Here is a 56677-nt window from a genome sequence, read left to right on the forward strand (position 1 = left end):
CTAATCCCCACCGAAGTGGTTCATCGTTCGACTTGCATGTGTTAAGCACGCCGCCAGCGTTCGTCCTGAGCCAGGATCAAACTCTCCGTGAATGTTTTCCCGTAATCGGGATGAACACCACGAGAGCGGAACAGTCAGGCGGAATAAGCCCGACCGTTCACAGCGTCCTCGCTGTGTTTTTTCAAAGGAACCTCGTCCCAGCGATGGCCGGAGACGGGGTATCAACATATCTGGCGTTGACTTTTGGCACGCTGTTGAGTTCTCAAGGAACGGTCGCTTCCTTTGTACTCACCCTCTCGGGCTTTCCTCCGGGCGCTTCCCTTCGGTCTTGCGTTTCCGACTCTATCAGATCTTTCTGATCCGATTTCCTCGGTGCTTTCCAGGTTTCCGCTTCCGCGTTTCCCTTTCCGGCGGTTCCGACTCTATCAGATCCTTTCGGGCCTGATCCCCAGTCAGCGGGGGTTGTCTTTGCGGCTGTTGGGCCGTTCCGACGTGTCCAACCTTAGCGCGGTCTCTCGCCGTTTCCCAAATCGAGCCGGTGTCGAGTCGATCAGGCCGTCGAGTCCCAATTCGAATTGAATTCGGGCACGCCGAAAACAACTCCGCTGGGAGCGATCTTGCTAGTGGTTGGGTGCCGCTTGAGCGGCGAAAGTGCCGTCGCAGAACCGTTACGGCTCCGCGGCAACCCGAAGAACTTTACGGATCGGGCAGGGGGGTGTCAAGCGGCCCCTGTCAAGATCTTTTGTGTGGGCGTCAGTCCAGATCCGAGAGACGGCCACCGGCGTCCGGCTGGGCGTCTTCCACTCTGCGCAACAGGCGGGTCAGGACGCCGCCGAGCGCGTTGCGCTCCACGGGGGACAGATCCTGGAGCAGGTCCTCCTCGAAGACCGTTGCCAGGCGCATCGCCTCCAGCCACTTCTCACGCCCCTCGGATGTCAGCTCCACGATGACTCGCACGCGGTTGGACTCGTCTCGCTCACGGGTAACCAGCCCCTCGCCGACCATGCGGTCGATGCGGTGGGTCATGGCGGCCGGGGTGAGACCGAGGCGCTTGGCGAGGTCACTGGGGCCCAGACGGTAGGGAGCGCCGGAGAGGACGAGGGCCTTGAGGACCTCCCACTCCGCGTTGCTGATGCCGAGGGCCGAGGTCTGACGGCCGTAGGCGACGTTCATGCGGCGGTTGAGGCGGGACAGGGCCGAGACGATCTGCTCCACCTGGGGGTCGAGGTCCTGGAACTCGCGCTGGTACGCGGCGATCTGTTCTTCGAGGGTCGGCTCGCTGGGGCCGGGGGTGTCGCCCATGGCGGCAGTATGGCACGAACGTTCTTTGCCTTGAAGTCCTTGGGTATGTACTCTTTAGCTTCGAACTTTAGTTTCGAAGTCTTCACTCCTAACTTGTGGAAGAGGTGAACGTGACCAGGGCGATGGGCGCAGCGATGCGCCGGATTCACGTGGGTAACGCACTCAGCGCGTTCGGGCTCGGCTTCACGGTCCCGTACCTGTACGTCTACGTGGCGCAGGTGCGAGGTCTTGGAGCCATGACGGCGGGGTTCGTGCTCGCCGTCTTCGCTGTGGCCGCGCTGGTCGTGCTGCCGTTCGCCGGGCGGGCCATCGTCCGGCGTGGCCCCCTGCCGGTGCTGCTCGCCGCCCTGATCACCGCCGCCATAGGTGCCCTGAGTCTGGGGATCGCGAGCAGTGCGGCGGCCGTGCTGGTGTCGGCTGCCCTGCTGGGAGCGGGGCAGGCCGTGATGCAGCCGGCGCTGGCGACGATGATCGTGGACTGCTCGACGGCGGAGACGCGGTCACGGGCGTTCGCCATGCAGTTCTTCCTGCAGAACCTCGGGCTCGGCGTCGGTGGCCTCATCGGTGGTCATCTGGTCGACACGACCAGTGCCGCCTCCTTCACCCTCCTCTTCGCGATCGAGGCGGCGATGTTCCTGCTGCTGGTCGTGGTGATGGCGACCGTGCGGACGCCGCACGCTCCGCGGATCGACGATGCGCCTGTGGCGTCGGGGCGGGGCAGCTGGAAGCAGCTGCTGGGCAATCGGGCCATGGTGCAGCTGTGTGTGCTGGGCTTCGTATTGTTCTTCGCCTGCTACGGGCAGTTCGAGTCGGGGCTGAGTGCGTACGGGGTCGAGGCCGCCGGGATATCGACGTCGGCACTGGGGACCGCGCTGGCGGCGAACACGCTGGTGATCGTCATCGCGCAGTTCGCGGTGCTGCGGTTCGTGGAGCGGCGGAGGCGGTCGCGGGTGATCGCGGCCGTGGGGCTGATCTGGGCCGTGGCGTGGGCCGTCGCCGGGTACGCGGGGCTCGGCCACGGGAGCCAGGAGATGGCGACGGCCGCGTTCGTCTCGACGTACGCGTTGTTCGGGCTGGGTGAGGCGATGCTGTCGCCGACCGTGGCCCCGCTGGTCGCGGATCTCGCGCCGGAGGGGATGGCCGGGCAGTACAACTCGGCGTTCGCCCTGGTCAAGCAGCTCGCGCTGGCCGTCGGGCCGGCGGTGGGCGGGCCGCTGGGGGCCTCGCTGCACGCGCCGTACATCGTGGCGTTCCTGGTGTTCTCCCTCGGGATCACCGTCCTGGCCGTGCGGTTGGGTCGCCAGCTGACCGAGGCGCAGGATCGGCCGTGGCTCGTGAAGAGCAGGGTCGTGGCGCGGGGTGGGGCGCCCGTTTCCGCGGACGTCTGATCCCGCCCGGCTACGACGGCCCGGTGCGCGGCAGGGCGAATTCGCACCAGACCGCCTTGCCGCCGCCCGGGGTGCGTCTGCAGCCCCAGTTCGACGCGATCGTGGCGACGATGGCGATGCCGCGGCCCGATTCGTCGCCCGGTTCCGCGCGGCGGCGTCTGGGGAGGTGGTCGTCGCCGTCGGTGACCTCGATGATCAGGCGGCGGTCGGTGCGGCGCAGGCGCAGGCGCATCGGCGGGGTGCCGTGCTGGAGGGAGTTGGCGACCAGTTCGCTGGTGGCCAGGACGCCCAGGTCGTGCAGGTCGGCGGGGAAGCGCCAGCTGGTCAGGACGCCGGAGGCGAAGGCACGCGCGCGGGGGGCCGCTTCCACGCCGCCCAGGAGTTCCAGGGCGGCGTTGCGGAAGAGCTCGCCCTCCGCACCTGTGCGGGCGGGGTGCTGGAGGACCAGGACGGCCACGTCGTCGTCGTGGTCGGGTGTCACGCCGGCCGAGCGGACCAGTCGGTCGCAGACGACCTGGGGTGTTCCGGTGGCGCCGGCCAGGGCGCGTTCCAGGGCTGCGATGCCCTCGTCCAGGTCCGCGTCCCGGCGCTCCACCAGGCCGTCCGTGTAGAGGACGGCCGTGGAGCCGGGGCTGAGGGGGATCGAGCCGGAGGAGTGCATCCAGCCGCCGGTGCCGAGCGGGGGGCCGGTGGGTTCCTCGGCGCGCAGGACCGTGCCGGTCTCGTCGCGGACCAGGATGGGGAGGTGGCCGGCGGAGGCGTAGACCAGCTTGCCCTCGTTCGGGTCGTGGACCGCGTACGCGCAGGTGGCGATCTGGTTGGCGTCGATCTCGGCTGCCAGGCCGTCGAGGAGTTGCAGGACCTCGTGCGGGGGCAGGTCGAGGCGGGCGTAGGCGCGGACCGCGGTGCGGAGCTGGCCCATGACCGCGGCCGCCCGGACGCCGCGGCCCATGACGTCGCCGATGACCAGGGCCGTGCGGCCGCCGCCCAGGGTGATCACGTCGTACCAGTCACCGCCGACCGCGGCCTCCGTGCCGCCGGGGTGGTAGGTGGCGGCGATGCGCAGGTCGTCCGGTTCTTCGAGTTCCTGGGGGAGCAGGGATCTCTGCAGGGTCACCGCTGTTTCGCGCTGGCGGCGTTCGCTGGCGCGCAGGCGTTCGGCGGCTTCGGCGTGGTCGGTGACGTCGGTGGCGAAGACCAGGACACCGCGGCCTTCGCTGCCGCCCTCGCCGTCGCCCTGGGCGACCGGGGTGCAGGTGAAGGTGTAGGAGCGGCCGTCGGGGGCCTTGCGGGACTTCACCGTGCGGGACTTGCCGCTGCGCTGGACCTGGTCCAGGAGAGGGAACAGGCCGAGGGCGTCCAGCTCCGGGAGGACCTCGCTGGCGCGTTCGCCCAGGGGGCGTACGCCGAAGGCGGTCGTGTAGGCGTCGTTGACGTAGGCGATGCGGTGGTCGGGGCCGTGGACCAGGGCGACGAGGGAGGGGACGCGGTCGAGGACCTCGCGCACCCGCAGCTCGTCGACGGCGGGTACGGACGGTGTCTCGTCGGTCAGCTGTTCGGCGCGGGCGGCGGGTACGGAGCCGTCCCCCCGCCGGTCCGGGGAGGCCGTCTGCTCGGTCCGCGCTGCGGCGCGGCGCTGCGTTCCGGGGAGCCGGGCGCTCCAGCGCGTGAAGTTCACGAATCCTTGCCTCGTGTAGTCGTCGGCGGCCGGCACCGGAACCGGCCGGGGCCCCGGGGGGCCCGCACCGGGGCGAGCGGTGGCACGCCCGCGGTGGTGGACCAGTCTGGCAGTGTGCGGACCGGACCGGCATCCGTCAGACGCCGGGCCGGCCGGTGGAGTTCCTGGGTCCGGTCAGGACGACCCCTTCGGGTTGTGCGGGGGGTCTTGAGAAGGCTTTCCACCGGCCGCGAGTTCGAACTCCGCCCGGGGGTGTTCGAGTGAACCCAGGGAGACGATCTCCCGTTTGAACAGGCCGGCCAGGGACCATTCGGCGAGCACGCGCGCCTTGCGGTTGAAGGTGGGCACGCGGCTGAGGTGGTAGGCGCGGTGCATGAACCAGGCGGGGTAGCCCTTGAGCTTGCGTCCGTAGACGTGGGCGACGCCCTTGTGCAGTCCCAGGGAGGCGACCGAGCCGACGTACTTGTGGGTGTAGGTGGTGAGGGGTTCGCCGCGCAGGGCGTGCACGATGTTGTCGCCGAGGACCCGGGCCTGGCGGACGGCGTGCTGGGCGTTGGGGGCGCACTCGCCGCCCGGTTTCTCCGCGGTGACGTCGGGGACGGCCGCGGCGTCTCCCGCCGCCCACGCGTGCGTGGTGCCCTCGATCGTCAGCTCCGGGGTGCATATGAGCCGTCCGCGGTCGTTGCGGGGCAGGTCGGTGGCGGCGAGGACCGGGTGGGGTTTGACGCCGGCCGTCCAGACGACCGTCCGGGTGGGGAAGCGGGCGCCGTCGCTGAGGGCCGCCACCCGGTCCGCGCAGGAGTCCAGGCGGGTCCGCAGGCGTACGTCGATGTTGCGGCGGCGCAGTTCGGTGACGGTGTAGCGGCCCATCTCCTCGCCGACCTCGGGCAGGACGCGGTCCGAGGCCTCGACGAGGATCCACTTCATGTCCTCGGGCCGGATGTTGTGGTAGTAGCGCGCGGCGTAGCGGGCCATGTCCTCCAGTTCGCCGAGTGCCTCCACACCGGCGAAGCCGCCGCCGACGAAGACGAAGGTGAGGGCCGCGTCGCGGATCGCGGGGTCGCGGGTGGAGGAGGCGATGTCCATCTGTTCGATGACGTGGTTGCGCAGGCCGATGGCCTCCTCGACGGTCTTGAAGCCGATGCCGTGGTCGGCGAGGCCGGGGACCGGCAGGGTGCGCGAGACGGAGCCGGGGGCGAGGACGAGCTGGTCGTAGGTCAGCCGCTCTCCGCCCGTGCCCTCCTCCTGCGTGGCGAGGGTGCTGATGGTGGCGGTGCGTTGCGCGTGGTCGACGGCGGTCGCCTCACCGATGACGACGTGGCACCGGTCGAGGACGCGGCGCAGCGGTACGACGACGTGACGGGGGGAGATGGCGCCGGCGGCGGCCTCGGGGAGGAAGGGCTGGTATGTCATGTACGGGTCGGGGGTGACGACCGTGATCTCGGCCTCGCCCCGGTCCAGTTCCCGTTTCAGTCTGCGCTGGAGGCGCAGGGCCGTGTACATCCCGACGTAGCCACCACCGACAACGAGAATGCGCGCACGTTCCTTCACCATCCCATGACGCACCCGTCGCTTGCGTTTGTCCACAGCCTCGACCAATTGTGTGACCTGAGCGAGAGAGCGCGCGGAGTTGGCCGGATTATCGAGCTGTGCTGAATAAGTGCAGGTCAGCTGGGGTGGCGCAGGGGGCGCGCAGGGGCACATTCAGGACGTATACGGCCCGTACTCCGATCGGTGGGCGCTCCGTGCGGAACGTGCCCCTTCTGAATTGACTCCCTCTCAACTATGTTCGTGTGTCGACGGGGTGTAGGGGGATGCGCTCACCGGGTCCGCGACGGGCGGGCCCGCGGACCCGGGCCTGTTCCCTCCGCCCCGGCATCGAATGGCGGGGAGTGTCTCCGGGGGGAGACGTCATTACCGGGGGAATACGTATGCATGTTCAGGATTCTCATTGGTCGTCCGCATCCGCTCTGGCGGGTGGCGCGACATTGAGCGCGGCGGTGGGCAGCGGACGCGGGGACGGCCCGCGCACGACACCGCTGCGCGTGGACGCACAGCGCAATCTGGAGCACGTGCTGCGTGCGGCGCGCGAGGTCTTCGGCGAGCTGGGGTACGGCGCGCCGATGGAGGACGTGGCGCGGCGCGCGCGGGTCGGTGTGGGCACGGTGTACCGGCGGTTCCCGAGCAAGGACGTCCTGGTGCGGCGGATAGCCGAGGAGGAGACCTCCCGGCTGACCGACCAGGCGCGGGCGGCGCTCGGGCAGGAGGACGAGCCGTGGTCGGCTCTGTCGCGCTTCCTGCGTACGTCGGTGGCCTCCGGCGCCGGGCGGCTGCTGCCGCCGCAGGTGCTGCGGGTCTCGGTCGAGGAGGACCGTGCCGGTCAGGCGCGGGTGCCGCAGCAGCGGACGCAGCCGGGCACGACGGAGCTGCGGCTGGTTCCGGAGGAGCCGGTGGCGGTCGCCGCGGTGCCGGCGGTCTCCGCGGAGGACGACGCCGGGGCGTCGGCGCTGCTCGAGGTCGTGGGTCAGCTCGTGGAGCGGGCGCGTGCGGCGGGTGAGCTGCGGCCGGACGTGTCGGTGTCGGACGTACTGCTGGTGATCGCGACGGCCGCGCCTTCGCTGCCGGACGCGGCACAGCAGGCGGCCGCCTCGGCCCGGCTGCTGGACATCCTGCTGGAGGGACTGCGCTCGCGGCCGTGAGTGGAGGGACCCGGCGTAAAGGGGGAGCCTTCCCCGAAAGGGTGATGACTAGTACTGGCGTGCGGTAAATCCCCACGGATGAGTGATCGTCCGAACTCGGGGGTCCCGACGAAGAGCCCCTGTGGCACTCTGACCCGGTGGTCTGGACGGGTTGGGCGGCTGGCGGGGGCTTTCCGCGATGAACGTTGACGGGCGGGACGAACAAGTGCCGAGCCAGGGCGGGCGCGCGAGCGTCCCGCCGGGCGGGCACCCCGCCGACGGCTCGGTCCCGGCCCAGCGCGACCGGCACGAGGACACTGTCCTGCCGCCACCCCGCGACCTGCCGCCGGCCGACACCGAGCTCATCGACCGGATGCGTTCGGGCGACGACACGGCGTACGAGGAGCTGTACCGGCGCCATGCGCAGGCCGTGCGCCGGTACGCCCGGACCTGCTGCCGTGACGCGTACACCGCGGACGACCTGACCGCCGAGGTCTTCGCCCGCATGCTCCAGGCGGTGCGCGGCGGCTCCGGCCCTCAGCACGCCGTCCGCGCGTACCTGCTCACATCCGTACGGCGCGTCGCCGCCTCTTGGACGAGGTCGGCGCGGCGGGAACAACTCGTCGACGACTTCGCGGTCTTCGCCGCCCAGTCCGCGCACGGGCCCGACGTGTCCGACGGCGACACGCTCGAACTGGGCGCGGACGTGCGGGCGATGCACCAGGCCGAGCGGTCCATGGCCATGCAGGCCTTCCGGTCGCTGCCCGAGCGGTGGCAGGCCGTGCTGTGGCACACCGAGGTCGAGGACGAGTCGCCCAGCGAGGTCGCCACGCTCTTCGGCCTGGACGCCAACGGCACCCGGGTGCTCGCCAGCCGGGCCCGTGAGGGCCTCAAGCAGGCCTACCTCCAGGCTCACGTCAGCGCCACGCTCACCGGCGACGAGGAGTGCGCGCGCTACGCCGACCAGCTGGGCACCCACGCCCGCGGCCGGCTGCGCACCCGTGCCGAGCGAGGGCTGCGCAAGCACCTGGACGAGTGCGCGAAGTGCCGGCTGGCCGCGAGCCAGATCGCGGACGTGGCCGGTGGCATCCCCGCCGTCGTGCCGGTCGCCGTCCTCGGCTGGTTCGGTGCCGCCGGGTACGCCAAGGTGGCCGGACTCATCGCCGGAGGAGCGGGAGCGGCCGGTGCCGCGGGTGCGGCCGCGACGGCGGGCGCGGGCTCGTCCGGCGCGGCGGCGGGCGCGGGCGCCGGTTCGTCCGGTGGGGCGGGAAGCGGCGGCGGTGCGGCGGCTTCCGAGGCGGTCGGCGGGCCGGTGAAGGCCGGTATCGCGGCCGGTGTGGTCGCCGTGGGTGTCGTGGCCGCGGTGGTGATGGCCCTGGCCGGCAACGAGAAGCCGCAGGAGGAAGCGAAGACGGCTCCCCCTTCCCCGGCTTCCCCGACGGCGCCGGTGGTGCGGCCCGGCGAGCCCACGCCCGCACCTTCGTCCTCCCCCTCGAACCCCTCGAACCCCTCGAAGCGGGAGCCCGGGCCGCAGCCCCCGGGCATCGTGCCCGCGCGCGCCGAGACGCCCGCGCCGACGCCGGCCACCCCGGGAACCGGCCCGCGTCCCACACGGTCCTCGGCGGCGACACCGGCACCGAAGCCCACCCCGCCGCCCGCGTCCCCGAGGCCGGCACCGCCCCCGGCAGCCACGCCCCCACCGCCCCCGACCGAGGCGCCGCCCGCTCCCGCCGTCTACCAGTGGAGCGAACTGTCGTACGACATCAGCGGCGACGGCACCGAGCCCGAGATGCGGATCGGGGCGAGCAGCTGGGTCTGGAAGCGGTACGGCATGTCGGTCGGCGACCAGCGGTACACGCAGGGCGTCACCGTGCACGGCCGCTCTTCCGTCACCATCGACCTCAACCGGTCCTGCTCCTCGTACGACGCGCTCGTCGGGGTGGACGACCTGACGCTGAGGCTCGGCAAGGTGTACTTCTCCGTCTACGCCGACGGGGTCCGGCTGTGGCGGTCCGGGCTGGTCGAGGGCGGTGACCCGGCCGTTCCCGTCCATGTGAATCTCGTCGGCCGCAGCGCCGTGCGGCTGGTGGTGGAGCCGCACGGCGCCCTCGACAACGTGGTTCTCGCGGACTGGGCGGAGTCGAAGTTCACCTGCGCCTAGCGTGGCTCAGTGGCGTACGTACGCCGCGCCTCGTCCAGCTCGCGCAGGACGTCGTCAGCGGTGAGACCCACGCCCAGGGCGCGCTCGGACTCGCACCGGACGCCGCCCAGGGCTGCGCGCGCGGTGGCCGCGGTCCGTTCCGCGTGGGCGTGTTCCGGCATGGGGCGGGGGCGGCCGGCCCTCCAGTGGTCGCCGGCGCCGAGCAGCCGTGCCGCACGCGGGAAGTCGCCGAGGTCGGCCAGCACTCCTGCCGCGCTGTCCACGACCGTCGCCCGGATCAGGTCGGAGCATCGCCGGTCCACGGCGTCGCGCAGGGCTGCGGCCAGTTTGGCCAGGGCGGGCTCCGGAGCGGTCTCGCTCGCCGTGATCAGGGCGTCGATCAGGTCCAGCATCACCATGAACTGGGGCGGCGGTGTGCCACGCGCGGCCTCCACGCGCGCCGCGTCGCACTGCTCCCGCGCCCGCGCGATGTGTCCTTCCTCGAGCGCGATCTGGGCGCGCAGCAGCAGGACGACTGATCTCGGGTTCCCGGCCGACGAAAGAGGTCAGACGGGGACGGATGTTGCCGGTGCGCTCGGGCCGTGCGGAGGGCGTCGACGAGGGCTTACGGTCCTGCGCGGCCCGCACTCCGAGCAGTTCGGCGTGCAGGGCGCGCAACTGCGGGCCCGGGTCGGTGCCCAGGCCCTCGGCGAGGGCTCGGCGGGCCGACTCGTGGGCGGCGAGGGCGTCGGCTTGCCTGCCGGTGTCGCGCAGGGCGCGGATGAGGAGCGCGTGCAGGGGCTCGTCGTACGGGTGTACGGCGGTCAGTTCCCGCAGTTCCGGTACGACGTCCGGCGCGCGGCCGAGCCGTAGGCGGGCCTCGGCCCGGGCCCGGGCCGCCTCCAGGTGCGTGGCCTCCGGGCGGGTGGCCGCGGAGCGGTCGGTCAGGTCGGCGAGGGCGGGGCCGCGCCAGAGGGCGAGGGCGTCGTCGAGATGCCGTTCCGCGAGGGCGGGGGCGTCGGCGGCGAGGGCGTCGGTGCCCTGCCGGACGAGCCGTTCGAAGACGAAGAGGTCGATGTCGTCGCGTGTGGCCGTGAGTCGGTAGCCGCCGGATTCCGAGGTCGTCACGGCTTCCTTGCCGAGGGCGCGGCGGAGGTGGCCGATGAGGGCCTGGAGGGCGGCGGGGGCGTCGCGCCCACCCGTGCCGCCCTTGGCGCACGCGTGCCCGCAGCTCAGCGCGACCTGGCCCCCGCTCCCAACGCCCCCCGCTGCGGCGCGATCCCCGCCGGTACCGCTCGCTGGCGTGCCGGTGTGCCCGTCCAGCAGGTGCCGCGGCGGGCGAGGAGGCGGCGGAGCCAGAGTTCCAGGGAGACGAGGTCCGCGAGGCCGTCCAGGGGGAGGGGTTCGCCGGCCGCCGCGGAGCGCAGGGCCTTGCGGACCACTCGGGCCTCGACCAGGCCCGCTTCCGCCAGGAGGGGCGTGTCGAACAGCGTGACCAGGGAGTCCGCCGCCACTCTCAGGCCCGTTCGGGCCGCGGCCGCCTCGGTCGCCTGGGTCGGGACGCCCCACCCGGGCGGCAGCTCCCGTACGCCGGCCCCCTCCAGCACCGTACGGAGGATCGACGCCCGTGCCCCGGGGCGTACGCGCAACGCCTCGGGCAGCGCGCGGGCCGCGCGCACGACCTGGTTGTCGAGGAAGGGCGCGTGCAGCCGCTGGAAGCGGATCTCCGCGGCCTGCTCCAGCACCCGCAGGTCCGCCGCGTGCCGTGCCAGCGCCGCACGCGCGCGGAAGTCGCCCGGACGCTGCCCCGGCCCCACCAGCTCCGACCGGTGCGTGGACGCCTGAAGGCGAACCGATACTTCAGCGAGTGCCTCACCGGTCAGCCAGCGCGCGGCCGGCCCGGGTCTGCCCCAGGTCAGCGCGGCGAGCGAGGCCTCCACCGCGCCACCGGGCGCGTCGAGGCCGTCGTCCGACCGGTGGTCGAGCAGACGCTCGGCCAGGGACTCCACGCCCGACCGGTACGGCGTACGGGACAGCCGTCGCGCCGCCGCGTACACGCGCGCGGGGACCAGCACCGACCCGTCCGCCTTGGCCAGCGCGGCGACCGGCCGCACGAGATGACGCCGCCGGCGGTCCATCAGCAGGTCGGCCAGCCGGGCCGGATGGGCGTCCAGGACCTGACGGGCCCCGTAGCCCGTGAAGTGGTCCGCGCTGCCGGACGCCAGCCGTGCCCGGTGCCGGGCCGCCGACACCAGACACGACCCGGGTTCGTCGGTCAGCGGGCCGTCCAGGTCGGCGTACGGAAGGGTCTCCTCGCCGCCCGCCACGACCACGTGGTGCAGCCGTGGGTTCGCCGCCAGCGCGCCCGCCCGCTCCAGCTCGGCCTCCTGCCCTGCGACGGCGAGGTCGTTGAACGTGACCGCCAGCAGCCGTTCCCCCGCGCCCGTGCCGTGTCCCAGCACCGTGCCCGGCATCCCGGGCAGGCCCGAGGCCAGCAGCGCCAGCGTCCCCGAGGCCGGTCCGCCGGACAGGTCCGCCCCGATCCCCGGGACGGGCATCCCGCGCGCGGCACGCCGCTCGGCGGGTCCCATGCCGGGGACGGGGCCGGGGTCTATGTCCGCCCCGGGGACGTGCCGCGGCGCGGACAGCCGGGTCCGTACGGCCTCCACGAGCGCGTCGCGCACGGCGTCGACCGCGCTGTCGGGGTCGGCCGGAGGCGCCGCGACCGCCAGCGAGGCGACGGGCTCGTACCCGGCGATCTCCCGTGCACCGGCGCGCAGGATCAGTGCATGCCCCGGCGGAATGCGCTTCACGCCGTCGTACGGCGTGGAGTCGTGCAGCGCGGCGGGCACGTCAGGGGCGGCCAGCAGCGCGGCGAGGTGCCCGAAGTCGAGGTTGGCCTCGATGAGGTCGGCCAGCGGCAGCGCGGCCGTCGCGTACGCCGTACCGCCGGCCCAGGGCGTGTGGAACACGGGCCGCGCGCCCGCGAGATCGCCGCAGACGGTGAGCCTCCTGCCGACCTGCACGATCGCGGTGTAGCTCCCGGGCCAGGCGGTCAGATGCCGAAGTGCCCCGCCGCGCGCGGCGAACAGCGCGACGCGCAGCTGCTCGTCGGTGGCACCGCAGATGCCGAGGACGGCGATGCGGGTCCGGTCGTCGGCCTTCACGACCCGCACCTCGTCGGGGCGCCAGTCGCCGACCGCCCAGAGCGGATCGGGGTCGCCCCACAGGAGTTGGGAACCCACCGGGTGCACGGTCTCGCCGTCCTGCCCCGTGGCCCCCGCCGAACCGGCAGCGAGTGCTCCCGCGGCGGTGCTGCTCCATCCCACCAACCACCGCATCGCCGCCTCCACAGGCTGTGGACAACCAGTGCACCGTACGAACCGGTTCACCATGCTGCCATGAAGGAAGCACTCCGGAGGGTCCCGACGCCGCTTGCGCTCCGTTGAATGCGCCCCGGCGGCGACGCCCACACCGCCCAGAACGCCCCTGCCGCAGAAAAGACGGCCCGGACGCAAGGCACGTCAGCGACACGTCTCCTACACGACTGCGGCGCGAATGCGCCCCCGATACGCGCCCCGACTACGCCTGATGCGCCCTCAAGTGCCGTGGTCGGAACCCTGATACCCCACGACCGGCGGGGTCGATTTTCAGCCGAATCGCCGTTACACGGACAGCGTCGAACACGCTCCGTACAGGCTCGGCGCACCATCGCCCGATCGCGCAGTCCGGGAGACGGAGCACGCCTCCCGGACCGTTCCGCCGCCCGCGGGGATGTAGGCGGCGGTGTCCCCCAGCCCACTGGATCCAGTACAGCGGGCCGACCCACGCAATGACCATGGAAGCGCTCCCGCGATGGCTGGAGAAGAGCGCACGGGCGGGCGCACGGCCACACAGTGGGAGCACGCCGCAACAGCCCGTATCTGAACCGCACTTCAGTACGGACCACAATCCCGCCAACCGGAACAATGCCCCTTAACGCTTGGGATGCGGCGAACTACGCTGGGTTTACGAATGCCGCGTGGTTATGCCAGTGCCGGCAGCCGTCTGTGTCGAGGGGTGGCTCATGTCCAGGGAGCAACGCGGGCCGAACGAAAAACTCGGCGCCGTTCTCGCCCTCGCGGGAATCAGCAACGCAGGCCTCGCGCGGCGTGTCAACGACCTCGGCGCCCAGCGCGGTCTGACGCTTCGCTACGACAAGACGTCGGTGGCGCGCTGGGTGTCGAAGGGCATGGTGCCGCAGGGCGCGGCGCCGCACCTCATCGCCGCCGCCATCGGCCAGAAGCTCGGCCGCCCGGTGCCGCTCCACGAGATCGGCCTGGCGGACGCGGATCCCGCGCCCGAAGTCGGCCTCGCCTTCCCACGGGACGTCGGCCAGGCGGTGCGGTCCGCGACGGAGCTGTACCGCCTCGACCTCGCGGGCCGCCGGGCCGGATCCGGCGGCATCTGGCAGTCGCTGGCCGGATCGTTCGCGGTGAGCGCGTACGCGACGCCCGCCTCACGATGGCTGATAACCCCGGCCGACAGTTCGGTCGCGCGTGACGTGGGCCCCGGCGAGGACTCCGGCGCACCGCTCAAAGTCGGCCACAGCGATGTGCAGAAGCTGCGGGAGGCCGCCGAGGACGCGCGGCGCTGGGACTCCAAGTACGGCGGCGGCGACTGGCGTTCGTCGATGGTCCCCGAGTGCTTAAGGGTGGAGGCGGCCCCCCTGCTGCTCGGCTCCTACTCCGACGAGGTCGGCCGGGCCCTCTTCGGCGCCTCCGCCGAACTGACCCGGCTCGCGGGCTGGATGGCCTTCGACACGGGCCAGCAGGAAGCGGCCCAGCGCTACTACATCCAGGCCCTGCGCCTGGCCCGGGCGGCGGCGGACGTCCCCCTCGGGGGCTACGTCCTGGCCTCCATGTCCCTCCAGGCCACCTACCGCGGCTTCGGTGACGAGGGCGTGGACCTCGCCCAGGCCGCCCTGGAACGCAACCGCGGCCTGGCGACGGCCCGCACCATGAGCTTCTTCCGCCTCGTCGAGGCACGCGCGCATGCCCGCGCGAGTGACGCCCCGGCGGCCGGCGGCGCCCTGAAGGCGGCCGAGAGCTGGCTGGAGCGCGCCCGCCCCGGCGACAACGACCCGAGCTGGCTCGGCTTCTACTCCTACGACCGTTTCGCCGCCGACGCGGCCGAGTGCTACCGCGACCTCAAGGCTCCCCGCCAGGTCCGCCGGTTCACCGAGCAGGCGCTCTCCAAGCCGACGGAGGAGTTCGTCCGCTCGCACGGTCTGCGCCTCGTCGTCTCGGCGGTGGCCGAACTGGAGTCGGGGAATCTGGACGCGGCCTGCGAGCAGGGGGTACGGGCGGTGGAGGTCGCCGGGCGCATCTCGTCCGCCCGGACCACGGAGTACGTGAAGGATCTCCTGCACCGGCTGGAGCCGTACGGGGACGAGCCACGGGTGGTGGAGCTCCGTGAGCGGGCCCGGCCGTTGCTGGTGGCTCCCGCGTGAGCGTCTGCCGGGTTGCTGTGATCTTGGAGCCGCGGATCTCGTCGTGGCCGTTCGCGCAGTTCCCCGCGCCCCTGAAGGTGTGCTGCCATCGCCGCGTTTGAAGGCGATGTCAGTGGCGCAGTGCACTATCGAGGTGGGAGGTGGTGCTCGTGCGGCTCGCATACGACTGTGACGTACTGGTGATCGGCGGCGGGATCGTCGGTCTGTCGACGGCGTACGCGATCACACGCGCCGCACCGGGCACACGTGTCACGGTGCTGGAGAAGGAACCGGGCCCCGCCCGGCATCAGACCGGCCGCAACAGCGGCGTCATCCACAGCGGCATCTATTACCGCCCCGGCTCGCTCAAGGCGCGCTACGCGGTGCGGGGCGCCGCCGAGATGGTCAAGTTCTGCGCCGAGTACGGCATCGCGCATTCCGTCACCGGCAAGCTGATCGTCGCGACCGACCGCTCCGAGCTGCCCCGCCTGCACGCGCTCGTGCAGCGCGGCCGGGAGAACGGGATCCCGGTGCGGGAGCTGTGCGCGTCCCAGATCATGGAGTACGAGCCGGAGGTGCGGGGCCTCGCCGCCATACACGTCGGTACGACCGGCATCTGCGACTTCGTCGCGGTCGCCCGCCAGCTGGCCCACGGCTCGGGAGCGGAGATCCGCTACGGCACGCGGGTCGTGCGCATCGACCGCCGCCCCGAGCTGGGCGTCGCCGCGCTCACCTCGGCCGGGGACGTGGTGCGCGGCCGGGTCCTGGTGAACTGCGCGGGCCTGTACAGCGACGAGATCGCCCGGCTGACCGGGGACGACCCGGACGTCCAGATCGTGCCGTTCCGGGGCGAGTACTACGAACTCGCCCGGCCGGAGCTCGTACGGGGCCTGGTCTACCCCGTCCCCGACCCGGCGTTCCCGTTCCTCGGGGTGCATCTCACCCGCGGCATCGACGGCGGTGTCCATGTCGGGCCCAACGCGGTGCCGGCGCTGGCCCGCGAAGGCTACGGCTGGGGCACGGTCCGCTGGCGCGAGCTGGGGTCGACGCTGGCCTGGCCGGGATCCTGGCGGATCGCGCGCCGGCACTGGCGGTACGGGGCGGGTGAGCTGCGGCGGTCGCTGTCCAAGGCGGCGTTCACGGACGCGGTGGGCAGATTGCTGCCCGGGGTGACCGAGGAGGACCTGGTGCCGACGGCGGCGGGGGTGCGGGCCCAGGCCGTGCTGCGGGATGGCACGCTGGTGGACGACTTCCTGATCCGCGAGGGCGCTCGCACGGTGCATGTGCTGAACGCGCCTTCACCTGCGGCTACGGCGAGCCTGCCGATCGGGCGGGAGGTGGCGCGGAGGGCGTTGAGCGGGCTGTGAGCCCCCGTGGGTCCGCGATCCGGCGGAGCGGAGTGTGAGCGGGGCCCGGGTGAGGCCCGCGATCCGGCGGAGCGGGCTGTGACGCAGGTCCGGGTGGGCCCGCGACCCGGCGGAGCGGAGTGTGAGCGGGGCCCGGGTGAGGCCCGCGATCCGGCGGAGCGGGCTGTGACGCAGGTCCGGGTGGGCCCACGACCCGGCGGAGCGGAGTGTGAGCGGGGCCCGGGTGAGGCCAGCGATCCGGCGGAGCGGGGTGCCGCGGTCTCGCCCCGCCGCACCCCCTTACCCGACGGCCGTAAAATCGGCCTCACTGTGTCTGACTCCGTGAATACCCCTGAAAGCATCCAGCCGCCCACCACCCCCGACGGCGAGCACCTCGACCACGCGCCCGGTGTGTCCATCCGGCACACGCGGGCCAAGGGTGAGCCGCGCTTTCCCGACGGGCCGAAGGCCGATCCCGCCGGGTCGCACTTCGAGCGGCGGATCCGGAGTTTCCAGCCGCGGCGGAGCCGGGTGACCGCGGGGCAGGCGGACGCGCTGCAGCGGTTGTGGCCCAAGTGGGGCCTGGACATCGACGGGCAGCGGGGGCTCGACCTCGCCGACCTGTTCGGAAACGACAACCCCGTCGTCCTGGAGATCGGCTTCGGCATGGGCGAGGCGACCGCCCGGATGGCCGCCGCCGACCCCCGCACCAACATCCTCGCCGTCGACGTCCACACCCCCGGCCAGGGCAACCTGCTCAATCTCGCCGACCGCGACGGCATGTCCAACATCCGGGTCGCGAACGGCGACGCGATCATCCTGCTCCGCGAGATGCTCACCCCGGACTCCCTCGACGGCCTCCGCGTCTACTTCCCCGACCCCTGGCCCAAGAAGCGGCACCACAAGCGCAGGCTCATCCAGCCCGACTTCCTGACCCTCGCCGCGACCCGCATCAAGCCCGGCGGGACCGTGCACTGCGCCACCGACTGGGAACCGTACGCCGAGCAGATGCTCGAGGTCCTCACCGCGCACCCCGACTTCGAGAACACGCAGGCGGACGGCGGTTTCGCGCCCCGTCCCGACTTCCGTCCCCTGACCCGTTTCGAGGGCCAGGGACTGGACAAGGGTCATGTCGTGAACGACCTCCTCTTCCGTCGCGTACAGCACGTGGAGCAACCCCCCGCCGGCGCCTGACCGCTCCCCGGATCTCTCCCGCCTGCGGACAGCGCCCATCCGTCGTTAGGGTCAATGCCGTGGCCACCTGCCCCCCACATCCGTCGTACCCCAGCGGTCCGCCCGACGGCGCGCCCTTCGCCGGCGGGTCCGCCGCCGGCCCTCTGCGGCACGCCCACTGGTGGCAGCGCGCCTGGGTGCGCTACGGCGCGCTGTCCACGCTCCTCGTGATCTCCGGCCTCGTCATCCTCGCCCTGGTCCGCGAGGAGACCGGCACGGAGGGGTTCCTGGTCGGGCTCGGGTTGGCCGTCCTCCCGGTTCCCCTGCTGATAGCCGCGTTCCGCTGGCTGGACCGGGTCGAACCGGGCCCCTGGCGGAACCTGCTGTTCGCCTTCGCCTGGGGCGCCTGCGCGGCGGCGCTGATAGCGATCGTCGCCAACAGCTTCGCGACCCAGTGGATAGCGACGGCGACCGCGGACCCGACGAGAGCGGACACGCTCGGCGCGACCGTCATCGCGCCGGTGGTCGAGGAGTCGGCCAAGGCGGCGGCCGTTTTACTGGTCTTCCTCTTCCGGCGGCGTGACTTCACCGGCATCCTCGACGGAGTCGTCATAGCCGGCGTCACCGCCACCGGCTTCGCGTTCACGGAGAACATCCTCTACCTGGGCATCGCCTTCGGCACCGACCAGCTCGCCGGGCACAGCGGCATCGCCTCCGTCACGGCGGCGACCTTCTTCGTGCGGATCGTCATGTCGCCGTTCGCGCACCCGCTCTTCACCGTCCTCACGGGCATCGGCTTCGGCATCGCCGCGCTCTCGGCGGACCGCCAGCACATCCGCCGCATCGCCTTCCCCCTCTCCGGGCTGCTGCTCGCGATGGGCATGCACGCGATGTGGAACGGCTCGTCGGCGTTCGGCGAGTACGGGTTCTTCGCCGTGTACGCGGCGTTCATGGTGCCCATCTTCGGGCTGCTGACGTGGCTGGTGATCTGGACCCGGCAGCGGGAGCTCAAGACCGTACGGGCGGAGCTGCCCCCGTACGCCGTCGCCGGCTGGCTGACTCCGGCCGAGCCGTACGCGCTCGGCTCGATGCGGGCCCGGCGCATCGCCCGCCAGTACGCGCGCCGCCACGCGGGGAAGACCGCGGCGCGGGCGGTGGCGCAGTACGAGGCCTACGCGACGTCTCTCGCGTTCCTGCGGCACCGGGGCCGCCTCGGCCGCGCCGGGACCGACTTCGTCGTACGGGAACGGGAACTGCTGGAGGAACTGTGGCGGCGCCGGGAGGCGGCCCGTCCCGCGCTGGACCACGCCGCGCGGATCACGGCCCCTCCCGTACCGGTGGCGGCACCGCCCTGGCCGCTGTACGGGGCCTACGGCTACGGCCATCCGACGGGGGCATCCGGCTACGGCTACCCGACGACGTCGTACCCCGCGTACAACCCGTACCGCTCGTAGCAGAGGCGCCGGCCGACAGCCGCGGGCAACGCGGCCGGTCGTCGGCCGGTCCGGTGCGGTCGCCCTCCGGTCCGGTGCCGGTGCCGCGGCCGCGACGCCGCCGCACGGACCGGTCTCGGCGGCGCGCGGCCGACGGCGGGCGGCCCGCAGCCGTCGGCAACGAATGCCGGGCCGGCCACCGGTGCGGTGTGGTTGCCGGCCGGTCTGGCGCCGGTCGTCCGCTGGTCCGGGGCCGGCCGCCCCGGCCGTGGCCCCACCACACAGACCGGTCACGGCAGCACATGCGACGGCAGTCAACCCGCACCCGCACGCAACGAAGCCGGCCGGCCACCAGCCCCAGGCAGAGCGCCCCAGCCGAAGCCCCACCGCGCAGGCCCGGGGCCGTCGCCGGCAGCGCCTGCCGGGGTGCTGAGTCCCTGGCGGTTCAGACGGCGAGCATGCTCACCGAGCAGGCCGAAGCCCCGCCTCACCCACCGCGGCGACCGATCAGGCCGAAGCCTCCGTGAGGCGGTCGACCTCCGCCTCGCTCAGTGTGAGGTCCCCGACTCCGACCAGCGCCGGCAGCTGCTCCACCGTGCGGGCGGACGCGATCGGCGCCGCCACCGTCGGCCTGGCCGCGAGCCAGGCCAGGGCGACCGTGGCGACGGGGACGTCGTGGGTCGCGGCGATCTCGTCCAGGGCGTCGAGGACCCGGAGGCCCCGCTCGGTCTCCAGGTGCTTGGCGGCACCGCCGGCCCGCGCGCTGTCGACGGTCGTGCCGGGCCGGTACTTGCCGGTGAGGAAGCCGGACGCGAGTGCGTAGTAGGGGACGGCCGCCAGTCCGGAGCGCTCGGCGAGGTCCTGGAGCTCGCCCTCGTAGGTGTCGCGGGAGACCAGGTTGTAGTGGGGCTGGAGCGCCACATAGCGGGCGAGGCCCTCGCGGTCGGAGAACTCCAGGGAGGCCCGCAGCCGCTCCGCCGAGATGTTGGAGGCGGCTATGTGCCGCACCTTCCCGGCCTTCACCAGCTCGTCGAGCGCCCCGATGATCTCCTCCACCGGAACGTCGGGCTGGTCGAAGTGGGTGTAGTAGAGGTCGATGTAGTCGGTGCGCAGGCGGCGCAGCGAGGCGTCGGCGGCGGCCTTGATGTTGGCGGCGGTCAGGCCCTGGAACTCGGGGTGCTGGCTGACCTTCGTGGCGACGACGACATCGGCGCGGTTGCCGCGCGCCTCAAGCCACTTGCCGAGGACGGTCTCGGACTCGCCGCCCTGGTTGCCGTCGACCCACGCCGAGTAGACGTCGGCGGTGTCGACGAAGTTGCCGCCTGCGGCGGTGTACGCGTCGAGAACGGCGAAGGACTCGGCCTCGTCGGCGGTCCAGCCGAAGACGTTGCCGCCGAGGGCGAGCGGGAAGATCTCGAGGTCGGAGGATCCGAGCTTGCGAAGAGAAGTCATGCTCCTCGTCAACGACCGTGCCGGAGCGGCTCATTCCAGGGCGGACGCAAAGGTCCTGTAAACGCCCGCGCGCACAACGGAGACCGGCAGCCCTGACGTCGGGGGGTCGTCGTCAGGGCTGCCGGTGCTTCGACTGGCTTGTGCCGCTTACGGGTTCAGTCCCTTGCCCCGCAGCCACGCCATCGGGTCGATCCCGCTGCCGGCGCCACCGGAGTGCACCTCGAGGTGCAGGTGGGCGCCGGTGACGTTGCCGGTGGCACCGACACGGCCGATGACATCGCCCGTGCTGACCTTCTGGCCGACGCTGACGCCGATGGAGGACTGGTGCGCGTACCAGATCTCCGTGCCGTCATCGAGGGTGAGGACCGTCTTGTAGCCGTACGAGCCGTTCCAGCCCGCCTCGGTGATGGTGCCGCTGTGCACCGCCTTGATCGGCGTGCCCGTGGGGGCGGCGAAGTCGAGACCCGTGTGGTAGCCGGAGGACCAGTAGGCGCCGGCCTGACCGAAGGTCGAGGTGAGGGTGTACGAGGAGGTCGGCAGCGTGAACTGCTTGGCGAGGGCGGCGAGTCGCTCGGCCTCGGCCTTCTTCTTGGCCTCCTCCTCCGCCTTCCTCTTGGCCTCGGCGGCCTTGGCCTTGGCTTCTTCCTCGGCCTTGGCCACGGCTTCCGCGGCCGCCTTCTCGGCGGCGTCGGCGGCGTCCTGCGCGGCCTTGGTGTCGATCTGGTCCTGCTGGTACTCGACCTGGGCCATGATCCGGGCGCGCAGCGCCTCGCCGGCGCCGGAGGAGTTCTCCTCGGTGTCCGCCGTGGTGGTGCCGAGACCGCTGAGCGGAGTCGAGGAGCCCGCGGGGGTGTCGTCGTCCGAGATGAGGGAACCCACCGAGGGCAGGTCCGGCACGGAGATGGAAACCGGCGGCTTGCCGGTCTGGGCGCTGGCCATGCCGCCCGCGCCCACGGCGGCTATGACGCCGACGCCCAGGACGGTGGAGCTGCGGGCGAGGCCTCCGCCGCGCTGCTTGGTGACGCGATGCCGGCCACGGACGGGACGGATGGATTCCTCGGTGGGGTTCCACTCCTGGAACGGGCCCTCGTCGGTGCGCTGACCGCCGTAGCCAAAAGTCTCGGTGTCGCGCTGGTTGCGCGCGAACGGGGCCGCGGGGGCAGGCCGGTTGGACGCCACGTGGGCGTACTCCTTTCCTTCCTTCTCGCCTACCGGGTTAGCTGACGGGTTCGGAGCAGGAAGGTCTCCTACGCGCGTATACCGACCGTGCTTCCACGGCGGCTTACGCCCGATTCACCCCAAGTGGTGGTTCCCCGGTTCCCTTTCGGGATTCGGCGCGTGCGCACGGAGCCGCCTTCTGTGACGGCTGGGACGACCGCGCTGCGTTATCGAACGTTAATAGACCCGGGGAGTGTATTCCAGCGATTCCACTTGATCATTAACCTTTTTCGTGCGGACTTACCTGCCATGACCGGCTCAAATCGGGCGAGTTGACCACTCCGTAAGTGACTGCCGGGTATTGACGGCGTGTCAGTTGTTATGCGGAGCGGTGCGCTTCACTCACTGGCAGTAACGGGGGTGCGGAAACACCGGAAATACACCGAGGGCCGGAACCCTTTCGGATTCCGGCCCTCGGCCTTCAGTAGCGGGGACAGGATTTGAACCTGCGACCTCTGGGTTATGAGCCCAGCGAGCTACCGAGCTGCTCCACCCCGCGTCGTTGTGATTCCAGTGTACGCCATCCGCGGGACCACTCGTGACCACCTCACTCAGTGGCAGGATCCGCCCCCTGCAGCAGATGGCGGTTCGGGGCCTTGGCCCGCTGCTCGTGTTCCAGGAGGGCGACGACCTTCGCCCCGCCGGCCGCCAGGACGCCGCTGCCGTCGGCGCCCTGGACGAAGGTGTCCGGCTCGCGCCAGGCGGTGACCACTCGGCGGACGCCCGCGTCGAGGAGCAGCCGGGCGCAGGGTGCGGGGCGGGAGGCGCGGCGGGCGCAGGGCTCCAGGCTGCTGTAGACCGTGGCGGTGGCGAGCCGCGGGTCGGACGGGTCGAGCTTCGCCAGGGCCGCCTCCTCGGCGTGCGCGACCGGGTCGCCGCCCTCGCGGGAGTGGCCGCGGGCCAGTTCCGTGCCGTCGGCCGCGACCACCACCGCGCCCACGCTGAACGCCGTGTCCGACGGCGGGCAGAGGTCCGCCAGTTCGCAGGCGAGGGCCAGCCAGTGGTGGTCGGCCGCGGTGGCGAGGGAGCCGGTGCCCGGGGCGGTGGGTTCGTAGCGCATGAGGACCACGTCCTCGATCCGCCGTGTCTCCAGCAGCCGGAGCCGGCCGCCCTGGTAGCCGCCGGGCCCGAAGAGACGGGGGGCCTTCGGATCGCCCACGAAGAGCGGTGCGAGCACCAGCTGGAGTTCGTCGGCCAGGCCCTGGGTGAGGAGCTGGGTGTGGATCAGGCCGCCGCCCTCCACCATGAGCCGCCGTACGCCCCGTGCGTCGTGCAGGTGGGTGAGGAGCCGCCGCCAGTCGAGGTCGGTGCCGAGGGGGACCACGTCGGTGGCGAGGCCGAGGGCTCGGGCACGCTCGGCGCCCTGGTCGGTCGTGTAGAGGACCTTCTCGCCGCCGGTGTGCCAGAACCGCGCCTCGGGGTCGAGGTCGCCGGTGCCGCTGACGGTGACCTTGAGGGGGTATTCGGGTTGGCCTGCAGCCGTGCGGGCGGCGCGCCGCTGGTCCGAGTTGACCAGCAGGCGCGGGTTGTCGGCGCGGATGGTGCCGGCGCCGACCAGGATCGCGTCGACGGACGCCCGGACCTCGTCGACCCGGTCGAAGTCGGCCGGGCCGGACAGCAGCAGGCGTTCGGGCCCGGTGTCGTCCAGGTAGCCGTCGAGGGAGACGGCGGCGGACAGCAGGACGTACGGGTGAGGCATCGACGCTCCCCGGTCGGGTGGGACGGCGGACCGGCGGGATCGAGCCCGCCGGGTCTTGGTTCAAGTTTGAAACAAACCTACACTGGCGGCATGACGACTCGCTGGCTCACCCCCGAGGAGCAACGCGCCTGGCGCGCGTACATCGCATCCTCGCTGCTCCTGGAGGACGCGATCGACCGGCAGCTCCAGCAGGACGCCGGCATGCCGCACCTTTACTACTCCATCCTGTCCGTCCTGTCGGAGTCCCCCGAACAGCGTCTGCGCATGACCGATCTCGCCGAGCGGCTGAAGATCACACGCAGCCGCCTGACGTACGCGGTGACGCGGCTGGAGAAGGACGGCATGCTGCGACGCGAGGCCTGCCGGTACGACAAGCGGGGCAGTATCGCCGCACTGACCGACGCGGGGTTCGCCGTACTGGAGCGCGCGGCGCCCGGGCATGTCGAGACCGTGCGGAGTTTCGTGTTCGACCGGCTCAGCGAGGAGCAGGTGGCGCAGCTGGAGGAGATCTCCGCGGCGATCGCGCAGGGGCTCCAGGAGGACGGGGCACGTCCGACGTCGGACGACGTGCCATGGCGGCGGAGGTCCTCCACGGCCTGTTCATGAGGTCCTCCACGGCCCGTTCGTGAGGTCCTCCACGGCCCGTTCATGAGGCCCTCCGGCCCGTTCGTGAGGCGGCCGCAGTCCGCCCCGAGGCGCTTAAGTGAGGCACGTCACAAGAGACGGAACCTCGTTGCTTCAAATTTAAAGCAAGGGTAGTGTTCCGAACCGTGGATCTGCTTCAAATCTGAAGCAGACGGCTGTGCAGCCGAACAGGAACGGAACCCGGAGGCCCCGCATGCCCGACACCCCCGCCGCCCTCGCCACCCCGCGCTCCCGCGTCCGGGTACCGCTTCGCTTCCACGACGGCTACCAGGTCGACGCCGAACTCGTCACCTTCCACGGGCTGGCCGACAACCAGGAACACGTGGCCGTAGTCCTGGGCGAGCCGGGCCCGGTCCCGCTGGTGCGACTGCACTCCGAGTGCCTGACCGGGGACGTGTTCGGCTCGGCCCGCTGCGACTGCGGTCCGCAGCTGCGCGAGGCGGTCGAGCGCATAGCCGACCGCGGCGGCGTGCTCCTCTACCTCCGTCAGGAGGGCCGGGGCATCGGCCTCTACAACAAGCTCGACGCGTACGCCCTCCAGGACGAGGGCCTCGACACGTACGAGGCGAACGCGGCGCTCGGGCTGCCGGAGGACGCCCGCGACTACACGGCGGCGGCCCAGATGCTCCGGGCCCTGGGCATCGAGGAGCTGGACCTGCTCTCCAACAACCCCGACAAGGCGGACCAGTTGCGCACCCTGGGCGTCGACGTCCGCGACCGCGTCCCCACGGGCGTGTTCACCACCGCGCACAACGTCCGCTATCTGCGCGCCAAAGTCCTCCAGACCCAGCACACGCTGCCGCTGGCCGCGCTGACGGAGCTCAGCGCGGGCTGAACGGGGTCCGGCCGGGACGGCGCTGAACCGGGGCTGCTTGCCTCTCGGCTCATCGGGTACAGCCTTTGGAAGAGGGTGATCTCCGCAGTACCCGAAGCTTATGGAAAGTGACGTTTCGTGACCGATCTCGGCGGCCCCGGCGACCCCCGGGCGAGGGGACCGGGCGACGGCCCGGAGGCCGTCGCGTCACAGGTCGCCGATGCCGTGGACAGTCTGACGGCCCTGTGGTCGGTCGCCGCCCAGGAGGCGTCCCTGCGCCTGTCCCCGCACCAGCTGCGGGCGCTGCGCACCGTGGAGGCGGCAGCCGGCCTGAACGTCACGGCCCTGGCGGACGAGCTGGACATCGGCCTCCCCACGGCCAGCCGGCTCTGCGACCGGCTCGCGGCGGCCGGCCTGTTGGAACGGGCCCCGCACCCGGGCACCCGCCGCGAGGTACAGCTGTGGCTCACCCCGCACGGCCGGCACGTTCTGAAGGATGTCGCAAGCCGCCGGACCGAGGCCCTGGCCACGGCGTTGACGGCTATGGAACCGGCGGAACGGGTGGCGCTGAGCCGGGGGTTGCTGGGTTTTCTGGCGGCACGGGACGCGGTCGTGCCGCACCCTGACGGAACTGAGTGAGTCAGGCCCCTGAGCCGGGCCGACCGCCGGCAGCGGCACCGGCACCGGCACCGGCACCGGCACCCAGTACGGCCACACATGTGTCGTCCCGCACCGGCAGGGCCGCGCTCCCGGCGTCCCGCAGCACCGCCACGGCCACCACCGCCGGGTCGCAGGAGAGGAGCACGCCGTCGTCGGGCGGCGTCCAGCGGCCGGGCAGACCATCGCTGTGCAGGACGAGCAGGCTGCCCTCCTGCCACGGAACGCGCTGCACGGGCACGGTCGCCGGGGCTTGGGCGCCCACGATGCCGGGGTGGGACAGAAGCGGCTTCCAGGTGCCGTCGGTGCGCAGCCGGCCGCCGACGTTGCCGACCCCGGCGAAGCTCAACTGTCCGGAGGACAGGTCGAGTTGGGCCACGGCTACGGCCGCGCCCCGGGTGGGCCGCAGGGTCCTGCCCAGGTGCCGCAGGATCTCGGCGGGCGGCAGGTGGGCCACCCCGCGCAGTTCGGCCACGGCGGCGTCGGACGCCTCGGCGGCCTTGGGCCCGTGGCCGAGCCCGTCGGCGAGCAGGAGGGTCACGCGGTCGCCGTCGTACACCCGGCTCCACGCGTCGCCGGAGTGCTCGGCCCGGCCGAGGGGGACGTTGACGCCGCCCACGCGCGGGCCCGGCGGAGGCTGCGACCCCTTGGCGGCCCGCTCGTGCCCGATGCGGGCCACGGCCACGGTGCCCCGCCCGGGGGCGCTGTGCAGGTCGAAGTCGTTCGCTATGCGCCGGCACGTGCCGAGGCCGGCGCCCAGGGAGGACGCGGTGGTGTAGCCGTCGCGCATCGCCGCCGCGATGTCCGGGATGCCGGGGCCGTGGTCGAGCGAGACGAGCTGCACGGATGTCTCCGGGGCGCCGTCCCGGCCGCTCTCGACGAGGTTGATGACGACGCGCCCGCCGTCGGCGTGCCGCAGCAGGTTGGTCGCCAGCTCCGTCGCCACCAGCGCGGCGGTCGCGGTGCGGGGCGCGGGAAGCCCGGCGCGGGCGCTGGCCTCCTCGGCTGCCACCCGGACGTCCCGCACCCGGGTCGAGTCGTCCACCGGCACGTCCCACACCCTGCTCATCAGAGCCCCGGCCGGGACGGCGGTACGGCGGTGGCCCAGGCGGTGACGGTGACGGTGGTCCCCTCGCCAGGCCGGCTGTGCACCTCGAACTCGTGGACCAGCCGCTTGGCCCCGCTCATGCCGAGGCCGAGCCCGCCGCCGCTGGTGTAGCCGTCGGTCATCGCCTGGTCGAGGTCTCGGATGCCGGGCCCGGTGTCGACGAAGGCGAGCCGCAGCCCGCTCGACGACCCGAGGCCCAGCGGGGTGATCTCCACATGGCCGCCCCCGCCGTGGACGAGGGTGTTGCGGGCCAGTTCGCTGGCCGCCGTGACGAGCTTGGTCTGCTGCACCAGCCCGAACCCGAGCTCGGCGGCGGCCTGCCGTACCTGCTGCCGTACCCAGGCCAGATCGGCGTCCGAGCCGATCGGCAGGCTCGTCGGCGCGGCATGGCGAGAGGCCTGCATCAGGGACTCCCCTCACTGTGAGGCTCACCGTCGGCGAGCAGCTCCATCGCGCGTTCGACGTCCAGGGCCGTACGCAGCCCCGGCAGGGTGAGCCCCAGTTCGACCAGGGTGATCGCCACCGCCGGGCGCATCCCGGCCAGCACCGTACGGGCGGCCAGCAGTCCGGCTCCGGCGGCGATCTCGGCGAGGACCCGCCCCAGGAAAGAGTCGACCATGTCGACGCCCGAGATGTCGATGACCACCCCGGTCACCCGCGAGTGCGCGATCCGGCCCGTGATGTCCTGCTGGAGCTGCTCGGCCATCCCGTCGTGCAGCTCTCCCTGGAGGGTGACCAGCAGGGTGTCGCCCAGCTGGAGGACCGGCACCGTGAAGGCGTGTCCCCCCGCGGGTCCGGGCACCGCCGGCCCGAACCCGCTCATCGCACGCCCGTGTCTGCCGCCGGGCCGGCCGACCGGAGCGGCGCGATCTCGACGCCCTGCCGGCTGAGCGCGTAGGCCAGCGCGTCCTCCAGGCTCGCGCGCGTGAGCACCGTGCCGAGGTCGATGCCCAGGTGGACGATGGTCTGCGCGATCGCGGGCCGGATCCCGGAGACGATGCACTCGGCGCCCATCAGCCGGGCCGCCGCCACCGTCTTCATCAGATGCTGGGCGACCAGCGAGTCGACCGTGGGCACGCCGGTGATGTCGAGGATGGCGAACCGGGCGCGCTCGGCGACGATCGCGTCCAGCAGGCTCTCCATGACCACCTGGCTGCGCGCGCTGTCCAGCGTGCCGATCAGCGGCACGGCGACGGTGCTATCCCAGAGTTTGATCACCGGGGTGGCCGCTTCGAGCAGCTGCTCGCGCTGCCGTGCGATCAGTTCCTCGCCCGCGCTGACCATCGTCTCCATCACAACCATGCGCAGCGTGCCCATGAGCACGGTCAGGGCCAGCACGGCTTCCTGCGCCTCGGGGGCGTACGGGTCCGGGAACTCGGCGCGCAGCAGTTCGGTCACCGGTTCGCGCAGGGCGGCCACCTCGTCGGCGACCCCGTCCGGGTCGATCCCCGTCCGGGCGCGGGAGGCCGCCATCCGGCCCAACTGGTCGCGCACCGGCTCGAATCCGGGCGCCCGGATGTCCTCGATCCGCCCGGAAGCCGCCACCGCCGCCAGCGCGGCGGCCACGGACCTGCCCGCCTCCACGGCCTCGTCCCGTGACACGGTGAAGACCGTGCGGAACAGGGCGGCGTCCGCCCATCGTTGGGCTACCTGCTCGCGGCGCCGTTCGAAAAAGGCGCTCACCTGGTAATGGGACGGCTCCTGTTCCGCGTTCTGTTCCGACTCCGACACTTGCATCGCTCCCTTGCACGGGCCGGACCGAGGCCGCGCCAGGGCGCCTCAGCCATTACTTGCCGTATGACAAACATTAGTGCCGACGCGGGGCAACACCAAACAACTGCCCACCGTCGCCCCCCCGACCTGCGCCTTCCCCTTCCCTCATCGCCCACGCCAGTCCAGACACACCACCAGGGCGTCGTCGTCGGCGACGGGCCTGCCGCGATGGCCGTTCAGTTCGCGCAGGACGGCCCGGGGCACATCGGCGGCCGGGAGCAGCCGGGTCGACTGGATCGCCCGCGCCAGGGCGGCGTCGCCGTACGCCTCTCCGCCCGGGGAGGCGACGTCGTACACCCCGTCGCTGACGAAGACGAGCCGGTCGCCGGGCTCGGCCCGGAACTCCTGGGCCACGTAGTCGGTCTCCTCGAACATGCCGAGCGGCAACTGGGCGTCGAAGTCCACCCGTTCCACCGCACCCCGGCGCAGCCGCAGCAGTCGCGGGGACCCGGCGTCCACCGCCCGGACCCGCCCGGTGGCCAGGTCGAAGTCGAGCATGAGCACGGACAGGTAGCAGCGGCCCCGGTAGTGCGCGTACACCGCCTGGTCGGCCAGGGCGGCCTGGTCGGCGAGGGGGAGACCGGCCCGGCGCGCGTTGCGCAGGGCGTTGATCGCCAGGTTCGTCAGCAGGGAGGCCTCGATGCCCTCGCCCATGCCGTTGGTGACGTAGAGGCTGAGCCGGTCGGCCGTGGCGGACCAGTCGAAGTTGTCGCCGAAGATCGCGTACGCCGGTTCCAGCTGCGCGCCGAGCTCGTACTCGGGGCGGGAGCAGGAACGGCCCGGCAGCAGTTGCCACTGCATCTCGGCGGCGAGGGTGAGGCGGTCCCGGCGGCGTGCCTGGAGGTACAGGTCGGTGTCCCTCTCGGCCACGACGACCTCGTGCCCCAGCACCTGGGCGATCTCGGCCAGTTCGCCGAGGCAGCCGTCGGCGTGCTCGCCGCCCGGCAGGACGACGGTCAGCACACCGAGCCGGTCGCCGCGCACGGTGACGGGCAGATGCGCACGCACCTTGTCCGCCGGGTCACCCGGAAGGGCCTCCACACAGGGCTCCTGCGCCCCGAAGGCCCGGCCCGCCGGGCTGTTGTGCACGGACACCGGCTGGAGGGTGTGCGGCAGCACGGACACCGGCTGAAGCACCGTCAGTCCGTAGTCGGCCAGGAAAAGCTCGACGGAGTCCGCCGCGTACTGATCGGTCAGTACACGACGGACCGCGTCCAGCAGCTGATGGGGTGCCGCCGTGCGCAGGGCGCGCTCGGCGGCCACGAATCTGTTCACGATCGTCGTCACGAGGGTCGACACACCAATCCTTGGTCTGAGATACACGGGGGTGGGCGGCTGTGACCCTGCCCGGGTCACCCCTGGCTCCCCGCGCGCCTAGTACGCTGACGGCCATCCCGGTGCCTGCGAGAGTGTGACTGTGACTTCCCTCCGACCCCGCCCTGAGCCAGCAGAGGTCGCACGTGTGACCTCCACGGCCGCGGAGTTGCTGGAAGTCCTCTGGGGCCGGGCCTCGACGGCACCCGCCTCCGCCTCCCAGTTGCGCGTGCTGCTCATCCTCGAACACCACGAGGGCATCAACCTGCGCACGCTCGCCGACTCCCTGGCCTCCACGCCGCCCTCGACGAGCCGGCTGTGCGACCGGCTGCAGGCGACCGGGTTCGTCGAGCGCGTGGTGAGTCCGGTGGACCGGCGCGAGGTACGCCTGCGCCTCAGCAGCCGGGGCCGTACGTTCCTCGCCGATCTGCGCGTACGGCGGGAGCAGGCGCTGCGCACGGTGCTCGACCAGATGCCCGCGGCCAAGCGGGTCGCGCTGCTGCAGGGTCTCGAGGCGTTCTGCGACGTGGCGGCGGCCCGGATACACGATGCCTCCGACAGCGCCGACGACTCCCGCTCGCCCGACACCCGGTCTGCCTGAACTCCTCCCCGCCACGCCGCCCCACCCTCCTGTCCCGTGCCGTCGCAGACTTCTGCGAGTACCCCGACACCGCCCCGACCTGCGCCGACTGTGGGCTACATCTCGATGGGGCATATGCGGGGCATGAGCCGGGCGACTGCGGGTAGCGGCGCTGGAGGTGGCCTGTCGGGGGATGGGAGCGGGCCGGGACTAACGAGGGAGGGCCCGTGACGGCGACCACACGCATCGGCACGACGACGGATTCCGGCATCGAGACCAGCGAGGTGCTGCCCCGGATCGCCGAGCCGCAGAAGCTCGCCCCGCAGGACGCGCGCGGGCTGACCGGACAGTTCCTGGAGCGGCTCGCCGTACTGGAGGAGGGCACTCCCGAGTACCAGTACGCGCGCAACACGCTCATCGAGATGAACATGTCGCTGGTGCGGTTCGCGGCCCGCCGGTTCCGCGGCAGCGGCCAGGCGATGGAGGACGTCGTCCAGGTCGGCATCATCGGGCTGATCAAGGCGATCGACCGCTTCGAGGTCTCCCGCGAGGTGCAGTTCACCAGCTTCGCGGTGCCCTACATCGTCGGCGAGATCAAGCGGTTCTTCCGCGACACGTCCTGGGCCGTGCACGTGCCGCGCCGGCTGCAGGAGGCCCGTACGGAACTCGCCAAGGCCACCGAGGAACTGGCCTCCCGCCTCGGCCGCGCGCCCCGGGTCGCCGAACTCGCGGCCCTGATGAACATCACCGAGGAGCAGGTCGTCGAGGCCCAGGTCGCGGCGAACGGCTACCTTTCCTCGTCCCTCGACGCGACGGTCGGCGGCGACGCGGACGAAAGCGACGCGACGCTCTCGGAGTTCATCGGCGAGGAGGATCCGGCCCTCGAACTGGTCGAGGACTTCCACGCCCTCGCTCCCCTGCTCGCCGAACTCGACGAACGCCAGCGCCTCATCCTCCACCTGCGCTTCGTCGAAGAACTCACCCAGGCCGACATCGGCGCCCGCCTCGGCATCTCCCAGATGCACGTCTCCCGCCTCATCTCCCGGACGGTGGCACGACTGCGGGCGGGGATGCTGACGACGGGCTGAGCCGCCCGGAGAACGACTCGAGCCCCAGTTCAGAGACTCTCTGAACTGGGGCTCTTCGGTAGGCCCTGTGGGACTCGAACCCACAACCAATGGATTAAAAGTCCACTGCTCTGCCAATTGAGCTAAGGGCCCGGGTGATGTTGCCCCCACGAGCATAGCCGGACGACGGCGAGTCTCCGATCGGGTATCGGATCGTGCCGGTCACCCACCACCGTACGGGACCGAAAGCAGAGCGCCGTGGTCCGCCCGTCGGGGCGGGGGCCACGGCGCTCCACACGGCTATGCGTCAGCCGTTGCGCTTCCAGCGCGGCTTGTCCTCGCGGCGGCCGAAGGAGCCGCCACCGCGGTGGTCGTCACGACGGCCGTTCGGGCGGTCGTGCCCGCCGGCGCGGTAGCCCGGACGGTCGTCCCGGCGGTCCCGGTTGAAGGGACGGTCGCTGCCCCGGTGCCCACCGCGCTCGTCGCGGCGGAAGCCGCCACGGTCGCCACCGCGGTCACGGTCGCGGTCGCGGTTGAAGCCGCCGCCACGCTCGTCACGCCGCTCGAACGGCCGGCCGCCACGGTCGCCACCGCGGTCACGGTCGAAGGAACGCCCGCCGCGGTCGTCACGCCGGAAGCCCCCGCGCTCGCCCCGGTCGGCACGGTCGTCCCGACGGAAGCCACGGTCGCGGTCGAAGGAACGGCCACCACGGTCGCCGCCACGGTCGCCACCGCGGTCACGGTCGCGGTCGCGGTTGAAGCCGCCGCCACGCTCGTCACGCCGCTCGAAGGAACGCCCGCCACGGTCGCCACCGCGGTCACGGTCGAAGGAACGCCCGCCGCGGTCGCCACCGCGGTCACGGTCGAAGGACCGCTCCCGGTCGGCGTACCGGTCACGGCCGTAGCCGCCGCCACGCTCCTCGCGCCGCTCCCGGCGCTCGTACGACGGGGCGGACGCAGAAGGCGCCGACGACTCGGCACGCTCCTCGCGCGCGACGTCCTGCGCGGTCGGCTGCTCCGGAACCGACACCTCGACACCGGCCGGAGCGTCCCCGGTCGTGGCGGACTCGACGGCCGCCGCGGGCTCCTCGCCGCGCTCGCGCGCGACCCGCGCGAGCAGCCGGTCGGACTCCTCACGCAGCTCGTTCGCACGCCGCTGCGCCCGCTCCAGCTCCTTGGTGAGCTGCGCGACCTCACGCTCGGCCTGCTGCGCGGAGTTGCCCACGGACTCGGCCTGGACCTCGGTCATCGACCGGGCGCCGGTGATCTCGGCGACCTCCGGATCGAAGGCCGCGCCGCCCTGGATGATGTGGCGCCCGGCGTCGACGCCAGCGTCCTCCATCAGCCGGAAGATCTGACGCCGCTGGTGCGGGAGCGAGAGGGAGACGACCGTGCCCGTGCGCCCGGCACGCGCCGTACGGCCGGCCCGGTGCAGGTAGTCCTTGTGGTCCCCGGCCGGGTCCACGTTCAGCACCAGGTCGATGCCGTCGACGTGGATGCCGCGGGCGGCGACGTCGGTCGCGACGAGCGCGTTGACGTAGCCCTTCTTGAAGTCCTCCAGCACGCGGGTGCGCGCGCCCTGCGTCATTCCGCCGTGCAGCGCGTCGGCCTTCACGCCGGAGTCGCAGAGCTGCTCGGCGATACGGTCGGCGCCCAGCTGGGTGCGGACGAAGATGATCGTGCGGCCCTTACGGGAGGCGACCGCGGCGGTGACCGGCGCCTTGTCCTTGGGCTTCACGATGAGGATGTGGTGCGACATCGTCGTGACGTTGCCCTGGGCGCTGTCGACCTCGTGTGTGACCGGGTCGCTCAGGTAGCGCTTGACCAGCGTGGAGATCTCGTTCTCCATCGTGGCCGAGAACAGCATGCGCTGACCGCCCGCCGGGACCTGGTCGAGCAGCTCGGTGACCTCGGGCAGGAAGCCCAGGTCCGACATCTGGTCGGCCTCGTCGAGGACGGCGATCTGCACGTTCTCCAGGGAGCAGGCACCGCGGTTGATGATGTCGCGCAGCCGGCCGGGGGTGGCGACGAGGACGTCGACGCCGCGCTCCAGGGCGTAGATCTGGTTGCCCATCGACGTACCGCCGCAGACGACCTTCATCTTCAGGCCGAGGACGTCGCCGTAGGGCTGGAGCGCGTCGGCGACCTGCATGGCGAGCTCACGCGTCGGCGTGAGGATGACGGCCCGCGGCTTGTGCTTCTCGGTGCGGCCGCCGGCGAGCGTCGCCAGGGTCGGCAGACCGAAGGAGAGGGTCTTGCCGGAGCCGGTGCGGCCACGGCCGAGGATGTCCTTGCCGGCCAGGGCGTCCGGAATGGTCGCGGCCTGGATGGGGAAGGGGGTGGTCACGCCGTTCTGTGCGAGCTTGCGCACGACGCCCTCGGGCAGACCGAGGTCGGCGAAGGTCACTTCGGGGGTGGTGTCGGCTGCCTCGTTCTCGGGCACGACGACGTGATCAGTACTGGCGATGGACATGCGAATGCGAAACCTTCCGGAGTCTCCGTCGGCACGCGCCCGTCAACTCCGTGATTCGCGATTCGCAATACGACCGCCTCAATGCGGTCCACCACGGCAAGGGAGAGTACGCGCCACACGGCGCGCTCTGTAGTGGCGCCGGGCAAGAATGGGTTCAAACGATCTGCCACCATACGCACTCCGGGCCCCGTAAGGCAAACCGGACTCCGTAGGAGACAGCAGGGACGCTCTCTGAAGGCCAGTGGCCCGGAGAACCTCCCGTCGGCTGTCAACCGACCACCCCCAGAGTATGTTCCCGCCGCGACGAGGCTCACAGCGGGGGGCTACGCCGGTGCACCCGCCTCCGGAGCCGGCTCCCGCTGCGCCAGTTGCGGCCCCGGCGGCTCGTGCGCCGACGACGACGGCTCGGGCGTCGGCTCCGGCGATGTCGTCGGCTCGGGCGGTGTCGGCGTGGGCTCCGGTTCGGCCGTCCGGGTGGGAGTGGGCGGCGCCGGCGGCTTCGGCGTCGGCTTGGCCGGCTTCCCCGGCTTGCCGCCTCCCGGCGCGGGCGCGCTCACCGCGGCGGACGGGGACGCCTCGGGAGACGCCGACTCCCCGGGCCTGCCGCGCTCGCCCTTCTTGCCCTTCTTCCCCTTGCCGCGCCCGTGCTTGCCGTCGGCCGCCGCCGGACCGACGCCGGCGCCGCCGCCCGACACCGCCGGCCCGCCGTCGGGCCCCTCCCCCGCGCGCTGCCCCGCGGAGTGCGACGGCTTGGCGCTCCCGCCCGCGCCGTCGTCGCCGACGCTCATGCAGCCGGCGGCGGCGGCGACGGCCACGACCGTGGCGGCCAGGCGGACGGGTACGTACAAGGGGCGCACGGGGCCACCTCCGGGAAGGGTGATGGAGTCAACACCTCCAACTCCCGCCGCCCGCAAGAGGACACGCGCCCCGCGTTCACATCACGCTCAGCCGTAGCCCAGGGCGTGAAGGCGCTCGTCGTCGATGCCGAAGTGGTGCGCGATCTCGTGCACCACGGTGACCTCCGTCTCCGCGACGACGTCCTCCCTCGACTCGCACATCCGCAGGGTCGGGTTCCGGTAGATCGTGATCCGGTCGGGCAGCACACCGGCGTACCACTCCCCCCGGTCGGTCAGCGGAGTCCCCTCGTAGAGCCCGAGCAGCTCGGGATCGTCCGCCGGCGGTTCGTCCTCGACGAACACCGCGACGTTGTCCATCAGTCGCGTCAGCTCCGGCGGGATCCGGTCGAGCGCCTCGGCGACCAGTTCCTCGAACTCCTCGCGCGTCATCTCCAGCACAGGCCCATTGTCGGCCACGACCCGGCCGTACGAGAGCCATCCGGCGTCGCATATCCGCCCCGGGACTTGGGCATACGGGATCAATGGCCCGCGTCCCCGCCGCAGTCCGGAGTGTCCTGAACCCGATCCGCAAGCCCCCGCGCGCTCTGGCCCGCCGCTATCGCTCCCGCCAGGCGCCCACCACGATCGAGCTCGTACGGCAGCCGCACCCGTGGGCCCGAGCGGTCGGACTCGTCGCCGTCGTCCTCCTCGGCGCCTGGCTGGGGCTGCTGGTCGTGGGCAATGTCCGGGTCCCGGTCGGCCCGATGAACACCACCATGACCCTGCGCCCCTCCTTCACCGGCGGCACCAAGATCAACGTCTCGCCGCTGGGCGCCCTGGCGCTGGACAGCCACAACGCCCCCGTACGTCTGGACGTGAACGTCGACCAGCTCGACCCGGATCGCTCCCAGGCCCTGGTCGACCACCCCGAACGCCTTTCCGGCCTCCAGGACGAGGTCACCGAGGACGTCGGCCGCGGCACCCTCGACCTGGCCGTCCGCTCCAGCGTCGCCGTCGTGGCCGGCGCCACCGCCCTCGGCCTCGCGGTCTACCGCCGCCCCCGCCGCGCCCTCGCCGCCGGCGGCCTCGCCCTCACCCTCCTCGCCGCCTCGGGCGGCACGGCCTACGCCACCTGGCGCCCCGACTCCGTCCTGGAGCCCAAGTTCTCCGGCCTGCTCACCTCGGCCCCCTCCCTGGTCGGCAACGCGCGCAGCATCGTCACCGAATTCGACGTCTACCAGAAGGAATTGGCCCGCCTGGTCACCAACGTGACCAAGCTCTACGACGCCACCTCGACGCTCCCGGCCTACGCGCCCGACCCCTCCACCATCCGGGTCCTGCACGTCTCCGACATCCACCTCAACCCGGCGAGCTGGAAGATCATCGCCTCGCTCGTGGAGCAGTACAAGGTGGACGTGATCGTCGACTCGGGCGACACCATGGACCACGGAACGGCAGCCGAGAACGGCTTCCTGGACCCCATCGAGGACCTCGGTGCCCCCTACGTCTGGGTCCGCGGCAACCACGACTCGATGCTCACCCAGCAGTACCTGGAGGACCTGAGGAACGTCCACGTCCTGGACGACGGCCGGGCGAAGACGATCAAGGGTCTGCGTTTCGCGGGCGTCGGCGATCCGCAGTACACGCCGGACCGCTCGAAGCAGATCGGCGCCGCCCAGTCCCAGGAACTGGCGGGTGCCCGGCTGGCCACGGCCCTGCGCGATCAGCGCACGGCCGGCACCCCGGTGGACGTCGCCGTCGCCCACGAACCGGCGGCGGTGCGCGAGGTCGACGGCGAGGTCCCCCTGGCGCTGGCCGGCCATCTCCACCACGACGAGACGGAGGTCATGAAGTACGGCACCCGACTGCGCATCGAGGGCTCCACCGGCGGCAGCGGCCTGCGCGCCATCGAGGGCAGGCACCCGGACCCCATCGAGGCGTCGATCCTGTACTTCGACCGGGACTCCCGCCACCTCCAGGCCTGGGACGAGATCGAGCTGGGCGGCCTCGGCCTCACGACGGCCGAGGTCAGCCGCCACCTGCCGGAGGAGAACCAGCCCGGCGCGAACCCGTCACCGAGCCCCCCGAGCACCCCCACGGAGGGCACCCCCTCCGCCTCCCCCTAAACCGTTTTGGCGATAGGTCCCGCCATCCCATATGCTTCTCACGTCCCCGACGCGCTGAGAAGCGCGCAGGCGGGCCGATAGCCCTCATCGTCTAGCGGCCTAGGACGCCGCCCTTTCAAGGCGGTAGCACGGGTTCGAATCCCGTTGGGGGCACGCACCACCCTGTGCGACACTGTCGTACGACACGCTTGGTCCTGTGGAGCAGTTTGGAGTGCTCGCCACCCTGTCAAGGTGGAGGCCGCGGGTTCAAATCCCGTCAGGACCGCTGAGGTTTCACGTGAAACCTCGTGGCTGGGTAGCTCAGTTGGTACGAGCGTCCGCCTGAAAAGCGGAAGGTCGCCGGTTCGACCCCGGCCCCAGCCACCGCCGCCCGTTCAGGGCATGAGCCCCTCTCCGGCATGATCGGAGAGGGGCTCAGTCATGTCATGGTTCACGTCGATGCCACGTCCTGCCGAGGGCCGAGCCATGTGGTCAGGGCAGTCAGCAGCGCGTCGTGGTCGTGGTCGTCCGCGGCCCAGGCGATGTAACCGTCCGGGCGGACCAGCAGCAGCGCCGGGGCCTTCGAGCCGGCGGCCGGAGTGACGGTGATCGTCCGGTCCTCCCAGCCCGTCACCTCGGGGAACCGGCTGACGAGCACGAACCGGCAGGCGCGCAGCGCCTCGTACAGCCGCGTCGCGGAGCCCGTGCCCATGCTGGTGCCCTGGGCGAGTTCCAGGTCGGGAGCGCGCCGGCCGGTGCGGGGGTGGGCGCCGGAAGGTGCCGGGTAGGAGATGGCGAGCCCCGTCGCCTTGGCCGCCAGACGGTCGGCCACCGGTGGAAGAGCGGCGGCGGCGCGCGAGAGCAGGTTCATGGCGGTGCTCAGCACGGGCGAATGGATCAGCGCCAGCCGCATCATCCTGCCGCTGTCCCGGATCACTTCCCGCCCGATCGGGTGCCGCTCGGCCTGATACCCGTCGAGCAGCCCCTCAGGCGCCCACCCGCGTACCACCGCCGCCAGCCGCCAGGCGAGATTGGCGGCGTCCTGCAGACCGGTGTTCATGCCCTGGCCGCCCGCCGGAGAGTGCACATGCGCGGCATCCCCCGCGAGCAGCACCCGCCCGAGCCGGTACCGCGGCACCTGGCGCTCGTCGGTCTGGAAGCGGGACAGCCAGCGCGGGTCGTGCATGCCGAAGTCGGTCCCGAGGGCCTTGCGGGTGATCGTCCGCACATCCTCCAGATCGAGAGGGGCCTCGACCGGCAGGGCCTTTTCGCGGTCCCAGGCGACCACCCGGTGCCAGCCGTCGCCGAGCGGGGAGACGAAGGCGATCCCCTCCCGGACCGCGTTCGCCACCGGCATGGCCTGCGGCACGGCCAGCCGGACATCGGCGAGCATCACCGAGCGCAGGGCGGCCCGGCCGGGGAACGGAAACCCCAGCGCCCGGCGCACGACGCTGTTCATGCCGTCCGCGCCGACCAGGTAACCGGCACGCCGTGTCTGGTGTGTGCCGTCGGCCCGGAGCACGGTCACGGTCGCACCGTCGGCGTCCTGCTCGACGCCGGTGACATCCGCGCCGGCCACCATCTCGGCACCGAGCGCCTCGGCACGTTTCGCCAGCACCGCCTCGGTCGCGTACTGAGGGGTCAGCAGCATGTACGGGTATCTGCTCGGCAGCCGCCTCAGATCCAGCTGCGCGTCCCCGATCATCTGGAGCTTGCCGATCTGGACGCCGCCGGCGACGAGTTCGTCGGCGATGCCCCGGGCGTCCAGCAGTTCGAGCGTCCGGGCATGGACCGCGAAGGCGCGGGTCAGCTGCGACCTCTCGGTGCGGCGCTCGAGCACGGTGACGGAGACGCCCGCCGCGGCGAGGTCTCCGGCGAGCATCAGACCGGTGGGACCGGCACCCACGATCAGGACTTCGGTGGCTTCGGGCATGGGACGGGAGGCCCTCCAATCGTGAGCGGCTGCCGTACGACCTCACCGCCATGCAATCGCCGCCCGAACGAGAAACGGTCAAACCTCACTCCGTGCCTCGGGGAGCAGGCGCGGGCCGCGGGACAAAACCGTTCGCCACGGATTTCCCGGGGATGAGATCCTGGATCCCGTATGTCTACGCACTCCGCCCCCGCCCTCGGCGCCCTCGCCCCCCGCCTGACCGAGCTGTCCCTGCGCGACGCGCACCGGCTCGGCCGCAGGCTCGAAGGTGCGCGCAAGATCCGTAAGCCGGAGGCCCAGGCCGCCGTGCTCGCCGAGATCGAGGCGGAGGTCGCCAAGGCCGAGGAGCGGATGGCCGGGCGGCGCGCCCGCGTGCCCGAGGTCACGTACCCCGAGCAGTTGCCGGTCAGCCAGAAGAAGGACACGATCGCCGACGCCATCCGCGACCACCAGGTCGTGATCGTCGCCGGCGAGACCGGTTCCGGGAAGACCACGCAGATCCCGAAGATCTGCATGGAGCTCGGGCGGGGCGTCCGCGGAATGATCGGGCACACCCAGCCCCGTCGTATCGCCGCCCGCACCGTCGCCGAGCGTGTGGCGGAGGAGCTGGACACCCCGCTCGGCGAGGCCGTCGGCTGGAAGGTCCGTTTCACCGATCAGGTCGACCCGGAGGCCACCTTCGTCAAGCTGATGACGGACGGCATCCTGCTCGCCGAGATCCAGACCGACCGCGAGCTGCGCGCCTACGACACGATCATCATCGACGAGGCCCACGAGCGGTCCCTCAACATCGACTTCCTGCTGGGCTACCTCGCCCAGCTGCTGCCGAAGCGGCCCGACCTCAAGGTCGTCATCACCTCGGCCACCATCGACCCCGAGCGCTTCTCCCGGCACTTCGGCGACGCCCCGATCATCGAGGTCAGCGGCCGTACGTACCCCGTGGAGGTGCGCTACCGGCCGCTCCTCGAAGAGGACTCCGACGACGCCGACCGCGACCAGATCACCGCGATCACCGACGCCGTTGAGGAACTCCAGAAGGAGGGCAAGGGCGACATCCTCGTCTTCCTCTCCGGCGAGCGGGAGATCCGGGACACGGCCGACGCGCTCACGAAGAAGCAGTACAGATTCACCGAGATCCTGCCTCTCTACGCCCGGCTGTCGCACGCGGAGCAACACCGTGTCTTCCAGCCGCACACCGGACGCAGGATCGTTCTGGCGACCAACGTCGCCGAGACCTCCCTCACCGTCCCGGGCATCAAGTACGTCATCGACCCGGGCTTCGCGCGGATCTCCCGCTACAGCCACCGCACCAAGGTCCAGCGCCTCCCGATCGAGCCGGTCTCCCAGGCCAGCGCCAACCAGCGCAAGGGCCGCTGCGGCCGTACGTCCGACGGCATCTGCATCCGCCTCTACGGCGAGGACGACTTCAACGCCCGCCCGGAGTTCACGGACGCGGAGATCCTCCGTACGAACCTCGCCTCCGTCATCCTGCAGATGACCGCGGCCGGCCTCGGCGACATCGAGAAGTTCCCCTTCATCGACCCGCCGGACCACCGCAACATCCGCGACGGCGTGCAGCTCCTCCAGGAACTGGGCGCCTTCGACCCGGCCCAGAAGGACATCCGCAAGCGGCTCACGCAGACCGGCCGCAAGCTCGCCCAGCTGCCGGTCGACCCGCGGCTGGCCCGCATGGTGCTGGAGGCCGACCGGAACGGCTGTGTCCGCGAGGTCATGGTCATAGCCGCCGCGCTGTCCATCCAGGATCCGCGCGAGCGGCCCGCCGACAAACAGGCGCAGGCCGACCAGCAGCACGCCCGCTTCAAGGACGAGACCAGCGACTTCCTGGCCTATCTCAACCTCTGGCGCCACATCCGCGAGCAGCAGAAGGAGCGGGGCTCGTCCTCCTTCCGCCGGATGTGCAAGCAGGAGTACCTCAACTTCCTTCGCATCCGCGAATGGCAGGACATCTACTCGCAGTTGCGCACGGTCGCGAAGCAGATGGGCATCCACCTCAACGAGGACGACGCCCCGGCCGACCGCATCCACGTCTCCCTCCTCGCCGGCCTGCTCTCCCACATCGGCATGAAGGACGTGAAGGAGGCCGGGGGCGAGGGCGGGAGAAGCACAGGGAAGAACGAATACCTGGGCGCCCGCAACGCCAAGTTCGCGGTCTTCCCCGGCTCGGCCCTCTTCAAGAAGCCCCCACGCTTCGTGATGTCCGCCGAACTCGTCGAGACGTCCCGCCTCTGGGCCCGCGTCAACGCGAAGATCGAGCCCGAGTGGGTCGAACCCCTCGCCGCCCACCTCCTCAAGCGCACCTACAGCGAACCGCACTGGGAGAAGGACCAGGCCGCGGTGATGGCGTACGAGAAGGTCACGCTGTACGGCGTACCGATCGTGGCGCAGCGGAAGGTCAACTACGGCCGGATCGACCCGGAGGTCAGCCGCGAGCTGTTCATCCGGAACGCGCTCGTCGAGGGCGACTGGCGCACGCACCACAAGTTCTTCTCGGACAACCGCCGGCTCCTCACCGAGGTGGAGGAGCTGGAGCACCGCGCCCGGCGCCGGGACATCCTCGTCGACGACGAGACGCTGTTCGACTTCTACGACCAGAAGATCCCCGAACACGTCGTCTCCGGCGCCCACTTCGACTCCTGGTGGAAGCACAAGCGCCACGAGCAGCCCGACTTCCTCGACTTCGAGCGCGAGATGCTCATCAACGAGAAGGCGAGCGAGGTCACCAAGGCCGACTACCCGGACTCCTGGCGCCAGGGAGACCTCAAGTTCCGTGTGACCTACCAGTTCGAGCCGGGCGCGGACGCCGACGGTGTGACCGTCCACATCCCGCTCCAGGTCCTCAACCAGGTCACGGACGAGGGCTTCGACTGGCAGATCCCGGGCCTGCGGGAAGAGGTCGTCATGGAGCTCATCCGGTCCCTGCCCAAGCCGATCCGCCGCCACTACGTCCCCGCGCCGAACTACGCGAAGGCGTTCCTGGACAGCGCGGTCCCCCTCCAGGAGCCCCTCACGACGACGATGGCCCGCGAACTGCGGCGCATGGTCGGCGTCCCCTTCGAGGCGGACGACTTCGACTGGTCCAAGGTCCCCGAGCACCTCAAGGTCACGTTCCGGATCGTCGACGAGCGGCGTCGCAAACTCGCGGAGGACAAGGACCTGGAGGCGCTGAAGCTGCAGTTGCGGCCGAAGGCCCGCAAGGCCCTCTCCCAGGCGGCTGCCGCCACCGCGGAGCGCCGGGGCGGCGAGTCCCTGGAGCGCAAGGGCCTCACCGACTGGACCATCGGCACGCTCACCCGCGTCTTCGAGACCCGGCGGGCCGGCCAGCCGGTGAAGGCGTATCCGGCGCTGGTCGACGACGGTGACACGGTCTCGGTACGCCTCTTCGACACGGAGGCCGAGCAGGTGCGGGCCATGTGGAAGGGCACGCGCCGCCTGATCCTCCGCAACATCCCGGTGAACCCGGCGAAGTTCGCCTCCGAGAAGCTGACGAACGCGCAGAAGCTGGCGCTGTCCGCGAACCCGCACGGCTCCATCCAGGGCCTGTTCGACGACTGCGCGATGGCGGCCGCCGACAAGCTGATCGCGGACTTCGGCGGGCCGGCGTGGGACGAGGAGTCGTACCGGAAGCTGTACGACAAGGTCCGCGCGGAGATCGTCGACACCACGGTCCGTACGGTGGGCCAGGTGCAGCAGGTCCTGGCCGCCTGGCAGGCCTGTGAGCGCCGCCTGAAGGGCGTACGCAGCCCCGCGCTGCTGCCGAACCTCCAGGACGTACGCAAGCAACTGGACGCCCTCGTGAAGCCGGGCTTCGTGACGGAGGCGGGGCTGCGGCGCCAGCCGGACCTGATGCGCTATCTGGTGGCGGTGGACCGGCGTCTGCAGCAGATGCCGGCGAACGTCCAACGGGACACGACGCGGATGCAGAAGGTCCACGAGATGCAGGACGAGTACGCCTGGCTGCTGGAGCAGATGCCGCAGGGCCGGCCGGTCCCGTCGTCGGTCCTGGACATCCGCTGGATGATCGAGGAGCTCCGGGTCAGCTACTTCGCCCATGCGCTGGGCACGGCGTACCCCGTCTCCGACAAGCGGATCGTCAAGGCGATCGACGCGGCTGTCCCGTAATCGCCCGTGCGCGTTGGGTGAGTTCGCGCGGGGCCCCACCCCTCCTGTACAGTCTCTTCTCGCAGCGCAACGCACGAATGGCGCCGCGAAACCTGGTCCTGTGGAGCAGTTTGGAGTGCTCGCCACCCTGTCAAGGTGGAGGCCGCGGGTTCAAATCCCGTCAGGACCGCAGTGAAGCGAGAAGGGCCCGCATCCCGCAAGGGACGCGGGCCCTTTCTCATGCCTGCAGCGAGAGAGCCCGGATCCTCGGATCCGGGCTCTTTTGCGCGCCTTGACCTCCGCAGGAACCTCCAGGGCTCCCCCACGCCGTCTTGACGGCCCCTCGTTCGCTCGGTACCCAGAAACCAGGGCCGTTCCCCGTGCGGCCCTCTGGAGGTGGCGTATGGCGGCATCGGCTAGGCACGAGACGCGGGCCCTGCTTCGCGCGCACCTGTCAGCCGCGTCGTCGTACCGGCACCTCACGCGCCACTGCCCGATCTGCCACCGACTGCTGCGGCTGGCGATGGAGTCCGCTCCGGGCCGGCCTCAACACCCGCCCGAGCGTGGGGTGCTGGAGCCGAAGGCTCCCCTACCGCACCGGCGTCAGGGCTAACAAGCCGATTGGTATGTGACGGGTGTCACTGCATGAGTTTTGGAAAGTACGGTACTTACACCCCACCTACAACAGGTCAATTTAATATGTGCAATTGCACTCCACCCCGGGGCGCTGCGCACAGGAGATCCGACACCCCTCCTCAGACTCCGACAAGGCCGCTCACAGCAGGCCCGGAAGACCGACGGTCGGCGCACAAAAAAGATCGCGCTGGACCCGGCGGAGTCCAACGCGATCTACGACGCACCCTGTTACATGCCCGCGAAGCTCTGACTGGCTTGGGCGTGGGGCCTGTTGGGGCAGGACCCGCGTCGCTTGGAGCTAGGGTTCCGGACGCCGCGGCCAGTGGGGGACCAGCCGGTTTGTCCGGTATTCAATTGTTCAGGCCTCGCTGCGCTGCTGCGGAATGCCCGCGAGCAGAGCGCGGACCTCAGCCTCGCGGTAGCGCCGATGCCCGCCGAGCGTGCGGATCGACGTGAGCTTGCCGGCCTTCGCCCACCGCGTGACCGTCTTCGGGTCCACACGGAACATGGTGGCGACCTCAGCCGGGGTCAGCAGCGGCTCGGCATCAGGGGTGCGAGCGGTCATGAGCGGCCTCCTCGGGAGAACCGAACCTTCTCGGTTCTTTCCTCTAAATTCTGCACCTTGACCCGCGTTGCCCGAAATGGCGGACGCGAGTCGAGTCGGTTATAGGACGAACGGCTTGTCCTCGGCACTACAACTACACCATCCGTCCAGCCTCGTCGGCCAAACCGATGGAATTGCCCCTCCAGGTGTTCATCAGCGACGGAAGCCGATGGACCATGCCATAGCGGACAGTCACGCCGCTGTGACGATCAGTCACAGCGGCGATCAGGAGTCACGAGACCCCCCAAAGCGTGTAATGCTGAGATTCCGCCCATAGTGCAGCACTACGGGACGGAAGGAGCCCCCCGGACTCCTTGTCCTATTTTGGCATGAGGAGGGGCAAGGGGCGCAAGAGCCACGTACGTGTAGTCCGTCACGCTTGGCCTGCTTGAGAGGTACGCCCGGATCGGGTCCTACGTCCCTTGCTGACGAAGCCTCAGGAAACGCACAGTCCGCTTCAGGAACTCGGTGCGAGGACAAAACCTCAAATCGGGCGGTTCGTCAAACGTCAGTTCGTGACCGACCGCGAGCCGTCCGTAGGGATCTCAAGGTCAGAGGTCAGTTGGCCGACCGCAGATCCCGCACGGAACGCCACCGCTCCACCAGCCGCCCGTACGCCGCGCCCGCGGCCGTCCCGTCGCCCCGGCGCAGCGCGGCGATCCCCTCCGCCACGTCCGCCGCCGAGTGGTCGTCCTCCAGCGCCCCGGCCGGCACGGCGTGCACCAGACCGCCGTAGTCCAGCTCCACGAGCGAGCGCGGGTGGAACTCCTCCAGCCAGCGTCCGACGTCCACCAGGCCGTCGATCAGCGGCCCCTCGTCCATGGCCTCCTTCAGAGCCCGCAGGCCCCGGGCCACGCGCCGCCGGGCCTGGACCATCGGCGTGCGGTAGCGCAGCACCGGCGGGCTGTCGACCGAGGCCCCCTTGTCGTACTCACGCTCCTCGTCGGAGACCAGCACGAACCAGTTGATCGGCACCTGCCAGGTCGCCGTACGGATCCACGGCCGGGCGTCCGGGTTGATCGCCAGCCAGCGCTCGTAGTCCTGGGCGGCCTGGTTCCGCAGGAGGGGCGGCAGGACCACGTCCAGGACGGGCTGCGGGAGCTCCTCGGAGAGCTCGTCCAGGGCCTGCCAGCCGCGCAGCCGGGTGCGCCAGGGGCAGACGCAGACGACGCCGTCGACATCGAGCACGAAGGCGTCCTCGCTCTCGTGCACCGGCACCGGGACCGGCGGGGTGGGCGCCAAGTCGGCCAGGGCCCGACGGAGTTCGTCCTGGTACGAGGGTCGGTCCGTACGACGCGCGTAGCGGGCCCAGTGGCTGCGCTCCGGCTCGGCGAAGGCGGCCAGCGGTTCGTACACGCGCAGGTAGGTCGCGTAGGGGACGATCACCGAGGACACCTTGGGCACGCCTGCTCCCTCCCCCGCGCTCCGTCGCGAAAACCTGCCGAACCCACTCACGAACGCACGGGAAGACTATGCAAATCGTCGCACGGGCGTACTCCGCATGGAGGGGATCCTGTGCTCGGTGCCGCCGACGGGCGCACCAGGCCCTAATCTCATGCTCAACAGCTTCCGCCACCCACACGGGAGCCCAGCCCCACCCGCCGCAACTTACTCAGGAGTCACCACAGTGACCGACGTAGCCGGCGCGCCTGCTGATGTACTGCACACCCTGTTCCACTCGGACCAGGGGGGTCATGAGCAAGTCGTGCTCTGCCAGGACCGCGCGAGCGGCCTCAAGGCCGTCATCGCCCTCCACTCCACCGCTCTGGGCCCCGCGCTCGGCGGTACGCGCTTCTACCCGTACGCGACCGAGGCGGAGGCCGTCGCCGACGCGCTGAACCTCGCGCGCGGGATGTCGTACAAGAACGCCATGGCCGGTCTCGACCACGGCGGCGGCAAGGCCGTGATCATCGGCGACCCGGAGCGGATCAAGAGCGAGGAGCTGCTCCTCGCCTACGGCCGCTTCGTGGCCTCCCTCGGCGGCCGCTACGTCACCGCCTGCGACGTCGGTACGTATGTCGCCGACATGGACGTCGTGGCCCGCGAGTGCCGCTGGACCACCGGCCGGTCCCCCGAGAACGGCGGCGCCGGGGATTCCTCCGTCCTCACCGCCTACGGCGTCTACCAGGGCATGCGCGCCTCCGCCCAGCACCTGTGGGGCGACCCGACGCTGCGCGCGAAGCGGGTCGGCATCGCCGGCGTCGGCAAGGTCGGCCACCACCTGGTGGAGCACCTGGTGAAGGAGGGCGCCGAGGTCTTCGTCACGGACGTGCGCGAGGACGCCGTGCGGCGGATCACCGAGCGGCACCGGGACGTGATCGCCGTCAGGGACACCGACGAGCTGATCCGGGTCGACGGGCTGGGCATCTACGCCCCCTGCGCGCTGGGCGGCGCCCTGAACGACGACACCGTGCCCGTGCTCACCGCCGAGGTGGTCTGCGGCGCCGCCAACAACCAGCTCGCCCACCCGGGTGTGGAGAAGGACCTCGCCGACCGCGGGATCCTCTACGCGCCGGACTACGTGGTGAACGCCGGCGGTGTCATCCAGGTGGCCGACGAGCTGCACGGCTTCGACTTCGAGCGGTGCAGGGCGCAGGCGGCGAAGATCTACGACACGACGCTGGCCATATTCGCACGTGCGAAGGAGGACGGTATTCCGCCGGCCGCCGCGGCCGACCGGATCGCCGAGCAGCGGATGCACGACGCGGCCATGGCGCGCCGGGCGCGCTGACCCGGAGCGGATACGGGACTGACCCGGAGGGGTCTCGTACGTTTGGCCGGTACCCGTCGGTGGGCAGTTAGAGAGAACTCTCACTTCTACCGGCGGGTCGACCGCCGATAAGTGGTTAAAATCGCGGTTGACCAGCGAGGACGGGGCGCCTCGAGGGTTCTGGGCGCGGGCACGTCATGCGGGCGACGTACCGTATGGGCGCGGGCTCAGGTACCGTGGAAGCCCTACGGACACGGTCTCTCTGCGGAGAGTCCGTGCCGGACCATGAACGCGTGTCAAGACTCTGGGGCCGTCGAGCCCCGTCGTTGAGGGGGTCGAGCCATGGGGCGCGGCCGGGCCAAGGCCAAGCAGACGAAGGTCGCCCGCCAGCTGAAGTACAACAGCGGTGGGACTGACCTCTCACGCCTGGCCGAGGAGCTGGGTGCATCGCCTTCACATCCGCAGCCGCCTAACGGCGAGCCGGTGGTCGAGGACGATGATCAGGATGAGGACCTGTACGCACGGTACGCCGACCTCTATGAGGACGACGACGAGGACGAGGACGACCAGTCCTCACAACACCGTCGCGGCGCTTGACCCTGCACTGAGCACTCACCCGGTCGGTGACTCCGGTCACCGACCGGGTTCTGTGCTGCCCGCAGGGTTATTAGCCCCGTGCCTCAGCTCGCGTAGTCACCGATCAGGGCGGCGCCGGTGGTGTGCTCGCCCCGGTCCGTGATCTCCCCTGCCACCCAGGCGTCCACGCCACGGTCGGCCAGGGTTGTCAGGGCCACGTCCGTGGACTCCTGCGGCACGATCGCGATCATGCCCACGCCCATGTTCAGGGTCTTCTCCAGCTCCAGGCGCTCGACCTGACCCGTCCGGCCCACGAGGTCGAAGATCGGGGCCGGGGTCCAGGTGGAGCGGTCGACGATCGCGTGCAGGCCGTCCGGGATCACCCGGGCGAGGTTCGCAGCGAGACCGCCGCCGGTGATGTGGCTGAAGGCATGCACCTCGGTGGTGCGCATCAGGGCCAGGCAGTCCAGCGAGTAGATCTTCGTCGGCTCCAGCAGCTCCTCTCCGAGGGTGCGGCCGAGCTCGTCGATGTGGGTGTCCAGCGCGAGGCCCGCCTGGTTCAGCAGGACGTGGCGGACGAGGGAGTACCCGTTCGAGTGAAGACCGGAGGACGCCATGGCGATCACCGCGTCACCCGTACGGATACGATCCGCGCCGAGCAGCCGGTCGGCCTCCACGACACCCGTACCGGCGCCGGCGACGTCGAAGTCGTCCTCGCCCAGCAGGCCCGGGTGCTCGGCGGTCTCGCCGCCGACCAGGGCGCAGCCGGCCAGCACACAGCCCTCGGCGATGCCCTTGACGATGGCGGCGACGCGCTCGGGGTGGACCTTGCCGACGCAGATGTAGTCGGTCATGAACAGCGGCTCGGCGCCGCAGACCACGATGTCGTCCATGACCATGGCGACCAGGTCGTGGCCGATGCTGTCGTAGACGCCCAGCTGGCGGGCGATGTCGACCTTGGTGCCGACGCCGTCCGTGGCGGAGGCGAGCAGGGGACGCTCGTAGTTCTTCAGGGCGGAGGCGTCGAAGAGGCCGGCGAAGCCGCCGAGGCCGCCGAGGACCTCGGGGCGCTGCGCCTTCTTCACCCACTCCTTCATGAGTTCTACGGCGCGGTCGCCCGCTTCGATGTCGACACCTGCTGTTTTGTAGGAAGCAGATGCGGGGCTGGCGCCGCCCTCGGCACTGTGGGTCTCAGACATGGCTGTGAGAGCTTTCGTGTCGTACGGCAGGTGATACGGGCTGACTACGGGCGGCGGATCGCGTCGGCGGCGGCCGTGGCGGCCGGGCCGGCGGCCAGCTCGGTCTCGAGGAGCTGCTTGCCGAGCAGCTCGGGGTCCGGGAGCTCCATCGGGTACTCACCGTCGAAGCAGGCGCGGCACAGATTCGGCTTGGCGATGGTGGTCGCCTCGATCATGCCGTCGATGGAGATGTACGCCAGGGAGTCGGCGCCCATCGAGGTGCCGATCTCGTCGACGGTCATGCCGTTGGCGATGAGTTCGGCGCGGGTGGCGAAGTCGATGCCGAAGAAGCAGGGCCACTTCACGGGCGGCGAGGAGATCCGGATGTGGACCTCGGCGGCGCCCGCCTCGCGGAGCATGCGGACCAGGGCCCGCTGCGTGTTGCCGCGCACGATCGAGTCGTCGACGACGACCAGGCGCTTGCCCTTGATGACTTCCTTCAGCGGGTTCAGCTTCAGGCGGATACCCAGCTGGCGGATGGTCTGCGAGGGCTGGATGAACGTACGCCCGACGTAGGCGTTCTTCACCAGGCCGGAGCCGAAGGGGATGCCGGACGCCTCCGCGTAGCCGATGGCGGCGGGGGTGCCGGACTCCGGGGTCGCTATGACGAGGTCGGCCTCGGCCGGGGCCTCCTTGGCGAGCTTGCGGCCCATCTCCACCCGGGAGAGGTAGACGTTCCGGCCGGCGATGTCCGTGTCCGGGCGGGCCAGATACACGTACTCGAAGACGCAGCCCTTGGGCTTCGCTTCCGCGAATCGGGAGGACCGCAGGCCGTTCTCGTCGATGGCGACGAACTCGCCCGGCTCGATCTCGCGGACGTAGCTGGCGCCGCAGATGTCGAGGGCCGCGGACTCGGAGGCCACGACCCAGCCGCGCTCCAGGCGGCCGAGGACCAGCGGGCGGATGCCCTGCGGGTCGCGGCCCGCGTACAGCGTGTGCTCGTCCATGAAGACGAGGGAGAAGGCGCCCTTGACCTGCGGGAGGACGCGATGGGCCGCGTCCTCGATGGTCAGCGGCTTGCCGTCCTCGTCGACCTGGGCCGCGAGGAGCGCGGTGAGCAGGTCGGTGTCGTTGGTCGCCGCGACGCGCGGGGTGCGGCCGCCCTCCTGCTTGGGGAGGTCGGCGACCATCTCGGCGAGCTGGGCGGTGTTGACCAGGTTGCCGTTGTGGCCGAGCGCGATGGAGCCGTGCCCGGTGGCACGGAACGTCGGCTGGGCGTTCTCCCACACGGAGGCACCGGTGGTCGAGTAGCGGGCGTGTCCGACCGCGATGTGTCCCTGGAGCGAGCCGAGGGAGGTTTCGTCGAAGACCTGGGAGACCAGGCCCATGTCCTTGAAGACAAGGATCTGAGAGCCGTTGCTGACCGCGATTCCCGCGGATTCCTGGCCTCGATGCTGGAGGGCGTAGAGCCCGAAGTACGTGAGCTTGGCGACCTCTTCGCCCGGAGCCCAGACACCGAAGACGCCACAAGCGTCCTGGGGGCCCTTCTCACCGGGGAGCAGGTCGTGGTTGAGTCGTCCGTCACCACGTGGCACGCCACCGAGTGTAGGCGAGGTCGACCACTGGTCCGAATTGGGGATTCCGGACTTTTTGGTGGATCACTGCTCGGCTACGGCTCGCACACTCGTACCGTTTTCGCTGGTCAGCGTAAGAGTCTGGTGATCGACTCCGTACTTCAGCTTCCCGTCGAAAAGACGGAGCAGAGTCTTCTCGCCGGTCATGAGTGAGTCTTCGCACATCATTCGGGTCGTGGCCGGAGGGCCCAGGGTGATATGGCCGTCGCGCACGGTGGCCTTGGCGTTCACCTTGTTGCAGCCGAGGCTTCCGGAGACGGTGCCCTTCTTCTCGTCGAAGGTGAGGTGGGCACGGCCGTCGGCCGCCTCCGGGGTCGTCACGGTCCACTTGGTGCCGCTCAGCTCGGCGTCCTTGGCCTTGGTGAGACGGACGGTGTCGCCCTTGTCGGTGGTGAGGGTGAGGCGGTCGCCGTCCACCTTCGCCTCGAACTCCTGGTCGGAGAGCGTGCGGGCCAGGGTCTCCTCGAAGGCCATGGGCTTGTTCTCGCAGGCCATCTCCGTGGCCATGGTCTTGCTGAGCCGGACGCGGTCGCCGTCGACGGTGGCGTCGGCGCCGAAGTTGTTGCAGCCGAAGCTGCCCTCGGCCCGGCCCTTGTCGATGGTCACGTGGGCGCCGGTGGGTGCCTTCCGGGTGGTGCCGTCCGCGGTGACGCTGTCCACGCTCCACCGCATGCCGGTCACCGCCGGCTTGTCGGCACCGACCGAACCGCTGCCGCTGTCCGCCTTCTCACTGCCGCAGGCCGCCATGAGCGGGACGAGCATGGCGGCGGCCGTCAGGGTCATGCGCTGCTTCTGCCTGTCCATGCCACTTCGACGGGGCAACCGGGGGGATCGGTTCCCCTCAGCTCATCACGGGCAGGTACGCGTCCAGGTCGGCCCGCTCGCCGCTCGCGCTGACGTGGGCGTCCTGGAGCGCCTGCTTCCAGGTCAGCCGCCCGGTCGCCAGCCGGATCCAGGTGAGCGGGTCCGTCTCGACGACGTTGGGCGGGGTGCCCCGGGTGTGCCTCGGGCCCTCCACGCACTGCACCACCGCGTACGGCGGCACCCGCACCTCCGTCGAGCCGCCGGGCGCCTTCGCGGCGAGGGCGTCGGCGAGCAGCCGGGTGCAGGCGGCCAGGGCCTGACGGTCGTAGGGGATGTCCAGGCCGGGGACGGCGGCGTTGAGGTCGTCGGTGTGGACGACGAGTTCGACGGTGCGCGTGACGACGTAGTCGGCCAGGGGCAGGGCGCCCGCGCTGGTGGGGAGCAGCCGGCCGGCGGGGTGTGCGTCGAGGTGGGTGGTGAAGCGCTGCTCGGCGTCGGCGAGGTGGGTGTCGAGGTCCGGGTGCTCCTCGGCGAGGCGGCGGGCGGTGCCGGCGATGGCGGGGGCGTCCTCGGCTATGGCGAACGGCCAGTCGAGCAGCCGGCCGTCCTGCCGCGCGGGCTCGGGCTCCCCCAGCAGCCGGTCCACGGCGTCCAGGGCCATGGCGCAGTGCGCGGCCAGCTCGCGCACGGTCCAGTCGCCGAGGCGCGTGGGCAGGCTCAGCTGCTCGGGGCCGAGGGGGCCCACGGCCCGGCGTATGTTCCCGAACTGGGCGAGCACGGCGGCCCGGGTCTTGGCGGGGTCGTAGGCGCGGGGGCGCTTCTTGGCCGGGGGCATGAGGGACACACTAAGTGCGGGCTGTGACAGTCGGGGGTGCCTCGAAGGTCTGCCCGTTGCCGGGCACGCCGATGCCGGTCCAGGTGAAGGGGACGCCCCGGGCGCCGTCCGGGTCGGGGCCGTCCATCAGCTGGAAGTGCAGGTGCGGCTCGGAGGAGTTGCCGGAGTTGCCGCAGCGGGCGAGCGGCTGTCCGGCCCGGACGCGGTCGCCCTCGCGGACGGTGACGGAGCCGCGCTGGAGGTGGGCGTAGGCGGCGTAGGTGCCGTTGCCGAAGTCCAGGACGATGTGGTTGCCGAGGATGTGGCGGATGCCGGACATCTCTCGTACCGAGCCCTCGACGAGCAGCAGGTAGAGCAGGCCGGGCAGTGAGTTGCGGCTGAGGTGGTCGCGCTGCCCGTCGGTCGCCCGTACGACCGTGGCGTCGGCGACCGCGAGGATCTCGGCGCCGAAGGCCGGGAAGTCCTCGGGGCGGCGGGCGAGCGGCCACAGGGGGCGGAAGGCGGGGCGGGCGCCCGGCTCGGGCTCGGCGAGGATGTCGATGGCGTACGTCTGCCCGTGGGTGTGGATCCCGTGGCTCGGGGTGCGCTCGGCCGGGCTGTTCAGCGCGGACCAGCGGCCGGTCACGGGCGGGGCGACTTCGAGGGGTTCCCGGGCCCGGCGGGGGCTGTCGGGGGCGCCGCCCCACCGGTTGGTGACGGTGACGACGGCGTACGCGAGGAGCAGCAGCAGGCAGTTCCACAGGACGGGGTAGTCCCAGCCGAAGCAGATGTGGGCGATCACCAGGCCGATGAACGCCAGCTGGAGGCCTTGGAAGGCCACTGTGCCGAGCTTGCGTGCGGACATCCTGCCTCCAGTTCGTCGCTTCTACGGTCGCGCCGTCGCCACCGCCACCAGCAGCGGTACGACGCGCTGGTCCGGCACCTCGTAGCGGCCCCGGCCGGTCGTGTGCAGCCAGCCGGTGCCGGTGAGCTGGCGCAGGTGGTGGTAGATCTGGCCGGTCGTGCCGACCTCGTCCAGCTCGGCGAGTTCGGCCGCGGTGCGCCGGCCGCCGAGGATCTCGCGGAGCAGCCGGAGCCGCACGGGGTGGCCGAGCGCGGCGAACGACTCGGCGGCCGCCGTCCAGTCCTGCTCCAGCAGCCCCTCCGTCAGGACGCCCATCTGCCACACGTACGGCTCGCCCGTCGGCAGGCGCACGGAGCCGGTGTAGAGGATGCCGCCGTCGTCCGCTCCCAGCTCGGCCAGCTGCTCCTTCAGGCCGTTCAGCGCCCAGAAGTCGCTCTCGTCGAGGCGGGGTCCGGCGTGGTGGGCGCCTTCCAGGGCCGCCAGGCGGCGCTCCAGGTCGGCTACGCGTGCTTCGAGTTCCTCCACTCCTCCGAGATTACGGAACTACGTAATTACGCGCAAGCGTGTGGGAGAGAACACCGAAGCCCCCGCCCGGCGGACCGGGCGGGGGCTTCGTGACATCCGGCCGGCTTACGCCAGCAGCGCCGGGATCGTCGCCTCGTGCGTCTCGCGCAGCTCGGACAGGGAGAGCGCGAACTCGCCCTGGACGTCCACCACTGCATTTGAATCAGACTCGGTGCCGTCGACGACACCGATACGGGTGGCCGGGAGGCCCCGCGCACCGCACATGTCGTTGAAGCGGAGCTCCTCGGAGCGCGGCACGGCCACGACCGCGCGGCCCGCCGACTCGGAGAAGAGGAAGGTGAAGGCGTCCAGACCGTCCGGGACGATCAGACGGGCGCCCTTGCCGCCCAGCAGCGCCGACTCGACGACCGCCTGGATCAGACCGCCGTCGGACAGGTCGTGCGCCGAGTCGATCATGCCGTCGCGGGAGGCGGCGATCAGGATCTCGGCCAGGAGGCGCTCGCGCTCCAGGTCGACCTTCGGGGGCAGGCCGCCGAGGTGGTCGTGCACGACCTGGGACCAGGCCGAACCGCCGAACTCCTCACGCGTGTCGCCGAGGAGGTAGAGCAGCTGGCCCTCCTCCTGGAAGGCGACCGGCGTGCGGCGGGCCACGTCGTCGATGACGCCGAGGACCGCGACGACCGGGGTCGGGTGGATGGCCGCCTCGCCCGTCTGGTTGTAGAGCGAGACGTTGCCGCCGGTCACCGGAGTGCCCAGCTGCTGACAGGCGTCCGCCAGACCGCGCACGGCCTCCGCGAACTGCCACATCACCGCCGGGTCCTCGGGCGAGCCGAAGTTCAGGCAGTCGGAGACGGCCAGCGGCTTCGCACCGGTCGTCGCGACGTTGCGGTACGCCTCCGCCAGCGCCAGCTGGGCGCCGTGGTACGGGTCGAGCTTGGCGTACCGGCCGTTGCCGTCGGTCGCGAGGGCCACGCCGAGGCCGGACTCCTCGTCGATCCGGATCATGCCGGAGTCCTCGGGCTGGGCGAGAACCGTGTTGCCCTGCACGAAGTGGTCGTACTGCGAGGTGATCCAGGACTTGGAGGCCTGGTTCGGGGAGCCGACCAGCTTCAGGACCTGGTCCTTCAGCTCCTCGGAGGTCGCCGGCCGGGGCAGCTTGTTCGCGTCGTCGGCCTGGAGCGTGTCCTGCCAGGACGGGCGGGCGTACGGGCGCTCGTAGACCGGGCCCTCGTGCGCGACCGTGCGCGGGTCGACGTCGACGATCTTGCCACCGTGCCAGTAGATCTCCAGGCGGTCGCCGTCGGTCACCTCACCGATGACGGTGGCGATGACGTCCCACTTCTCGCAGATCTCCAGGAAGCGGTCGACCTTCTCCGGCTCGACGACCGCGCACATGCGCTCCTGCGACTCGCTCATGAGGATTTCCTCGGGCGAGAGCGTGGAGTCGCGCAGGGGGACGTCGTCCAGGGTGACGCGCATGCCGCCGGAGCCGTTGGAGGCGAGCTCGGAGGTGGCGCAGGACAGGCCCGCCGCACCGAGGTCCTGGATGCCGACGACCAGCTTCTCCTGGAAGGCCTCCAGGGTGCACTCGATGAGGAGCTTCTCCTGGAAGGGGTCGCCGACCTGGACGGCCGGGCGCTTGCTCGGCTTGGCGTCGTCGAAGGTCTCGGAGGCCAGGATCGAGGCGCCGCCGATGCCGTCACCGCCGGTCCGGGCCCCGTAGAGGATGACCTTGTTGCCCGCGCCGGACGCCTTCGCGAGGTGGATGTCCTCGTGCCGCATCACACCGATGGCACCGGCGTTGACCAGCGGGTTGCCCTGGTAGCAGGAGTCGAAGACGACCTCGCCGCCGATGTTGGGCAGCCCCAGGCAGTTGCCGTAGCCGCCGATGCCCGCGACGACACCCGGCAGGACGCGCTTGGTGTCGGGGTGGTCGGCCGCGCCGAAGCGGAGCGGGTCGACGACGGCGACGGGCCGCGCACCCATGGCGATGATGTCGCGGACGATGCCGCCGACACCGGTGGCCGCGCCCTGGTAGGGCTCCACGTACGACGGGTGGTTGTGCGACTCGACCTTGAAGGTCACGGCGTAGCCCTGGCCGACGTCCACGACACCGGCGTTCTCGCCGATGCCGACGAGGAGGGCGTCCGACTGGGGCGCCTTCTCGCCGAACTGGCGCAGGTGCACCTTCGACGACTTGTACGAGCAGTGCTCGGACCACATGACGGAGTACATGGCGAGCTCGGCCCCGGTGGGCCGGCGGCCGAGGATCTCCACGACCCGCTCGTACTCGTCCTTCTTCAGACCGAGTTCGGCCCAGGGCAGCTCGACGTCGGGGGTCTCGGCCGCGTGCTCGACCGTGTCCAGAGGCGTCCGGCTCATGCGTTGACCAGCTTCTTGAGGATCGAGGTGAAGAACGGCAGACCGTCGGTACGACCGGTACCGATCAGCTGCTCGACGGCGTGCTCGGGGTGCGGCATCAGGCCGACCACGTTTCCGGCCGCGTTGGTGACGCCGGCGATGTCCCGCTGGGAACCGTTGGGATTGAAGTCCAGGTAGCGGAAGGCGACGCGGCCCTCGGCCTCCAGCTGGTCGAGCGTGTACGCGTCGGCCACGTACTGCCCGTCGTTGTTCTTCAGCGGGATGTGGATCTCCTGGCCGGCCGTGTAGTCGGTGGTCCAGGAGGTCTCGGCGTTCTCCACCCGCAGCTTCTGGTCACGGCAGATGAAGTGCAGGTGGTCGTTGCGCAGCATCGTGCCCGGCAGCAGATGGGCCTCGGTGAGGATCTGGAAGCCGTTGCAGATCCCGAGCACCGGCAGACCGGCCTTCGCCTGCTCCAGCAGGGGCTCCATCACCGGCGAGAAACGGGCGATGGCCCCGGCGCGCAGATAGTCGCCGTAGGAGAAACCACCGCACAACACCACGGCGTCGACCTGCTTGAGGTCCTTGTCCTTGTGCCACAGGGCGACCGGCTCGGCGCCCGCGACCCGGATCGCGCGCTGCGTGTCCCGGTCGTCCAGACTGCCGGGAAAAGTGACCACGCCAATACGAGCGGTCACTTCACGGCCTCCGCGACTTCCTCGACCCGGACGGTGAAGTCCTCGATCACGGTGTTCGCGAGGAAGGACTCCGCAAGATCGTGAATGCGGGCGAGGGCGGCCTCGTCGACCGGCCCGTCAACTTCCAGTTCGAAACGCTTTCCCTGGCGGACGTCCGAGATCCCCTCGAAACCCAGCCGCGGCAGTGCGCGCTGCACCGCCTGGCCCTGGGGGTCGAGGATCTCCGGCTTGAGCATGACGTCGACTACGACGCGTGCCACTGGCACTCCCGGTGTGTGGTGCTGAGCAGGTCCCTTCAGACTACCCGCACAAAATTTCTACGCGCGTCGACTTGTAGGAAACTACGTGACGGTCATCACGATCCCGCATCGTCGGGTCCACACACGAAAATTTCCGGGAAAGATTCCGGGTCGTCACCCGGAACCTATTGCGCCCACCCGTCTCCCACCGCCACCCTTCCAACGAAGTCGCTCCGCTCCCTCTTGCTTTTGGACACGCGGAAGGATTTAGTCGGTCTTCACAATGCATTGCACGGCACTGTACAAATGAATTGGCAAGTGCCGCAGGAAGGGACCGATATTCGTGGCGCAGAAGGTCGTGGTCACTCTCTTTGACGACATCGACGGCTCGGAAGCGGCGGAAACGATCGCTTTCGGACTGGACGGCAAGTCGTACGAGATCGACCTGAACGAAGGCAATGCCGACGAACTGCGGAAGGCGCTCGCGCCTTACGTGGAGGCCGGCCGCAAGCGGTCCCGCTCGGGCAAGGCGTACCGGCAGACGGAGGTCGCCCCCGACCCGTCGGCCGTGCGGGCCTGGGCCCAGGCCAACAAGATGGAGGTCCCCGCGCGCGGGCGCATCCCCAAGAAGG

The 56677-nt window shown here is 71.1% G+C and carries 46 protein-coding genes, 6 tRNA genes, 1 rRNA gene, 1 pseudogene and 1 riboswitch (1 of these 55 cut by a window edge); of the genes and pseudogenes, 22 read left to right on the forward strand and 32 right to left on the reverse strand.

Annotated features, from left to right (window positions below):
• Together ACZ58V_RS22645 and ACZ58V_RS22650 are read right to left on the reverse strand one after the other, a co-directional pair.
• A 16S ribosomal RNA gene (locus ACZ58V_RS22645) occupies positions 1-92 on the reverse strand; the annotation flags it as partial.
• A 661-nt stretch (positions 93-753) separates the two neighbouring features.
• Positions 754-1302 carry a MarR family winged helix-turn-helix transcriptional regulator gene (locus tag ACZ58V_RS22650; protein ID WP_382834001.1) on the reverse strand — a complete coding sequence of 183 codons (549 nt, stop codon included), beginning with the start codon at positions 1300-1302 and terminating at the stop codon, positions 754-756.
• A gap of 122 nt (positions 1303-1424) precedes the next feature.
• Here ACZ58V_RS22650 and ACZ58V_RS22655 point away from each other — a divergent pair, with 122 nt between their 5' ends.
• Positions 1425-2690, forward strand: a complete 1266-nt coding sequence (locus ACZ58V_RS22655; protein ID WP_471292669.1) for an MFS transporter — start codon at positions 1425-1427, stop codon at positions 2688-2690.
• A gap of 10 nt (positions 2691-2700) precedes the next feature.
• Here the strand turns inward: ACZ58V_RS22655 and ACZ58V_RS22660 are convergent, their stop codons facing one another.
• The gene (locus tag ACZ58V_RS22660) at positions 2701-4368 is read right to left on the reverse strand and encodes an ATP-binding SpoIIE family protein phosphatase (RefSeq protein ID WP_468196638.1); all 1668 of its coding nucleotides are present in this window, start codon (positions 4366-4368) and stop codon (positions 2701-2703) included.
• A 174-nt stretch (positions 4369-4542) separates the two neighbouring features.
• Positions 4543-5922, reverse strand: coding sequence for an NAD(P)/FAD-dependent oxidoreductase (locus ACZ58V_RS22665; protein ID WP_468196641.1), 1380 nt, complete (start codon positions 5920-5922; stop codon positions 4543-4545).
• A gap of 377 nt (positions 5923-6299) precedes the next feature.
• Here ACZ58V_RS22665 and ACZ58V_RS22670 point away from each other — a divergent pair, with 377 nt between their 5' ends.
• Both ACZ58V_RS22670 and ACZ58V_RS22675 read left to right on the forward strand, forming a co-directional pair.
• Positions 6300-7067: a TetR/AcrR family transcriptional regulator gene (locus tag ACZ58V_RS22670; protein WP_468196643.1), complete on the forward strand. Its 768-nt coding sequence runs from the start codon at positions 6300-6302 to the stop codon at positions 7065-7067.
• A 178-nt stretch (positions 7068-7245) separates the two neighbouring features.
• Positions 7246-9207 carry a sigma-70 family RNA polymerase sigma factor gene (locus tag ACZ58V_RS22675; protein WP_471291808.1) on the forward strand — a complete coding sequence of 654 codons (1962 nt, stop codon included), beginning with the start codon at positions 7246-7248 and terminating at the stop codon, positions 9205-9207.
• Here ACZ58V_RS22675 and ACZ58V_RS22680 read toward each other — a convergent pair.
• The 3 genes and pseudogenes from ACZ58V_RS22680 to ACZ58V_RS22690 all read right to left on the reverse strand — a co-directional run bounded on the left by ACZ58V_RS22680 (position 9204) and on the right by ACZ58V_RS22690 (position 12527).
• Entirely contained in the window at positions 9204-9641 is a 438-nt protein-coding gene (locus ACZ58V_RS22680; protein ID WP_471291811.1) for a hypothetical protein, read from the reverse strand. The genes ACZ58V_RS22675 and ACZ58V_RS22680 overlap by 4 nt on opposite strands.
• A 28-nt stretch (positions 9642-9669) precedes the next feature.
• Positions 9670-10380 (reverse strand): annotated as a pseudogene (locus ACZ58V_RS22685) (AfsR/SARP family transcriptional regulator); the annotation flags it as partial.
• Positions 10381-10418: 38 nt separating this feature from the next.
• Entirely contained in the window at positions 10419-12527 is a 2109-nt protein-coding gene (locus ACZ58V_RS22690; RefSeq protein WP_468196652.1) for an asparagine synthase-related protein, read from the reverse strand.
• A gap of 725 nt (positions 12528-13252) precedes the next feature.
• Here ACZ58V_RS22690 and ACZ58V_RS22695 point away from each other — a divergent pair.
• The 4 genes from ACZ58V_RS22695 to ACZ58V_RS22710 all read left to right on the forward strand — a co-directional run bounded on the left by ACZ58V_RS22695 (position 13253) and on the right by ACZ58V_RS22710 (position 18629).
• Positions 13253-14677, forward strand: coding sequence for an MFS transporter (locus tag ACZ58V_RS22695; protein WP_468196654.1), 1425 nt, complete (start codon positions 13253-13255; stop codon positions 14675-14677).
• Positions 14678-14817: 140 nt separating this feature from the next.
• Positions 14818-16023 (forward strand): L-2-hydroxyglutarate oxidase, encoded by a 1206-nt coding sequence (gene lhgO / locus ACZ58V_RS22700; RefSeq protein WP_468196656.1) that lies wholly within the window; start codon positions 14818-14820, stop codon positions 16021-16023.
• Between the two features lie 309 nt (positions 16024-16332).
• Positions 16333-17196, forward strand: a complete 864-nt coding sequence (gene trmB, locus ACZ58V_RS22705) for a tRNA (guanosine(46)-N7)-methyltransferase TrmB (protein ID WP_468196658.1) — start codon at positions 16333-16335, stop codon at positions 17194-17196.
• Positions 17197-17255: 59 nt separating this feature from the next.
• Entirely contained in the window at positions 17256-18629 is a 1374-nt protein-coding gene (locus ACZ58V_RS22710) for a PrsW family intramembrane metalloprotease (RefSeq protein WP_468196661.1), read from the forward strand.
• A gap of 486 nt (positions 18630-19115) precedes the next feature.
• Here ACZ58V_RS22710 and ACZ58V_RS22715 read toward each other — a convergent pair whose 3' ends face one another.
• The 4 genes from ACZ58V_RS22715 to ACZ58V_RS22730 all read right to left on the reverse strand — a co-directional run bounded on the left by ACZ58V_RS22715 (position 19116) and on the right by ACZ58V_RS22730 (position 22977).
• On the reverse strand, positions 19116-20060 hold the full coding sequence (locus tag ACZ58V_RS22715; protein WP_471291817.1) for an aldo/keto reductase: 945 nt from the start codon (positions 20058-20060) through the stop codon (positions 19116-19118).
• 147 nt (positions 20061-20207) lie between these two features.
• Positions 20208-21239 carry a M23 family metallopeptidase gene (locus ACZ58V_RS22720; protein ID WP_468196666.1) on the reverse strand — a complete coding sequence of 344 codons (1032 nt, stop codon included), beginning with the start codon at positions 21237-21239 and terminating at the stop codon, positions 20208-20210.
• 11 nt (positions 21240-21250) lie between these two features.
• A riboswitch (cyclic di-AMP (ydaO/yuaA leader) is annotated at positions 21251-21407 on the reverse strand.
• 296 nt (positions 21408-21703) lie between these two features.
• Positions 21704-21777: transfer RNA gene (locus ACZ58V_RS22725), tRNA-Met, on the reverse strand.
• 48 nt (positions 21778-21825) lie between these two features.
• The gene (locus ACZ58V_RS22730) at positions 21826-22977 is read right to left on the reverse strand and encodes a dihydrofolate reductase family protein (RefSeq protein WP_471291820.1); all 1152 of its coding nucleotides are present in this window, start codon (positions 22975-22977) and stop codon (positions 21826-21828) included.
• 90 nt (positions 22978-23067) lie between these two features.
• Between ACZ58V_RS22730 and ACZ58V_RS22735 the strand changes: the two genes are divergently transcribed.
• The 3 genes from ACZ58V_RS22735 (at position 23068) to ACZ58V_RS22745 (ending at position 25075) form a co-directional block, all read left to right on the forward strand.
• Entirely contained in the window at positions 23068-23583 is a 516-nt protein-coding gene (locus ACZ58V_RS22735; protein WP_471291823.1) for a MarR family winged helix-turn-helix transcriptional regulator, read from the forward strand.
• Positions 23584-23815: 232 nt separating this feature from the next.
• Positions 23816-24457: a GTP cyclohydrolase II gene (locus ACZ58V_RS22740; protein ID WP_468196672.1), complete on the forward strand. Its 642-nt coding sequence runs from the start codon at positions 23816-23818 to the stop codon at positions 24455-24457.
• A gap of 117 nt (positions 24458-24574) precedes the next feature.
• Positions 24575-25075, forward strand: coding sequence for a MarR family winged helix-turn-helix transcriptional regulator (locus ACZ58V_RS22745; protein WP_471291827.1), 501 nt, complete (start codon positions 24575-24577; stop codon positions 25073-25075).
• A gap of 1 nt (position 25076) precedes the next feature.
• On the opposite strand, the gene ACZ58V_RS22750 is transcribed toward ACZ58V_RS22745, so the two are convergent.
• From ACZ58V_RS22750 to ACZ58V_RS22770, 5 genes are all read right to left on the reverse strand, one after another.
• Positions 25077-26162: a SpoIIE family protein phosphatase gene (locus ACZ58V_RS22750; protein ID WP_471291830.1), complete on the reverse strand. Its 1086-nt coding sequence runs from the start codon at positions 26160-26162 to the stop codon at positions 25077-25079.
• A complete protein-coding gene (locus ACZ58V_RS22755; protein WP_468196681.1) occupies positions 26162-26605 on the reverse strand; it encodes an anti-sigma regulatory factor in 444 nt (147 codons plus the stop codon). The genes ACZ58V_RS22750 and ACZ58V_RS22755 overlap by 1 nt, the downstream gene beginning before the upstream one ends.
• Positions 26605-27024 carry an STAS domain-containing protein gene (locus tag ACZ58V_RS22760; protein WP_468196683.1) on the reverse strand — a complete coding sequence of 140 codons (420 nt, stop codon included), beginning with the start codon at positions 27022-27024 and terminating at the stop codon, positions 26605-26607. Before ACZ58V_RS22760 ends, ACZ58V_RS22755 begins: the two co-directional genes overlap by 1 nt.
• A complete protein-coding gene (locus ACZ58V_RS22765; RefSeq protein ID WP_468196685.1) occupies positions 27021-27938 on the reverse strand; it encodes an STAS domain-containing protein in 918 nt (305 codons plus the stop codon). The genes ACZ58V_RS22760 and ACZ58V_RS22765 overlap by 4 nt, the downstream gene beginning before the upstream one ends.
• 141 nt (positions 27939-28079) lie before the next feature.
• Positions 28080-29249: a PP2C family protein-serine/threonine phosphatase gene (locus ACZ58V_RS22770; protein ID WP_468197058.1), complete on the reverse strand. Its 1170-nt coding sequence runs from the start codon at positions 29247-29249 to the stop codon at positions 28080-28082.
• 136 nt (positions 29250-29385) lie between these two features.
• On the opposite strand from ACZ58V_RS22770, the gene ACZ58V_RS22775 reads away from it, so the two are divergent.
• Positions 29386-29889: a MarR family transcriptional regulator gene (locus ACZ58V_RS22775; protein ID WP_468196687.1), complete on the forward strand. Its 504-nt coding sequence runs from the start codon at positions 29386-29388 to the stop codon at positions 29887-29889.
• 206 nt (positions 29890-30095) lie between these two features.
• Positions 30096-30956, forward strand: a complete 861-nt coding sequence (locus ACZ58V_RS22780) for an RNA polymerase sigma factor SigF (RefSeq protein WP_468196689.1) — start codon at positions 30096-30098, stop codon at positions 30954-30956.
• A gap of 59 nt (positions 30957-31015) precedes the next feature.
• Here ACZ58V_RS22780 and ACZ58V_RS22785 read toward each other — a convergent pair.
• The 4 genes from ACZ58V_RS22785 to ACZ58V_RS22800 form a co-directional block, all read right to left on the reverse strand.
• A tRNA-Lys gene (locus tag ACZ58V_RS22785) sits at positions 31016-31088 on the reverse strand.
• A 154-nt stretch (positions 31089-31242) separates the two neighbouring features.
• Positions 31243-33408: a DEAD/DEAH box helicase gene (locus ACZ58V_RS22790; RefSeq protein WP_471291834.1), complete on the reverse strand. Its 2166-nt coding sequence runs from the start codon at positions 33406-33408 to the stop codon at positions 31243-31245.
• Between the two features lie 323 nt (positions 33409-33731).
• On the reverse strand, positions 33732-34265 hold the full coding sequence (locus ACZ58V_RS22795) for a hypothetical protein (RefSeq protein ID WP_471291837.1): 534 nt from the start codon (positions 34263-34265) through the stop codon (positions 33732-33734).
• An 87-nt stretch (positions 34266-34352) separates the two neighbouring features.
• Complete coding sequence (locus tag ACZ58V_RS22800) at positions 34353-34703, reverse strand: metallopeptidase family protein (protein WP_184593542.1); 351 nt, start codon at positions 34701-34703, stop codon at positions 34353-34355.
• 83 nt (positions 34704-34786) lie between these two features.
• On the opposite strand from ACZ58V_RS22800, the gene ACZ58V_RS22805 reads away from it, so the two are divergent.
• From ACZ58V_RS22805 to ACZ58V_RS22820, 4 genes are all read left to right on the forward strand, one after another.
• Positions 34787-36370 carry a metallophosphoesterase family protein gene (locus ACZ58V_RS22805; RefSeq protein ID WP_471291840.1) on the forward strand — a complete coding sequence of 528 codons (1584 nt, stop codon included), beginning with the start codon at positions 34787-34789 and terminating at the stop codon, positions 36368-36370.
• Positions 36371-36450: 80 nt separating this feature from the next.
• Positions 36451-36523: transfer RNA gene (locus ACZ58V_RS22810), tRNA-Glu, on the forward strand.
• A gap of 37 nt (positions 36524-36560) precedes the next feature.
• A tRNA-Asp gene (locus tag ACZ58V_RS22815) sits at positions 36561-36635 on the forward strand.
• 24 nt (positions 36636-36659) lie between these two features.
• Positions 36660-36733 (forward strand) — tRNA-Phe (locus ACZ58V_RS22820).
• Positions 36734-36800: 67 nt separating this feature from the next.
• Here the strand turns inward: ACZ58V_RS22820 and ACZ58V_RS22825 are convergent.
• On the reverse strand, positions 36801-38282 hold the full coding sequence (locus ACZ58V_RS22825; protein ID WP_471291843.1) for an FAD-dependent monooxygenase: 1482 nt from the start codon (positions 38280-38282) through the stop codon (positions 36801-36803).
• A gap of 171 nt (positions 38283-38453) precedes the next feature.
• On the opposite strand from ACZ58V_RS22825, the gene hrpA reads away from it, so the two are divergent.
• From hrpA to ACZ58V_RS22840, 3 genes are all read left to right on the forward strand, one after another.
• Positions 38454-42422, forward strand: coding sequence for an ATP-dependent RNA helicase HrpA (hrpA, locus tag ACZ58V_RS22830; RefSeq protein ID WP_471291846.1), 3969 nt, complete (start codon positions 38454-38456; stop codon positions 42420-42422).
• Between the two features lie 94 nt (positions 42423-42516).
• Positions 42517-42591, forward strand: a tRNA-Asp gene (locus ACZ58V_RS22835).
• Between the two features lie 213 nt (positions 42592-42804).
• Positions 42805-43014 carry a DUF6274 family protein gene (locus ACZ58V_RS22840; protein WP_468196703.1) on the forward strand — a complete coding sequence of 70 codons (210 nt, stop codon included), beginning with the start codon at positions 42805-42807 and terminating at the stop codon, positions 43012-43014.
• A 381-nt stretch (positions 43015-43395) separates the two neighbouring features.
• Here ACZ58V_RS22840 and bldC read toward each other — a convergent pair whose 3' ends face one another.
• A complete protein-coding gene (gene bldC / locus ACZ58V_RS22845; protein ID WP_003949541.1) occupies positions 43396-43602 on the reverse strand; it encodes a developmental transcriptional regulator BldC in 207 nt (68 codons plus the stop codon).
• 597 nt (positions 43603-44199) lie between these two features.
• Positions 44200-45045 (reverse strand): DUF8083 family protein, encoded by an 846-nt coding sequence (locus ACZ58V_RS22850; protein ID WP_471291848.1) that lies wholly within the window; start codon positions 45043-45045, stop codon positions 44200-44202.
• 223 nt (positions 45046-45268) lie between these two features.
• Here ACZ58V_RS22850 and ACZ58V_RS22855 point away from each other — a divergent pair, with 223 nt between their 5' ends.
• On the forward strand, positions 45269-46372 hold the full coding sequence (locus ACZ58V_RS22855) for a Leu/Phe/Val dehydrogenase (protein ID WP_471291851.1): 1104 nt from the start codon (positions 45269-45271) through the stop codon (positions 46370-46372).
• A gap of 321 nt (positions 46373-46693) precedes the next feature.
• A complete protein-coding gene (locus ACZ58V_RS22860; protein WP_184593562.1) occupies positions 46694-46948 on the forward strand; it encodes a DUF3073 domain-containing protein in 255 nt (84 codons plus the stop codon).
• Positions 46949-47031: 83 nt separating this feature from the next.
• On the opposite strand, the gene purM is transcribed toward ACZ58V_RS22860, so the two are convergent.
• The 9 genes from purM to purS form a co-directional block, all read right to left on the reverse strand.
• Positions 47032-48126, reverse strand: coding sequence for a phosphoribosylformylglycinamidine cyclo-ligase (gene purM / locus ACZ58V_RS22865; protein ID WP_471291854.1), 1095 nt, complete (start codon positions 48124-48126; stop codon positions 47032-47034).
• Positions 48127-48170: 44 nt separating this feature from the next.
• Positions 48171-49700 (reverse strand): amidophosphoribosyltransferase, encoded by a 1530-nt coding sequence (purF, locus tag ACZ58V_RS22870; RefSeq protein ID WP_468196712.1) that lies wholly within the window; start codon positions 49698-49700, stop codon positions 48171-48173.
• Between the two features lie 63 nt (positions 49701-49763).
• Positions 49764-50543 (reverse strand): META domain-containing protein, encoded by a 780-nt coding sequence (locus ACZ58V_RS22875; RefSeq protein WP_468196714.1) that lies wholly within the window; start codon positions 50541-50543, stop codon positions 49764-49766.
• 37 nt (positions 50544-50580) lie between these two features.
• A complete protein-coding gene (locus tag ACZ58V_RS22880; protein ID WP_471291858.1) occupies positions 50581-51378 on the reverse strand; it encodes a maleylpyruvate isomerase family mycothiol-dependent enzyme in 798 nt (265 codons plus the stop codon).
• A 10-nt stretch (positions 51379-51388) separates the two neighbouring features.
• Positions 51389-52222, reverse strand: a complete 834-nt coding sequence (locus ACZ58V_RS22885) for a M23 family metallopeptidase (protein ID WP_471291860.1) — start codon at positions 52220-52222, stop codon at positions 51389-51391.
• A 21-nt stretch (positions 52223-52243) separates the two neighbouring features.
• Positions 52244-52747: an ArsR/SmtB family transcription factor gene (locus ACZ58V_RS22890; RefSeq protein ID WP_471291863.1), complete on the reverse strand. Its 504-nt coding sequence runs from the start codon at positions 52745-52747 to the stop codon at positions 52244-52246.
• A gap of 105 nt (positions 52748-52852) precedes the next feature.
• Entirely contained in the window at positions 52853-55129 is a 2277-nt protein-coding gene (gene purL / locus ACZ58V_RS22895; RefSeq protein ID WP_471291866.1) for a phosphoribosylformylglycinamidine synthase subunit PurL, read from the reverse strand.
• Entirely contained in the window at positions 55126-55806 is a 681-nt protein-coding gene (gene purQ / locus ACZ58V_RS22900; protein ID WP_193483504.1) for a phosphoribosylformylglycinamidine synthase subunit PurQ, read from the reverse strand. Before purQ ends, purL begins: the two co-directional genes overlap by 4 nt.
• On the reverse strand, positions 55803-56066 hold the full coding sequence (purS, locus tag ACZ58V_RS22905; RefSeq protein ID WP_010045045.1) for a phosphoribosylformylglycinamidine synthase subunit PurS: 264 nt from the start codon (positions 56064-56066) through the stop codon (positions 55803-55805). Before purS ends, purQ begins: the two co-directional genes overlap by 4 nt.
• A gap of 322 nt (positions 56067-56388) precedes the next feature.
• Between purS and ACZ58V_RS22910 the strand changes: the two genes are divergently transcribed.
• Positions 56389-56677: the 5' portion of a histone-like nucleoid-structuring protein Lsr2 gene (locus ACZ58V_RS22910; RefSeq protein WP_193483505.1), read on the forward strand. 29 nt of this gene lie beyond the right edge of the window; only the first 289 of its 318 coding nucleotides appear in the window; it begins with the start codon at positions 56389-56391; the stop codon falls past the right edge of the window.

This window comes from Streptomyces sp. NPDC040589, from assembly GCF_055594445.1.

What these genes read in the sequence shown, in the direction of transcription:
- ACZ58V_RS22735 (WP_471291823.1), top strand. Translation starts at nt 23,068, where the DNA reads ATGACGACTCGCTGGCTCACCCCCGAGGAGCAACGCGCCTGGCGCGCG.
- ACZ58V_RS22655 (WP_471292669.1), top strand. Translation starts at nt 1,425, where the DNA reads ATGGGCGCAGCGATGCGCCGGATTCACGTGGGTAACGCACTCAGCGCG.
- ACZ58V_RS22695 (WP_468196654.1), top strand. Translation starts at nt 13,253, where the DNA reads ATGTCCAGGGAGCAACGCGGGCCGAACGAAAAACTCGGCGCCGTTCTC.
- hrpA (WP_471291846.1), top strand. Translation starts at nt 38,454, where the DNA reads ATGTCTACGCACTCCGCCCCCGCCCTCGGCGCCCTCGCCCCCCGCCTG.
- ACZ58V_RS22760 (WP_468196683.1), bottom strand. Translation starts at nt 27,024, where the DNA reads ATGAGCGGGTTCGGGCCGGCGGTGCCCGGACCCGCGGGGGGACACGCC.
- ACZ58V_RS22880 (WP_471291858.1), bottom strand. Translation starts at nt 51,378, where the DNA reads ATGCCCCCGGCCAAGAAGCGCCCCCGCGCCTACGACCCCGCCAAGACC.
- ACZ58V_RS22750 (WP_471291830.1), bottom strand. Translation starts at nt 26,162, where the DNA reads ATGAGCAGGGTGTGGGACGTGCCGGTGGACGACTCGACCCGGGTGCGG.
- ACZ58V_RS22860 (WP_184593562.1), top strand. Translation starts at nt 46,694, where the DNA reads ATGGGGCGCGGCCGGGCCAAGGCCAAGCAGACGAAGGTCGCCCGCCAG.
- ACZ58V_RS22650 (WP_382834001.1), bottom strand. Translation starts at nt 1,302, where the DNA reads ATGGGCGACACCCCCGGCCCCAGCGAGCCGACCCTCGAAGAACAGATC.
- ACZ58V_RS22875 (WP_468196714.1), bottom strand. Translation starts at nt 50,543, where the DNA reads ATGGACAGGCAGAAGCAGCGCATGACCCTGACGGCCGCCGCCATGCTC.
- purM (WP_471291854.1), bottom strand. Translation starts at nt 48,126, where the DNA reads ATGTCTGAGACCCACAGTGCCGAGGGCGGCGCCAGCCCCGCATCTGCT.
- ACZ58V_RS22790 (WP_471291834.1), bottom strand. Translation starts at nt 33,408, where the DNA reads ATGTCCATCGCCAGTACTGATCACGTCGTCGTGCCCGAGAACGAGGCA.
- ACZ58V_RS22825 (WP_471291843.1), bottom strand. Translation starts at nt 38,282, where the DNA reads ATGCCCGAAGCCACCGAAGTCCTGATCGTGGGTGCCGGTCCCACCGGT.
- ACZ58V_RS22665 (WP_468196641.1), bottom strand. Translation starts at nt 5,922, where the DNA reads ATGGTGAAGGAACGTGCGCGCATTCTCGTTGTCGGTGGTGGCTACGTC.
- ACZ58V_RS22840 (WP_468196703.1), top strand. Translation starts at nt 42,805, where the DNA reads ATGGCGGCATCGGCTAGGCACGAGACGCGGGCCCTGCTTCGCGCGCAC.
- ACZ58V_RS22885 (WP_471291860.1), bottom strand. Translation starts at nt 52,222, where the DNA reads ATGTCCGCACGCAAGCTCGGCACAGTGGCCTTCCAAGGCCTCCAGCTG.
- ACZ58V_RS22670 (WP_468196643.1), top strand. Translation starts at nt 6,300, where the DNA reads ATGCATGTTCAGGATTCTCATTGGTCGTCCGCATCCGCTCTGGCGGGT.
- ACZ58V_RS22675 (WP_471291808.1), top strand. Translation starts at nt 7,246, where the DNA reads ATGAACGTTGACGGGCGGGACGAACAAGTGCCGAGCCAGGGCGGGCGC.
- purL (WP_471291866.1), bottom strand. Translation starts at nt 55,129, where the DNA reads ATGAGCCGGACGCCTCTGGACACGGTCGAGCACGCGGCCGAGACCCCC.
- ACZ58V_RS22730 (WP_471291820.1), bottom strand. Translation starts at nt 22,977, where the DNA reads ATGCCTCACCCGTACGTCCTGCTGTCCGCCGCCGTCTCCCTCGACGGC.
- bldC (WP_003949541.1), bottom strand. Translation starts at nt 43,602, where the DNA reads ATGACCGCTCGCACCCCTGATGCCGAGCCGCTGCTGACCCCGGCTGAG.
- ACZ58V_RS22805 (WP_471291840.1), top strand. Translation starts at nt 34,787, where the DNA reads ATGGCCCGCGTCCCCGCCGCAGTCCGGAGTGTCCTGAACCCGATCCGC.
- ACZ58V_RS22715 (WP_471291817.1), bottom strand. Translation starts at nt 20,060, where the DNA reads ATGACTTCTCTTCGCAAGCTCGGATCCTCCGACCTCGAGATCTTCCCG.
- ACZ58V_RS22765 (WP_468196685.1), bottom strand. Translation starts at nt 27,938, where the DNA reads ATGCAAGTGTCGGAGTCGGAACAGAACGCGGAACAGGAGCCGTCCCAT.
- ACZ58V_RS22740 (WP_468196672.1), top strand. Translation starts at nt 23,816, where the DNA reads ATGCCCGACACCCCCGCCGCCCTCGCCACCCCGCGCTCCCGCGTCCGG.
- ACZ58V_RS22755 (WP_468196681.1), bottom strand. Translation starts at nt 26,605, where the DNA reads ATGCAGGCCTCTCGCCATGCCGCGCCGACGAGCCTGCCGATCGGCTCG.
- ACZ58V_RS22690 (WP_468196652.1), bottom strand. Translation starts at nt 12,527, where the DNA reads ATGCGGTGGTTGGTGGGATGGAGCAGCACCGCCGCGGGAGCACTCGCT.